The organism is Shewanella colwelliana (assembly GCF_001735525.1).
GTDB lineage: Bacteria > Pseudomonadota > Gammaproteobacteria > Enterobacterales > Shewanellaceae > Shewanella > Shewanella colwelliana.
Genome location: NZ_MCBT01000041.1, coordinates 57,672 through 115,342, shown reverse-complemented (window position 1 = coordinate 115,342; position 57,671 = coordinate 57,672). Strand labels below are relative to the sequence as shown.

Below are 57,671 nucleotides of genomic sequence, written 5' to 3'. Positions count from 1 at the left end.
TTACATAGATTAAAAACCGGGGCACTGATCCGCTGCGCAGTGGCATTAGCTATAATTGCCGCAGACATCACAGATAATGAACAAGATCTCTTGTTAGAGTTCGCAGATGCTGTCGGTCTAGCTTTTCAAGTTCAAGATGACGTACTCGATATTATCGCCAGTACTGAAGAGCTTGGGAAACCCCAAGGCTCCGATTGCGAATCGAACAAAAGTACTTACCCGAAATTATTAGGTTTATCAGGGGCGCAGGCGACTGCAGAAAGTTTGATTAACGACGCCCTATCAGCGCTGGCTAAATTACCATACAATAGCCAGTTAATTGCCGAATTCGCCCGTTTTATCATTGAGCGAAGAGTATAATAAAGAGACAAAGAATCTCGCTATGAGTTTGGATATTACGAAATACCCTGTGCTAGCACAGGCCAATACACCCGATGAGCTTAGACAGCTGCCACAAGGTGTATTACCAAAACTTGCTGATGAACTTAGAAGTTACCTACTCAAATCTGTGGGTATTTCGAGCGGCCACTTTGCGTCTGGACTCGGTACAGTCGAATTAACCGTTGCACTTCATTACGTCTATAACACACCATTTGATCGCCTGATCTGGGATGTAGGGCACCAAGCCTATCCCCATAAAATCTTGACGGGTCGTCGCGACAGGATGCATACCATCAGGCAGAAGGGGGGAATACACCCTTTCCCTTGGCGTGAAGAGAGCGAATATGACACTTTCAGTGTCGGACATTCAGGTACGTCAGTTAGTGCTGCCTTAGCGATGGCTGTGGCCGCGGAAAAAGAGCAAGCGGGCCGCAAAGTTGTTGCCGTGATCGGTGATGGTGCCATGACTGGCGGCATGGTGTTTGAAGCCATGAACCATGCCGGCGATCTGCACAACGATATGTTAGTTGTCCTCAATGATAATGAGATGTCGATTTCTGAAAATGTTGGGGCGCTAAATAACCATTTAGCTCAACTGATGTCTGGACGTTTCTATACCACTATCCGTGAAAACAGCAAAAAAGTGCTAGAAGGAATGCCTGTCATCAAAGAGATGGCTAAGCGAACAGAAGAACACCTTAAAGGTATGGTTGTGCCGGGCACTATGTTTGAAGAGCTTGGCTTTAACTATATCGGCCCAATCGATGGCCATGATGTCGACGCGTTAGTTGAAACCATGCGAAACATGCGTAACCTTTCTGGACCGCAGATTCTGCACATCATGACCAAAAAGGGACGTGGCTATGAACCCGCAGAGAAAGATCCTATCGGATGGCATGCGGTGCCAAAATTTGACCCATCCACTTTTGAAAAACCTGCCGCTAAACCCGCAGACCCAACCTTCTCTCAGGTGTTTGGGCGCTGGCTTTGCGATATGGCTGACAAAGATGAAAAAGTCTTAGGGATCACTCCTGCTATGCGTGAAGGTTCTGGTATGGTTGAGTTTTCTCAACGTTTCCCTAGCCAGTACTTTGATGCCGCCATTGCCGAACAGCATGCGGTAACCTTAGCCGCAGGCTTCGCCTGTGAAGGATATAAGCCAGTTGTCGCCATCTATTCGACCTTCTTGCAACGTGGTTATGATCAACTGATCCATGATGTCGCCTTGCAAAAACTGCCCGTTATTTTCGCCATTGACCGTGGTGGCATCGTCGGTGCTGATGGTCCCACCCATCAAGGCGCGTTTGATTTGAGCTTTATGCGCACTGTGCCGAACATGGTAATTATGGCGCCTTCCGATGAAAACGAGTGTCGTCAGATGCTTTATACTGGCTACTGCTACAATGATGGTCCAACAGCGATTCGTTACCCCAGAGGGAGTGCGACTGGCGAACATCAAGTGGAGGCGATGACGGCGTTACCTATCGGTAAAGGCCTCATTAAACGCCAAGGCACTAAAGTCGCGATTCTTAACTTTGGTACCACATTGGCCGCCGCTTCTCATGCAGCAGAAGCCCTTGATGCGACCTTAGCCGATATGCGCTTTGTTAAACCACTTGATGCTGAGTTAGTTCAGCAACTAGCAAGCAGCCATGACCTACTTGTCACAGTAGAAGAGAACGCCATTATGGGTGGTGCGGGATCTGGTGTACTCGAACTGCTACAAACCCTTAAACTGCCTAAAGCCGTGTTAAACATCGGCTTGCCAGATGAGTTTATTAAACATGGTGACTCCAACGAGATTTTGGCTGAGCTACAACTCGATGGCCCCGGCATTTTAAACCAAATTGAGCACTACCTTAACGGGTAAAATCGCGACAATAAAAAAGGCCTCTTTAGAGGCCTTTTTTATTGTCTATTACTTTGATTAAATCATGTCTATCTGTAAAGATTAGGCTTGTGTATCGACCGATGCACCGCCTTGAGACACCATCACCATCGCTGGGCGTAAGAGGCGGTCATTCAGCAGATAACCTTTCTGCATCACCATCATCACAGTGTTAGCTGGAAAGTCTGCACTTGGCTGCATACCAATCGCTTGGTGATGCTCTGGATCAAATGCTTCGCCTTGTGGATTGATTTGAGACAGACCAAATTTCTCCACGGCACTGGTGAAACTCTTCAGTGTTAACTCAACACCTTCAAAAATGGCTTTGGTGTTTTCATCTTCACTGTTAGTTCCCGACAACGCTCGTTCCAAGTTATCGATCACAGGCAGTAGTTCATTCGCAAACTTTTCTAAGGCGAACTTATGCGCTTTTTCCACATCCATAGCGGCGCGGCGGCGAACATTATCCACCTCTGCTGCAGCACGTATCACGGAATCTTTTTGCTCTTCAACTTTAGCCTCTGCAGCAGCTAAAGCTTGCTCCAGCTCTTCTACCCTGAAATTAGCTTGGGTAAGCTCATCCATCAAACTGGCTTCATCTTCTACCACCTCGGTATCGACTTGCGCTTCTAAAGTTTCATCAATTTGCGGTTCTTGTGCTTTGCTTGATTCGTTGCTCATTGTTACTCCAGCTAAAAATGCTTTGTTTCTGCATGCTCTGGGCATATTATGGGGATCAAATTCGAGGTTTCAAGCCCTAAGGCATGGATCAGACACAAATATGAGCAAAGCGTTTCACACAATTGGCTTAATTGGTAAACCCAATCATGCTGGGACCCATAAAACCTTAAAGCGTCTTCATCATTGGTTGATCATGCAAGACTATGACGTCTATGTAGAAGAACGTGTGGCGACCGATATTGGTCCGCAGGCCAAGTCCGTTGATTTACTGCAAATTGGTGAATACTGTGATTTGGCCATTGTCGTTGGTGGCGACGGCAATATGCTCGGTGCCGCGCGTGTACTCGCTCGGTTCGACATTGGTGTCATTGGTGTTAACCGCGGAAACTTAGGCTTCTTAACCGACTTACCCCCAGATACGTTTGAAGAAGCCCTCGGCAAAGTGCTTCAAGGCGACTATGAAACTGAGCATAGATTCTTACTGGAATCTGAAGTCCATCGACATGGTGTACTCAAATCATGCAATACCGCGGTGAATGAGGCGGTACTTCATCCAGGTAAAATTGCTCATATGATTGAGTTTGAAGTCTATATTGACGACAAGTTCATGTATAGCCAGCGCGCCGATGGCATGATTGTCTCTACCCCAACAGGCTCGACCGCTTATTCACTCTCGGCTGGGGGGGCAATTTTAACCCCTAATCTCGAAGCGTTAATTTTAGTACCAATGTTTCCACACACCCTGTCATGTCGTCCAATTGTGGTCGACGCATGTAGCATTATTAAACTTGTGGTGTCACCGGATAACGGTGACAGCCTAGAGGTGAGTTGTGATGGCCATGTGACACTACCTGTGCTACCTGGCGATGAGATCATCGTAAAGCGCAGCGGTGAGCGCTTAAGGCTTATCCACCCAAAAGGTTACAATTACTTCCATGTGCTGCGAAACAAACTCGGATGGGGCAGTAAGCTGTTCTAATATCAATGAGTAAAATAAATAAAAAGCCCCGATTAATATCGGGGCTTTTTATTTACAACGATTCTAATTAAGCAATTATTTTCAATCAATTAAGGACTAAGGCTGTACTCCAGTTGTACGGTCGCTTCAGCGGCTACCGGCTGACCATCAACAAACTTAGGAGCATAACGCCAGCGTTTGATCGCCTTTAAAGACTCTTTGGTAAATAACTTACCGCCTTCAGAAGCAATCACAACAGGATCTTTCACAAACCCTTGTTCATCCACCGTAAAGCTCATCTGCGTCCAGCCCTCTTTACCATCACGTGCATAAGAGATGGGGTAGCGCGGTGCTAACCTAAACAGCGGGGCCTGATTCTGTGTCTCTGACCACGGTTTCATACTGCCTATTGCAATACAGTGCTGAGTCGAGCTGTCGCTATCGCCTTTCTTTTCATAAAGTTCGATTAAACGCGCATGAGCAGCCAATTTATAGGGGTGACTGTAATCAAGCACCGCAAATTGCTTCACGACCTCCTCAAGATATTCAATTGCCAAACTGGTTTTACTTTCTGCCGCCTTGACCATGCCAACATAAAAGGTCGCTTTTAAACGCGCCACGGCATCTTCAGGTAGTTCGGTTTGATATATCTCCAGCGCGTCAATGGCGTAATCTCGCACATCACGCGTGTAATAGGCCGTCGATGCCAGCTTATTAAAAGCCAGCATCTGCACCTCAGCAAGCAATAAAGGCTTGTTTGCATCCTCTGCAATATCAATCGCTTGTTCAAATAACTGCTTCGTTTCTTTAGACAGCTCGACAGTGTCTGCCGCACCGATTAATGGATCAATCAGCTCTATTGCATCTTTGCCAAACCGCTGCCGATACGTAGCAATGACCGAGTTAAAGTGGTCATACGCAAGTGTATTTTCATTATTATCTTGCAACGCGGTCGCCCAATTAAGTTCTAAATGAGCGACATCGATACTATTGGCTTCAAAATAACTTTTACCCAATAGGTATGCTTGCTCTGCATATTTTACCGCTGCTGCACTGTCTTGCTGCTCAATAGCAGCTTGATAAGCGCTATAGGCTTCACTGAAGGGCGAAGCGGTAATCGGTGGAGAGAGTGTCAGAAGGCCGCACAGTATCACTGCACTGATATATGAATTTTTTCCAATCATACAAATATCCTTATTTGTGATCATAGGTTTATGACCGCTACCCTTTATTTAGCGATTGATTCCATAACAGTCATCAGGTGGAAATGGCTTTGTTACCATATAATAATGGCTAATGTGGACTATCCTAACAGCATTAGCGGCTAACTTAAACGCTTGGCAAGCTTGTTCAAGGTTACCAGCATCCAAAGGGCTAACAATAAGCTGCAACAAGCCAGCGAAATCCATACGCCAGTGACCCCAAATAGCCAAGCAAATAGGTAGATCACCACGGCGATAAGAAGCAGTTTAGAGCCCGTTAATATCGACGCTTCCCGAGGACAATTAATTGCCTGAAAAAAAGCGGCGCCAATTAACAGCAGCCCTTCCATAGGTAGCCCCCAAAAATAGAGCCTCATCCCCTCGATAGCCACTGGGGTCAATTGCGCATTATCACCCGCAAAAATATAGACCAAATATTCAGGCACGATATAGATAAACAACAGCCCAATCGCTGCGGTCACTAAGGTCATAATGACGGCAATCTTAAAGGTCTTAAACACTCTATCAAATCTATTTGCACCAGCATTAAAACTGAAGATGGGTTGGGTACCAAAGGCAATCCCCTCAAAAACTAAGTAAAACAATGCCTCGGTATAACTAACCACGCCATAAGCCGCCACATGTATCGGTCCACCAACCCATAGAAATGCCATGTTATGCAATGTTAAGACAATGGATAAATAGAGGTTCATCAGGAAGCTAGGAAAACCAACTTTTACAATATTAAGGCAGTGATCCCAAGTTAACTTCATCTGCTCAACATTGATACGCAGACGAGTCTTATCACTGAAAAAGTGCTGTAAGCAGAGTAATCCCGTCACTGCTTGCGAGATCATCGTGGCGATTGATGCCCCCACTAAGCCATAGGGAAAGACCACAATCAGTAACCAGTCGAGCACCGCATTGAGACAACCACCCAAAATCAATACATAGGTTACAAAACCTGGGCGACCATCATTACGCAGCAGAGCGGTAAAAGCGATAGAGATGATAGGGAAAAACCCCAAGGCAAAATACCAGAAAAGGTAGTCTGTTGCGCTACTTAACACCTCTCCCTCAGCACCAAGTAACACCAGTATATCGTCGGCTAACAGAGTACCTACCGTGGCAAAAAAGAGACCAGCTACAATGCATAAGGTAAACGTATTACCCAATATTTTTCGGGCTCGTTCTACGTCATTACGCCCCAAATTAATGGACACTAACGACGCGCCGCCCATCCCTAGCAGTGCACCGACAGCATACAAAACGGCACCTATAGGGTAAGCGAGCATCATGCCAGCTAAGCCAACCTCACCTAAATAATGCCCAACAAACATGCCATCAATCGCAACGTATATCCCAGTCACTAACATAGATAAAATCGTCGGAATGGTATAACGCCAAACTAACTTGGGGATAGGGTCTGTAGCCAGCGATTGATCATTTTCAGCAAGGTGCATAGAAGCTAATATATTTAATAGGTGAAAGTTTAATGCCGCGAAGATATCAAATACTTAAACGTTTAGATAGCGCTAGTAGCTGTGATTCTATCGCTTCAATTTCGATAGGTGTGGCAGCAATGATTTCAAGGCGAGAGTCCATACTGTCCTCAAGCTCTGCCACACTCAATTCACCATCAACACAGTTAATCCCAGCTATCCCCTCATCACAAATCAACACAGCTTTAAGACGCAAATAAGATTGGGACTTGACCCAATGAAAAACCAATTCAAAATCAAATTCATAACTGCAATCAAATATCCAGCCACAGCTATAGACGTTGTCGTGTTGATTACCGCTGTGATAGATCCCATTAGCCCCCATTGTCACAGGTTCACTCCGTGCTTCAAAAATGGAGGCGTTACCCATCATCTCTTGCGGCATTGCCAGTCGACTGGATGCTGTTCGTGGCTTAGACGCTAATCGTCCAGCCATTGTCTTCACATTTAGAAATTGCGCAGTTAACTCGTCATAGAGCTCACGGGTATCAATAAAGGAGTCGGCCCCAGCCAGCAAGGTCACCGGCCATACAGGCGTCGTTAACGTTTTCTCTCGTAAAAATTGCGCCAACTGCTCACGCTGATCGTCATTGGCTAAGTCGCTTTTACTGGCGATGATCAAATCGGCAATCTCAATTTGCTGATTAAAGGTCTCATGGTCTCGATAACGCTCATCATTACTCTTGCGAGCATCCACCAAACAAAGTGTCGATTGTAGTGCAATAACTTGCTCAAAATGGGGTTGGCGTAACACCTCAACAATGGCTTTAGGGTGACCAAGTCCAGTTGGCTCAATGAGTAGCCGATCTGGTTTCGCTTTAGCAATCAACTGGGTGACGGCCACCTGAGTGGGTACGCCAGCGGCGCAACACAAACATCCACCCGCCACCTCTTTGATTTGCACACCACTCTCTTGATTATCCATCAAGCTGGCATCAATACCGATTTCGCCAAACTCATTAACCAATACCGCCCACACTTCATTTTCAGGTTTATGCTCGAGTAAGTACTTAATAAACGTTGTTTTACCAACCCCAAGAAAACCAGTAATGATAGTAGTTGGTATAGGTTTTAGTATCATTAAATACTCCAGAGGTAGCCAAGTAGATTAAAGTAGAAGCACGACAGTGTAGGCCGCAAAAAAATGAAAGCAACTAAATGATTGGCGACAGTTGCGCTTTGCGCACCATCAACCCAACATAAAGCCGATTATATTGAAACGACAGCTAAGCCCCAGAATGGCAACATACTGTTAACATAGGTAAATTTATCTGAAAAACGGCAAAAAGTGCACAACAAGTAACCAACCAGATAAAAACAAGCGCTACTTCATAGTTATCCTGTAGCACTCTATTTACACTCTGCATTGGCGTCAAGATAGGCGTCAACAACATACTAATAATTGATGGGTCAAAATATGAAACTACTAAAAACCGCTGCGGCGATTGCCGTGTCAGTCGCACTGCTTGCTGGCTGTAATTCATCGGACGATAACAATACTCAAAGCGAAACTGTGCGCTTTGCAACCTATAACATCTCATTTGATCGCACCGAAGCGGGCAAGATATATGAAGAGTTAGCCGCAGGCGAAAGCCAGCAGATAAAGCACATTGCCGAAGTGCTACAACGCACACGTCCTGACGTGGTATTTTTAACTGAATTCGATCACGACGGCGTCGGTTTAAACGATCAAGGTGTTAAAGACTTTAATAGCAAATTCTTAGGCCAATCTCAAAATGGCGCTGAGCCAATTGACTACCCCTATTACTATCTTGCGCCGACAAATACAGGCTTATTGGCATCAAAAGATCTCGATGGCAACGGCATCATTGCCCTGCCTAACGATGCTTACGGTTTCGGCTTTTATCATGGCCAATATGCCTTTGTAGTGATGTCTAAATATCCTTTAGACACCGACAATATCCGTAGCTTCCAAAAATTCCTCTGGAAAGATATGCCAAATGCGGCGTTGCCGACGACAGAGTCTGGCGACAGCTATTACAGTGAAGAGGCGTTATCAGATTTCAGGCTCTCGTCTAAAAACCATATTGATGTCCCCGTGAAGATTGGTGAGCATACTGTCCACCTTTTAGGTATGCATCCAACACCGCCAGTATTTGATGGCCCAGAAGATAGAAATGGTAAACGTAACCACGATGAGATCCGCTTGTTCTCAGATTACATCAGTGATGATGTTACCCAAGCCTACTATCTCATTGATGACAAAGGCACTAAGGGCGGCTTAGGCATCGATGCCTCCTTTATCATTGCCGGAGATTTTAATGCCGACCCTGTCGATGGTGACTCTTACCAATATGCTATTCGTCAACTATTAAACCATAGCCGAGTGTCTCAGGAAGTCGCTGTTGGCAACTATATTCCGCAGAGTAAAGGTGCGGCCGAATATCAAACCGATAAACCTTACGTTGGGAATCCAGGTGACTGGACACAACTCTATCCACTGCGCTTAGACTATGTACTGCCATCAAACAACCTTGATGTCGTCGATAGCGGCGTATATTGGGAAGAAAAAGATAGCCCACAGCGTTATCTTTTTGAAAATGAAGCGGGCGAGCAAGGTAAGAGCGTCTCTTCTGATCACCGTTTAGTCTGGGTCGACATTAAACTCGACTAACTTAAGGCCAAAAAAAGCCCCGCAAATTACCGCGGGGCTTTTTTATCAATAGGAGTTTTGTTGTCAGTTAACGTGAAGATTTATTCGCACGACGACTAGCATAACTATTGGTCGGCTTCTTACCTGATGATTTTTTACGTTTATACTGCACCTTAGGCTTAGCGGATGAGTCAACCTGTAACTCTCGGTATCTCGCAGGCAATGGCGCACCTAATTCATAACCAGGCTCAATATGACGTGGCAACACTTCGCCAATTAACCCTTCAATCTCTTTGAGCATTTTCTCATCATTTAACGCCACAAAAGAGATGGCATGACCTGTGTTACCCGCACGCCCTGTGCGACCAATACGATGAACATAATCTTCTGCGGCAAAAGGCAATTCTAAGTTAACCACCAAAGGTAATGCCGCGATATCTAACCCGCGAGCTGCGACATCTGTAGCGACCATTACCCGCAATTCACCAGCTTTAAACTGCTCTAATGCACGATTGCGGGCGCCCTGAGTTTTATCGCCATGGAATACCGCATTGTTAATGCCATCAAGTTTAAGCTCTTTGTGCAGAGCTTCAGCGCTCTCTTTGGTGCTCACAAAAACCAACACTTGCTGCCAATTATTACGCCCAATCAACTCAGCTAACAGCTCTGCCTTACGACGCTTATCAACACTATAGACCTCTTGCCTAACCAGATCGGCAGTAGTGCTTTGTGCCACATTGATCCACTCAGGAGTCTGCAACATCTTGGTCGCTAGGGCTTTAATACCAGAACTAAATGTGGCAGAAAATAGCTGTGTAGAATGGTGCGCAGCAACTAAAGTTTTCACTCTTTCGATATCTTTTACAAAGCCAAGATCTAGCATCCTATCAGCTTCATCGACAATCAATTGATTGACATCGGCAAGCTCAAGTCCATGCTGGCCAATCAGATCAAACAGTCTCCCAGGAGTGGCCACAAGAATGTCCACACCTTGATTTATTGCCTTACGTTGTGGGTTTATATTTGCTCCGCCATAAACCGCAACACTCGATAGCCCAGTCTCGCGACTATAGCGACTAATGCTCTCCCCTACCTGTATTGCAAGCTCTCTAGTGGGTGTGAGCACTAACACATTAAGTTGTCCCATATTGCGTGACGTGTTCATGAGTCGATGTAACATAGGAAAGGTATAAGCAGCAGTTTTCCCAGTACCCGTTTCAGCGCACACCATAATGTCACGCCCCTCAATAGCCACTGGAATCACTTTTGATTGCACTTGAGTCAGCTGCGTATACCCACAATGTTGGGCCGCAGTTAACAACTGAGGATGAAGGCTAAGCGAATCGAAGGTCATAGTGCACTCGTGGGTTAATAACTAAGGGGTTCAAAAAGTGAGCGCGGAGTCTAACAAAAACCCCGAGGGAAGGATATCGACATAGGCCATAAAACCGTCACCAAGGCACAAATTTATTGTGCCTTACTCGCTTTGCGCCACTAAGCTCTTTCTTCCCAATAAATAAGCTTGCTCAAATTCAGCGAGACATACAGGCTTAGAGTAGAGATAACCTTGTCCATAATCGCATCCAGCGGCTGCTAATATTTCCTTTTGATGTTCGGTCTCAACGCCCTCTGCGATCACCTTGATCCCGAGTTTGTGCGCCATGACAATAATCGCTTCGCATAACGCCACCCCATCACTATCATCTTCTAAATTACGGGTAAAAGATTGGTCAATTTTGAGGTAATCGATATCGAACTTCTTCAGGTAAGCTAAGGATGAATAACCCGTACCGAAGTCATCTAACGAAACTTGAATGCCTGCATCGCGATAAGCCAGCAACTTGTCAGTCACCCCCATCGACGCATCCAGTAATAGCCCCTCGGTAATTTCAACACAAATAGCGTTACTTGAGAGATCCAAATGGCGTAATAATGACAACCAGTCAGCAAAGGTGACGCCTTCATCCCTAAACTGAATCGGCGACTTATTGATGCTTATTTGGATTTCGACGCCAAATTGACTGCGCCAACGCGCGCTCTGTTGCGCTGCCTTTTCAAATACCCAGTTGCCAATCTCATTAATCAGGCCAGTTTCTTCCGCAACCGGTATAAACTCAGCAGGTGAAACCATACCTCGCTCAGGATGATGCCAACGAATCAATGCTTCCACTTTATAAACCTCGCCGTTACTCATATCGACAATCGGCTGAAAGTAAATCTCAAACTCTTTTCGGTTAATCGCATTGCGCAGGTCTTTAATTAACTCCATACGATATCTTGCATATTCTTGCATGGACGGCGTGAAGTAGTGGAAACGATTACGCCCCTGCTCTTTAGCGGCGTACATCGCCTGATCCGCATGCTTAAGCAGCCCATCAATACTCGTTGCATCATCGGGATACATAGTGATCCCAATACTGGCGCTAATATAAGCGGTTTCATCCCCCAAACTATAGGGCTCTGATAAACGGTCTAAAATACTCTGAGCAACTCGCTCAACACCGCGCGGAGAGTCTACATTTAATAATACAACGGTAAATTCATCGCCCCCTAGCCTTGCCACAACATCGGACTCACGAATACACCCTTTCAATCGTTTAGCCGTCTCTTGCAGCAAGAGATCACCCATGTCATGACCTAAGGTATCGTTAACCTCTTTGAAAAAATCCAGATCAAGAAACATCAGCGCAAAGTGGCTTTCGCTACGATCTATTTTGAGCATCTCCGTGCCTAAATATTCCAACAACATACGTCGATTCGGCAACCCTGTTAGCGGATCATAGTTTGCTTGTTTCCAAATGATGTGTTCAGCCTGTTTCTTTTCTGTAATATCAGAAAACAGTGCAACGCGGCGAAATACGTCACCATGTTTGTCATAAATCGTATTAATGGTCAGCCATACCATGTACTCACCACCAGCCTTGCTTTTAAGCCATAACTCCCCTTGCCAGTATCCCTTTTCATCAATGGCAGCGTTCATATCATCGTACTGCGAACGACTAGTACGATCGCACTGCAAAATGCCAATATGTTGATTGACCACTTCATCTTTTTGGTAACCCGTGATGGCAGTGAAAGCGGCATTGATGGTGATAATATTCCCTTTATGATCTTGCACACTCATCGCTTCACTGGAGTTGTTGTACACAGATGCCGCCAGTTCTAGTGAATCTTGTACCTGTTTACGCTGAGTAATGTCAGTATGCACCCCACACATTCGCAGCGGCTCACCAAATGAATCGCGGCTAACCACTCTGCCAGTATCGAATACCCAATGCTCTTGTCCAGATAAGCTGGACACTCGATACTCAATCGCATGTTGGTCGGTTTCGCCTTTGAGGTGGCGATCCATCGACTTTAATACATCAATTCTATCTTGGGGATGGATGGCATCAGTCCACATCCGCCCATCACGATTAAGCGCTTCCAATTCACACCCTAATAACTTAGCGCACCACTCATTGCGTTTAGTTTCATTGGTTTTAATGTTCCAATCCCAAAAACCTAAGTCACTACTTTCTAGCACCAGAGCCAATCGCTCTTGGCTGGTACTCATGGCAATTTCGGCCTCCTTATGGGAGGTAATATCGATAAGCCCAGCAATCACCATCTCTACATTATGGTTAACCCGTCGACACGCTACGGTAAGATGGGTATAGACAATCTCACCATCTTTTGCCACAAAACGCTTATCCATTTCATACTCATCAATCTCACCGGCTAACATCCGCTCAAACTGATTAACATCAGCTTCTAAATCTTCATAATAGGTCAGTTGTCCCCACGTCATGGTTAACAGCTCTGCTTCGCTGTATTTCAACATTTTGCATAATCTTGGATTGACTTTAACCCAATGCTGGTCAACCGATGTGATGGCGATCCCCATGTTGCCAATGTCAAATTGAGAACGGAAAATGAAATCATCTTGCAGCTGAATCTTGGCATCTCGCTCAATCTCAAAACGCCGCGAAAGCAGCAAACCAAGTAACGCTGTCAATATAGGGAAAATAGCAAGAATTGGTAACGCTGCATGCTCTAACAGGGTGATAAAAATGTCTAAGGGGAGTAACGCAAATAAGCCTAACGAAATGAGGTGTAATAGAAAGCCAAAACCATAAAGTTCTTTGAAGGTCAAATCTGCAATTAAGTTTTTACGATAATAACGCCATAGGCTGCCGAAAGCACCAGAGACGATGATAATTGCAATACCCGCCCACATCGCTGCACCACCTTCAATGAGGCGATAAACCACCGCGATGGTCACGGCAATAAACGTAGGTAACCCACCAAAAAATAGGCCGCTTATCCCCAGAATAACTGACCGAGCGTCGAAAAAAATACCTGGTTGATACTGCCATGAGGTCAACATGGTGATCAGGGTGATCACACCAATAACAACCCCCATTATCACTCGCCACAATAAAAAATATTCGCTGCGTTGCTGACGAGGCACCGCATCGTATATGAATATCATAATGAGCAATAACGCCGCATTTTGGAAAAGGGCAAAAAACGTATCTTGATTCATAAATTATTTAACATTTAATAGCCATACTGATAACACCACCTCAGTGTAGCAGAGTAAAACATTAAATCACTGCCTAATCATATAGAAGTGACTGATTTTGAGTAAAATACATCGGCATCTTTCTAGCGTTTCATACCAGCTACACAACTTATTCTACGGCATTTTCTTGATGGCTGCGCCGTCAAATGCTGGAATAAATACTCCGATTAATGCCTACCCTCACAATAAAAAACTGCAGAGTTCACACAAAATTAAGGCGGTACTTTATTCACGAAAGAAAATGCTGCATTGTACCCGATTGATCTATATTAAAAACCGTTTATCATTAACGGCTAACGGACGCTGTTGTTTCAAGGAATCAGATGCTACCCTCTCACTTAGTTAAAGTGATTACAGCTTTTTTATTACTGTTAACCTCACTTCACCTCAATGCTGACAATCGTAATAATACGATTCACTTAGCCGCCGAAGACAACTGGGCCCCTTTTGCCGACCATGATGGTAAAGGCTTATCACACCAACTGATTAACGGCGCATTTTCTCGAGTCAATATAGATGTAGAAAGTACCGTAGTCTCCTACGCTAGAGGCTTAGTGATGGCCAAAAAAGGGCTGGTAGACGGTGTTTTTAATCTTCATAAAGAGCAAGGGACAGAAAATCAATTTATCTTTGGTGAAGAGCCGCTGTTTTCAACCCAAGCCTCTTTTTATCACAACAACGCTCACCCCATAATGATCGCAGATAAATGGGCCATCCCTCCCGGCACTAGAGTCGGTGTTATTGAAGGCTATGAATATGGCGATGAACTCGCACAATTAACACAGCTAAAATTGATCCAAGTTGCCAACCATCATCAACTTATCAACCTACTCCTGTTAAGTCGAATCGATATGGTGATCATGTACGATCAAGTTGCAAAGCAGTACCTCAATCAGATGGGCGTTGAGCAGGTAATAGGCAAGAGCGTACATAACCATACAGGCATACTCTATGTCGCTTTCTCCAAAGAGAACCCACAAGCAATCCATTATGCTGCGATGCTTGATCAGGGATTGAGAGAACTCAAAAAAGATGGCAGTTACAACAGAATATTGGCATCCATAACAAGCGACTAAACAGTGATGGCTCGCTCACGACTCATAAGGCGCTTCTTTTCGAATAATGCGATATGGTAAGCTAGCCCCTTATCTCGCTAAATTGGACCTCCGCTTTTCATGATGGCATCATCCGAACATACGCTTAGCCCACAGTACAGCTTTCCCGTTCAGATTTACTATGAGGATACTGACTTTTCAGGCGTCGTTTATCATCCTAATTTCTTAAAGTACTTCGAACGCGCGCGTGAGCATGTTATTGGCGCCGACATTTTGGCCAATCTATGGCAAGAACAGGGATTGGGGTTCGCAGTCTATCGCAGTGACATGCTATGTCATGATGGAGTGGAGTTTGCCGATATTATTGATGTGCGCACGCGTTTCTATTTTGAAAGCAAATACCGCACAGTATGGCTGCAGGAGATATGGCGCCCTGATGGGAAAAAACCTGCGGTCACGGCACAGATAGAGATGGTTTGCATGAACAAGGCACGTCAACTTGCTCCCATGTCACCCTCGTTAATCAGCAAGCTAAGTCAGAATTTCACATCCCAGATTAAGCTATAACGATATTTTTTGATTAAGTTTACGCCAGTTCATCTCTAATTCAGCGGCGGTCATAGGTTTAGCAAACAGGTCGCCCTGAATTTTATCCACGTTCATAGTATTAAGTAACTTAAATACTGGCGTGGTTTCAACGCCCTCAACCGTAACCGTGAACCCCAGCCCTTTTGCTAACCCCACCGCACTATTTAAGAGCTGCTGCCCACGCGCATCGGTTTCAATATTATCTAAAAACGCCCGATCAATCTTAACCTCATCAATCGGTAGCTGTTTTAAATATGCTAATGACGAATGTCCAGTGCCAAAATCATCAATGGCAACGTTTATACCCGCACGTTTTAAGTCGCTTAAGATCTCAGTTGTTCGGCTCATGTCTGTCATCAATTGGCTTTCAGTTACTTCAATAGCCAACACTTCTGGAGATAAACCGCAACTTATCAGGTTAGATAAAAGATGCTCGCACAGCCGTGAATTACTGAGATCATCAATGGCTAAATTAACTGCGACTTGCATTACTATTCCGCTGTCTCGCCAATGCTTTTGCTGTAGGCATACCTGCTCGATAACCCAATGGCTTAAAATGCTGATCATCCCCGCACATTCGAGTAACGGTATAAACTCCCCAGGTGAGATAGGGCCAAGCTCGGCGCTATTCCAGCGAATGAGTGCCTCGACATGGGTACAACCGCCACCCACAACATTGTATTTAGGCTGATAAACAAGATAGAGCTCTTGCTGCGCTATCGCGCGTGGGAAACAGCTAATAATGGTCAACTGACGATGCTGGCTCTTATCATCGCCTTCAACATAACTAGCGATTAAATTTGCGCTACTTTTAGCCCGAATAAGCGCTAAATCTAGGCGTCTGAGCATCTGGCTAACATCACTGTGGTGCTTCGCAAGATCCATGTAGCCTAGCTGCACCTGCAACTTAATCGAGGTGTTATTTATCTGAATCGGTTGTTGTAATTGTTGTTGCAATGCCATGAGCTGCGTTTCATTTAGCGACTGCTTGAAATAGATAAGAAACTCATCTTCATTCATGCGCGCTAAGATCTCTTTGTCGCCAACATGACCTTGTAACCGCTGCGCCATGGCGACTAATAACTTGTCGCCAAAATCAAAGCCCAACAGGTCATTTACGTACCGGAAGCGGTACAGGTCAAACATCACAAACATCCCTCGGGTCACTGGCATTAAACGTGTCAATTTGGCTTTGAGACCGACCCGATTTATCAACCCGGTTAACTTATCTCTACCCGATGGTGGTGGAAGGTGATTAAGCAGTTGTTGTAATTGAACATACAGCGGAATATAACGAAGAGGTACGTTGGGCAGCTGTAAAGGTTGTCGATTTCTGTGTTGCTTACTCAGCTGGTTATACAAGGCCATTAAAAACTTAGCGTCAGCTTTTCTATGCCAGTACCAATAGATGATACCAGCTATACCAACAATGATGAGGTACGCAATAACCCAATAGTACTCTATAGCGCTCACGCTAAGCCTTTATATTAATGTAAATCTCGACAGTTTTTGTCAAGGTGACTACCGACGGCAATTATTCATAACTTAATTTAATTGAATGATAGTTATCAAGAAACTCGTCAGACCCTAAGTACTCTGGTGAAACAGGTAAACCACGCTTAACAAATATATCTAAGCGTTCTTCTAAATCATGCCCAGAGCGCAACTCACCAGTGTAAAACGCAGCCGAACGAACAAAGTCCAAATAGGTCACTCGTTCAGGTAGATAAGGCAGATCAGCCCAGCGCTCTACCACCTCCATCACCTCTGGAGAGAAATCCCAACTTTTTAACACCGCTCGTCCAAGAGGTCCCTGCATTTTTCGCACTAATGCACGGAGTTGGTCAATACTAGAGAATAGATGTGGATGTGCTTCAGCCTCAGTCAGTACCGGCAGCGCACCAATGTTGTGCACTAAGCTAGCCAAAGTTAAGGTGTCATAATTTAAACCGCAGCCCTTATGGGTTTTAGAATATTTGAGTAACAAGGCACAGGCAGCAGAGGTAACCTCAATCGACGAACGCCACACTTCATCCATGACCTCCCATACCATCTCATTGGTCGAGATAAACAGTTGTTCCATCGCCACCGACGTCGCGATGGCTTTAATCTGAGTCAGTCCGATGCGTGTCACGGCACTGTTAATGTTCTCAGCTTTTATACCGCGACTGTACATGGCACTGTTGGCAACTTTTATCATCCGCGCTGAAATCGCAGCGTCTTGACCAATAATTTCAGCGACCTGCTTTGGGCTTGAATCTGGTCGAGAAACAACCTCTTGGACGCGCATTGCTACCTCAGGTAAAGTAGGCAATACTAATGCATCTGCCTTTAACTTTTTTAATAACCCAACCAGTAGTTGATGCTCGTTAGACATTATTACTCCTTAAAAAACCGTTCACCCATAGCTTAATTGAGCTGAGTATATCAGGACTCTTGATACACGTGATGGGAAAATCACACATCCAGTTAAGATTTTGTTTAATATTAGCTAAGTTTCAGATTATAGGATACTAATTGTCTTAAAATTGTGCGGCTTAAAGCTGTATTGTAGTACCACCTTGCGATTGACCACAAAATAAACACTTTCAGATTTGCATATCAAGGCTGGCATTGAGTAAAATGCCCGCCCCGAGTTAGTTCGATACCTGTAAATTGAGAGAAACTATGTTTAAACCTGAGCTACTGTCTCCTGCTGGGACCTTAAAAAATATGCGTTATGCCTTTGCTTATGGCGCCGACGCTGTCTATGCTGGCCAGCCGAGATATAGCCTGCGTGTGCGTAACAATGACTTCAAAATGGAAAACCTGGCTACCGGGATTCAAGAAGCACATAGTTTAGGTAAAAAGTTGTATGTGGTGAGTAACATTGCCCCGCACAATACTAAGCTCAAAACTTACATCAAAGATATGGAACCTGTAGTGGCGATGCAGCCTGATGCGCTGATCATGTCCGATCCAGGCCTGATTATGATGGTACGTGAAGCATTTCCAGATCAAGTCGTGCATCTCTCAGTGCAAGCAAACGCGATCAACTGGGCCTCGGTGAAATTTTGGCAACAACAAGGTATTAAGCGTGTCATTCTGTCGCGTGAACTTTCGCTCGATGAGATAGAAGAGATCCGTCAGCGTTGCCCCGATATCGAACTAGAGGTGTTTGTCCACGGTGCACTATGCATGGCCTACTCGGGTCGTTGCCTACTTTCTGGCTATATTAATAAGCGCGATCCTAACCAAGGGACTTGTACCAATGCCTGCCGTTGGAAGTACGATACCCATGAAGCAATGCAAACAGAAACCGGTGACATTGTCGCGGTTAACCCTGATGTTCAAGTACACAACCCAACACTAGGGGCTGGTGAGCCAAGCAGTGACATTGTTTTACTGCAAGAAGCGGGTCGTCCTGGCGAATATATGCCAGCGTTTGAAGATGAACATGGTACTTATATCATGAACTCTAAAGATCTACGCGCGATTCAACATGTAGAGCGTTTGACCAAAATAGGCATCGACTCACTTAAAATCGAAGGTCGTACCAAGTCTTTCTATTATGTCGCGCGTACAGCACAGCTTTATCGTCAAGCTATTGAAGATGCCGCTGCTGGACGTGAGTTTAACCCAGCACTGATGTACCAACTGGAAGGGCTTGCACACCGAGGGTACACTGAAGGGTTCTTGCGTCGTCATGTCCATGACGAATACCAAAACTATGACTATGGTTATTCTATCAGTGACACCCAACAGTTTGTTGGCGAGCTGACAGGTAAGCGTAACGCACAAGGCATGGCTGAAATCGATGTAAAGAACAAGTTCTCTGTTGGCGACAGTGTTGAATTGATGACGCCACAAGGTAATATCAATCTAACTATCGATTATTTAGAAAACCGCAAGGGTGAAAGTGTTGAAGCTGGTCTAGGATCAGGACACTTTGTCTTCTTGCCCGTACCTAAAGAGGTCGACATCGACAAAGCAATATTGATGCGTAATTTGACCGAAGGTCAGAATACCCGTAATCCGCATACTCCAGCATAATTGGGCCTGACACCATGGCATTACTGATCGACGATAGTTGCATTAACTGTGATATGTGTGAGCCTGAATGCCCAAATCAGGCCATCACCATGGGTGAAGAGATCTATGAAATTGACCCAGACCTCTGCACAGAGTGTGTCGGTCATTACGACAAACCCACTTGCGTATCGGTTTGCCCTATCGATTGTATTGACCCCGATCCCGAGCATGTCGAATCTGACGATGAGCTATTGGTTAAATATCACCTGATCACTGGCAAGCCTATTAGCTAACGACTAAAAAAGCGAAGTCATCGACTTCGCTTTTTTTTACCTTAAAATCACACTACGCCCACTTCGTATCGGCTTTAGTCTGGAGCTGCATCACCATCGCAGCAAGGCGCTCGATGCTATCTCTGACGAGTGACGGCATGGTATCAAACTCAATACTCAACAGTAGGTTTTTCACCTCTAGGCCCAACTCGGTATCGCCTTCAATCGACAGTTTACGCTGGAAAAACAGAGTATCAGGGTCTTCTTTGCCTGCCGCTATCAGTAACAGCTCTTTGGTTTCACCGCTAAAGATCACCTCAGCGCTTCCCATTTCTCGAATCATAAACTGTGTTTCAAAACTGACTTGGAAACTAAGCTGCATATCAGTGATATTGATCTCAACCCAACGCTCACTGAGAAACTCAAGCTCCTCGTCTTCAATCTGCGTTGCCATGAGCTGGTTAAGTAGCTTTTCTAAAATCCGAGCTTTAAACGAAAATGGCACTAATGTTAACGGCTTAGCGGCCACGACCGGCCCATATTGCAACAACTGCTGAGCCAAGGTGGCCATCAAGTTCTTTTGCATCGCAAATATACTCCTAACAAGCATTGAGTTCGAAAGAGTTGAACCAACTCAAGTTTTCAAGAAATGTCCCGCCAAAATTAGCAAGACTGAGAATGAAAGCAATTTTAACCAGCTTTTATGATCACAAACCTGTTTTACATCAAGATTTTCTCTGCCAAACCCTTTTACACTTCACTATTTTTCAGAGAGCGCCTCAAAATGGAACTACTGTGTCCCGCTGGTAACCTAGCATCCTTAAAAGTCGCCCTTAACGCTGGCGCCGATGCCATCTATTTAGGCTTAAAGGATGACACCAATGCTCGTTCATTCGCTGGCTTAAATTTTACGCCAAAGAAGCTTGCCCAGGCGGTTGACTATACTAAGCAGCAAGGCAAAAAAATCTTCCTGACCATTAATACTTTCCCTAAACCTGGTGAAGAGCAGCGCTGGTATCAAGCGATAGATCTTGCCGCCAATACTGGCGTTGATGCACTGATAATGGCCGACCTTTCGCTGCTCGATTACGCGCATAGTCGTTATCCTCACCTGCCACTGCACCTCTCGGTACAAGCCAGTGCCACCAACCTTGGCGCGCTAACGCTGTATAAGAAAGAGTTTAATATTGAACGGGCCGTACTCCCGCGCGTGCTATCAATGAAGCAGGTCAGAGATCTGGCCAAAGTCACCCCTGTCGACCTGGAAGTGTTCGCATTTGGTAGCCTCTGCATTATGGCAGAAGGTCGTTGCCACCTTTCCTCTTATGTGACAGGTCAGTCGCCCAATACCGGAGGTTCCTGCTCGCCAGCTAAAGATGTACGCTGGCAAGAGGTTGGCGATCGTCGCCTGACTCGTCTCAATGAGGTATTAATCGACCAATCTGATATTGATGAGCAGATGGGGTATCCCGTGGTTTGCAAAGGTCGATACACCACAGAGGAGAACCCCCAACCTAGCTATCTATTGGAATCTCCCACCAGCCTTAACACGCTCAGTTTGCTACCCGAACTCGCTAAAGCGAACGTTGTATCGTTAAAAATCGAGGGACGCCAACGCAGCCCAGCTTATGTTGAGCAGGTCACTAGAGTGTGGCGACAGGCTATCGATACTTACCTCAATAACCCAAGTGCATTTAGCACCCAAGACAGTTGGGAGCATGCGCTGGCTAAAGTTTCTGAAGGTCAAATCACTACCCTAGGTGCCTACGAGCGCACGTGGCAATAGCCCATAAGGACAGACGATGAAAACATCCCTCGGCCCATTGTTATATTGTTGGCCCAAAGCACAAGTTATCGAATTTTATCAAGCGGTCGCCAATAGCGATATTCCGCTAGTCTATGTTGGTGAGACGGTATGCAGTCGCCGTCGCGAAGTGAAGTTTAGTGACTATTTGCAAATTGCTAAGGAGTTAACAGCTTCAGGCAAGCAAGTGGTGATCTCTACTCTGACACTTATCGAAGCACAATCAGAGTTTAGTGAACTTAAAAAGCAAGTTGATAATGGTGAGTTTATCATTGAAGCCAATGATATGGGTGCCGTCGAAGTGGCCAGAAGTCATGGGCTGCCCTTCGTTTGCGGCCCTAGCATAAACAACTACAATGCGGCGACCTTGAACAAACTCGCTACTTGGGGGATGCAACGATTTGTCATGCCTCTTGAGCTCTCCCAGCAATGGTTAGTATCAGTAGTTGATGCATTGACACCAAAGCGTGTCGAAGTCGAAGTCTTTGGTCACGGATATATGCCACTGGCCCATTCAGCACGCTGCTTTAGCGCAAGACATATGGGACTGGCCAAGGACAAGTGCCAGACCGTTTGTATTCAACACCCAAAAGGCTTGTTAGCACAAACCCAAGAGGCGCAACCGCTGCTGCGATTAAATGGCATTCAAACTCAATCGGCCAGTTTGTGTGACCTTCGCGATCAACAAGCCATTATGCAAGGTCTGGGAGTAGACTACTTTAGAGTGTCACCGAGTGCGATGGCATCAATCGAGATTGCCAATGATATAAGCAAGGTAACGGATAACGCTGACGCCCTAAAATGCAACGGCTATTGGCATCAGCAAGCTGGGCTAAACATGCTGTCTTAAGTTTTGCGCCGTCGAAAGGCTCGCTGACTCAACACCAGCGGGCACACCCACAACAAAAATAGCCCTAGCGATAACCACTCCAACATGACAGGCCACCAATACTCTGGTCTGGGTTCTATCATAATAAAGTCATGATAGAACCAACGTCCATTGGCGACCATACTAATGTCAAAATGTGCCAATAAAATAAATGCCCCCATACAAACTAACGTCAATAGGCTCAGCAGCAAACTTCCCGTGCAGGAAAACGTTTTTACGCCAAAAGGAGGTTGCAGTAGGTAACCGATATATAGCGCGATGGCGACAAAACTGAAGTAAAAAAAGTACTCAATACCTAAGGTATGTAAATGGTAAACATTCACAGGAAACAACCCTGTAACGGCAAGAGAGAATAGCGACAGCACTAACACAGCAAACACAGAGTAAAGCCAAGTACTATCCGCATTTTGCAACGAAAACAGACAAAACAGCACCAAGCTTAAACTGCCAAAGAACAGACCACCATTAAATACGACTGCCAAATCAGACAAACCATATTGCCCTAGCTCGCTTAGAGAGAAATTAAATAAGCTAAAACCATGACCGTTAAAATCTTCAAAACCCAGCACAGCCAAAGTTAGGCCCAATAGATGCCCTACAAGTCCAAGCAGACCGAACCTAAACGCCAGTATCGATAGTTTTTTTTGTCTTGAAATCATAATCCCTTATTTATTATTTTTTGATCACTCGCTAACATATATGGAATCAGATTTTTATGCAGCGGTCTAGCGCATATTTCTTGCAACAAATGGATAAAAGTTATTTCTATAGCGGACAATCATTGGCGTCGTAACCCCGATAAAATTATTAAGCAGTTGTACGACCATCACTAAAACCAAGATATCACTCAACAACTCACTGTCTACACAACACGTTAACCACCATTGTATTGGTGACATATCCAACAAAGTAAACAGGCGCTTGAGAGGTCTACACTGCTAGCCCCAAAGGCTCATGGCAAACCTAGACAAAGGCACCCACTCATCCGTCACTCAAACTATCGACGCCACAACTGAAGAACAATCTTATTACATTGTTTTTAAATAAATTTAACCCAAAAGTACATGGTGCAAATCAACAAATATTGGTTACAATATAAATAGTCATAAAGTGCTAATAACTATTCTTGTGCTGTGGTTCACCCAATCAAGCATTATAATCGTTTTACATCACTAGGCTTAGGGGGTAATCTCCCCCACTCACTATTGAATGGATATTCATAGTGTATTAAATCATGGATCTAAGATTAATTTATTGCCGCTGTGCAAGTAGTGTAATTTAGGGTAAAAATTGTGTCAGAAAAACAAACCCATAACGTAAAGACAATACTGACTTTTCTCATTCCGTCGCTGATCGGCTTGCTACTGTTTATGACGCCAATCAGTTATCAAGACGCGATTACGATCCCTATCGCGATTGTGTCGAAGGGATTACAAGCATTTTTAGGTGATGCCATTACAGGTATTGTCACTTTCGTCGTTGTGGCGACCGCCATCGCTACGCTCATTGCTAAGCTCATCAAACCACGCATCATTATCAATAGTCATTTTTTTAATGCCTTACTAAACGTCAGCCCCATGTGGGCGATTGTACGTGTTGTTGGTGCCGTATTTATCGTTTTGACCTTCAGTGGTATCGGCCCCGAAGCTATCCGCTCTGGTGATACCGGAGCCCTGGTGCTAAACGATCTGTTACCCGTTCTTTTTTGCGTGTTCATTTTTGCTGGCATGCTACTGCCGCTGCTGCTTAATTTTGGTCTGCTCGAGTTATTCGGCACCCTATTAACCAAAATCATGCGCCCAGTCTTTAACTTACCTGGACGCAGTGCCATCGACTGTATGGCCTCATGGTTAGGTGACGGCAGTGTGGGCATTTTGATGACCAGCAAACAATATGAGTCTCGCTTCTACACCCAACGTGAAGCCGCTGTTATTGGCACCACATTCTCAGCGGTCTCAATCACCTTCTCTTTGGTGGTGATTTCGCAAGTTAAACTCGAGCACCTTTTTGTACCATTTTATCTAACCGTCTGTTTAGCGGGCATCGTGGCGGCCATTATTGTGCCAAAACTGCCACCCTTATCATGGAAAAAAGACCACTATATTGATGACACTCCTCGTCACCCTGATGACGAAGTGATCCCACAAGGCAAAGGGGTCTTCTCATGGGGTATAGAGCAAGCTCTCGCCAAAGCAGAAAAAGCTGATGGCGTGGTTCATACCTTAAAGGATGGTTTGAAAAACGTTATCGATATGGTCTTTGGTGTGATCCCCGTGGTCATGGCCATAGGGACTATTGCGCTGATCATCGCTGAATACACGCCTATCTTTGATTATCTCGGTATGCCATTTATCCCGTTACTCGAACTGCTGCAAGTACCTGAAGCCACCGAAGCCTCAAAAACGATTGTGGTCGGCTTTGCTGATATGTTTATTCCATCGATTTTGGCCAGTTCAATCGAATCTGACATGACACGCTTCATTATTGCCGCCATGTCTGTCACTCAGCTTATTTACATGAGTGAAGTCGGCGCGCTATTAATCGGTAGCAAAATCCCGGTCAACATTTTTGAGTTGTTTGTCGTCTTTATCCTCAGAACATTGGTTACCCTGCCAGTCATTGCAGGTGTCGCACACCTTATTTTCTAAATCGGTAACCCCTGATAAAGGGCAGCTAAGGCTGCCCTTTTACTTTGATAGCTTCCTCCACTCGCATTTTCTTGAATCACTTCTAAACTTAAAGACTTAACAAGCCCAAATAACGATAATTGGCGTCTTTAATGAGAGTTCTGATTTTCTCGCTATGCTATTTAGTGAGTTGCTACTGCATCGCTTATACCTATCAGCCACAATTTGACTCTTACGGAGCCAAAGATGGCTTGTCAATGAACACTATTAATGATGTTGTCAGTGATAACCGCGGTAATCTCTGGATAGCCACTCAAGCAGGTTTAAATCGCTTTGATGGTAAACACTTTACGATATTCGATACCACCAACGATCAATATGGCCCATCAGTTAAACACATTAAGAAGCTACATTTTGGTAAGCAGTTGTGGCTGATCATGCGTAATGATGGGCTAAACCTATATCACCCAGAAACAGAAATATTCGAATCCTTTAATAGTAAAAACAGTCCATTACCCGATGACATCATAGATATTCATCAAGATGACCAAGCTAATTTATGGGTAGCAACCAAACATAACGGCTTAATCTACTTCTCCCCATCAACTCGTACCATACTGAGGCACCTGACAAAAAACAGCCATACAGTACTGCCAAGCGAGGAAATCAATGTACTATTTAACGACAAATACAATCGTTTATGGCTCGGAACTGAGTCAGGCCTAGCGAGTATTGAACTTAAACATGACAAACTACATATCACCCCTTGGGGCAAGGGGCTGCAACAGATCAGCGCAATAGAACAAGGTAGTAGTAATACTCTGTGGGTCGCAACAGAACAACAAGGGCTCTATCTGTTAGACATAGACAATGAATCGTTGACCGCTATAGAAACCGAAGCATCACTGAAGAACAAAGCTATCTCGACACTCAAAAGAGATAAATTCGGCACTCTATGGATAGGCTTTCGAGCTCACGGTTTAGCACGTTTCTCTTTTAGCAACAGACGACTACACCGCTTTAATTCAGCCAGTGAAAATCGATATAGTATAAATAGCCCCGTCATTACCGCATTATGGATAGATGATGAGCAGCAGCTTTGGATAGGTAGTCAGGGAGGCGGATTAAGTAAAACCTTTTTAGATGCACAATATTTCGGACACATTCATGGCTTTAGCTTTAATAATAAAAACCTAGGTAACATGGATGTACGCGCAATAGTGCATGATAAAAAAAATAATCTTTGGGTAGGCACGGCGACGGGGGTTTATATTGCACCCGAATATTTACAGGGTAGCGACTCAGGCTTTGAGCTCTTTGATCCGCTAAACAGTCGTTTGGCACAAAGCTTCATTAGTTTCATCCAAATTGATCAGCAAGGCCAAATATGGATTGGTACTCGCGGTGATGGGCTATTTATCTACGCCAGCAACCGCAAAAGCTATATCCACTATTTGGCAGACAGTAGCGATAACAGCTTACCCAGTAACTACCTCTATTCACTGTTTTTTGATAACCAACAAACGCCTTGGGTCACCACAAAAGATAATGGTATTGCTCGCTATATCAATGTACAACAAGGGTTTAAGACGATAAATAAAACCACAACGCCAACACAACTGCCCACAAACGCCATCACAGCGATGACACAAGATGAGCAAGACAACTATTGGTTAACCTCTTTTACAGATGGCCTCATTAAGATGACATCATCTGGAGAGATCACACACTTCAATCTCGACTCGCCAACCCCTCTGCCCAAAGAGCACCTATTTTCGGTAGTCACAGGGACAGACAATCAGTTGTGGATAGCCAGTAATGAAGGGCTGCTGCGTTTTGATGTGAGCACCAAAAGTAGCCAGCTTTTTACCGATAAAGATGGCTTGGTGGATAACACCATCTACTTGCTATTTGCTGACCATGCGCAGCAATTGTGGATTGGTACAACCAAAGGTCTGACACACCTCAACCCTGACACATTAAAGACGACGAACTATACCGATATTGATGGCTTGCAGGACAACGAGTTTAATTTTAATGCCGCAACGCTTGGGCCTAACAACACCATATACTTAGGCGGCATAAATGGCTTTAACCATTTCAATCCTTCACAACTGCCTAAACGTCAGCCACCGGGCAAACCTATCATTAATGAGGTGCGTGTTCTCAACCAGCACAAATTACTGCCCAATGACGCCAATGACAGTAGCCATTTCTCATTACAGCTGTCTCATGAAGAGGATATCTTTTCACTGCACTATCACAGTCCTAACCTACATAAAGCAAAACGACTTATTTATGAATATCGGATGATAGGACTCAATGACACTTGGCTGCGGTCATCAGAGGAACAAAAAACCTATTTTACAGGCCTACCGCCAGGGCAATATATTTTCCAGGTTCGCGCCATTGATATCAACCAAAATAGCAGTGCCATTGCGCAACTTGCGGTAAGCATTACTCCCGCGCCTTGGCGTTCGTCTTGGGCCTATGCTCTGTACTTTTCATTGGCATTAATCATCATCAGTTTTCTCTTCTATCGCAAATGGTGGCAGTACCAACGGCAGAGTAAATTACTAAAAGAGATAGCTCAAAGTGAGCAACGTTTGCAGCTAGCCTTGTGGGGAAGTGGTGACGAATTTTGGGACTGGGATATTACGAGTTCGGTTGCGACTAGAGCTAATGTCTTTTTAAAATATCCAGATAAAGAGACTGAGCTCACACAAACTATGATAGCAAGCGTCCACCCCGAGGATCTCCCCACCGTTTCAGCCGTCGCCAATAGTTGTATCAACGATAAACAAGACAAGTTCTCTATCACTTATCGCGCGCTAGATCTTCATGGCGATTGGATTTGGGTGCTTAATAGAGGTCAAATTGTTGAACGCGATAGCAGGGGCCAAGGAATACGCATTGCCGGTACCATCAAAAATATCCAACAGCAGAAGGAAACTGAGCATCAACTTAGAGAGCTTAATCAAGATCTTGAAACAAGAGTCACCGCCAGAACCCAAGAGTTACAACAACGTAACGATGAGCTCAAACATACTCTGGATGAGCTGAAACACACCCAAGGGGAGCTGCTCGACAAAGAAAAAATGGCAGCGTTAGGAGGCTTAGTCGCTAGTATTACCCATGAAGTCAACACGCCCATTGGCATAAGCGTAACCGCCACTTCCCACCTGCAAGAGAGTGTTAATATTTTCAATCAACGTTACGCTCAAGGCGAAGTATCCCATGAAGATTTTGAGCAATATCAAAATGAGGTAGCAGAATGTTGTAAGCTAATGCTGTCCAATCTAGAACGTGCGTCAAGGCTTATCGCCAGCTTCAAAAAGGTGTCAGTGGATCAGTCACACGAAGATATTCGTGAGTTTGACCTGAATGCCTACTTAGAGGAGATATTTATCTCACTCAACCCAATGTTATCTCGTACGCCCCACACCTATCAGTACCAATGCCCAGAACAACTGATCATCAGAAGTACCCCTGGCGCCTTCTATCAAATTATCAGCAATTTATTCAACAATTCAGTGGCACACGCATACCCTGATGAGCGTTCTGGCCTTTTGTCACTCGTGGTGGAAAGAGACGATGATGGGATCACCATGACCTATAAAGATGATGGTTGTGGTATGGATGAATCGGTGCAGTCACAAGTGTTTCAACCCTTCTTTACCACCAAACGTGGTAAAGGCGGTAGTGGATTAGGGATGAATATCGTCTTTAACATCGTCACCCAAGTATTAAGCGGCAGCATACGTATTGAATCAACACCCGGTCAAGGCAGCACCTTTATTATTAAGCTTCCCAACAACTTGTTAGTCGAAAATTAGCCTTTAGCACTGATACGATTTTCAGCCCATATAACGCTTTCGCTGGAATATGGGACCATGGCCTTGCCCTTCTCCCCCATTTCCGGACCGATTAAGTCATTTATGCTCGTCACTTTTTTACCCACCAAACTTTAGCTGACACTAATTAACAAGGTTAAGTACTACGACATTATACGTTTGTTGAACGCCTAATTGTCTGTTATAAATAGATTAACAAGGAGGCGTCTATGACAATATTGATTGCAGAGATAATGAGTACCCGTGTGGTAACCATAGATATGGATGATCGGCTAACTGTGGTCAAAGAGATTTTTGATGCCGCCCCTTTTCACCACCTATTGGTGATAGAAGAGAGTAAGTTGCAAGGCGTACTCTCTGAGCGTGACTATCTGCGCACCTTAAGCCCTAACATTGGTGCGATAAACGAAACAGAAAGAGATAACGAGACCTTACAGCGCCGTGCACACCAAGTGATGAGTCGAGATCCTGTGACCATATCGCCACGTAAAAATATTAAACAAGCCAGTCAGCTGATGTTGCAGCATGAGATAGGCTGCTTGCCAGTGTTAGATAATGGCACCATTGTAGGTATCATTACTTGGAAAGATCTCCTGCGCGCGTTTAGCCAATCTTAGCTATTAATATTGCAAAGGCGAATCAAGCGATCCGCCTCCAGCGAGGCAATAAGCCAACCTCAACTCAGGTTAAATAGCCCAACCACCGAGATAAAACACCACTAAACCTAATGTAATGGCTAATACGCCAGGTTTTAGCGAACGCCATTCGCCACTGCATAACCGACCTATCACTAGGGTCACAAAGCCAAGCATGATACCTGTAACAATGTTGCAGCTTAATATAATAAATACCGCACACGTCAGCCCTGCCATGGCATCCACTTTGTCATTGAAGTCGAGTTTAGTAACATTGCTAAGCATTAATAAACCAACATACATCAAAGCTGGCGCCGTAGCGTAAGCAGGCACTAAGTAGCTCAGCGGTGCTAAAAACATCATCAGTAAAAACAGCACACCGACAATGGTGGCTGTCAGTCCAGTCTTACCACCAGCTGCGGTACCTGCTGCAGACTCAATATAAACCGCCGCAGGTGCCCCACCGACGACTCCAGCGAAAATACTACTAACGGAATCAGAGGTTAATGCCTTGCCGCCTCCGACAATGTTATCTTTTTCGTCAAGTAGTTCAGCTTGCCCAGCGACAGCACGAATCGTCCCCGTTGCGTCAAAAATTGCCGTCATCACCAACGCCAACACAATCGGTAATACCACAGGGTTCAGTGCTCCCATTATGTCTAGCTGACCAATCAGCGATTGCTCCGACAGCAGATCAGGCAAGGCAAATAGTCCTTGATAGGTTACACTCGGGTCGAAGGCTAAACCAAATAGCGACAGCGCGATAATAACCAACAAAATGCCGCCAGGCACACCACGACGCTCAAGACCTATGGTCGCTGCGAGTCCAATAATCGTGGCCAAAACAGGTAGGCTATGAATGTCACCGAGCTTCACTGGCAAGCCTGCATCATTGGCGACAATGAGTTGGACGCTATTGGTAGCAATCAATAGTAGAAATAAACCAATACCGATACCAGTTCCATGGGCAATACCTTTTGGCAAGTTGGTCAGTACCCACTGACGCACGCCCGTAACGCTCACTAAGGTAAACACAATCCCCATTAAAAAGATCGCCCCTAAAGTAACGGGTATGGAGATCCCTTGGCCTAACACCATACTAAATGCGGTAAAGGCCGTCAGTGAAATCGCGCATCCGATGGCCATAGGTAAATTGGCCCACAACCCCATCATTAACGAACCGAATGACGCAATTAAACAGGTTGCGATAAATACGGCTGCAGGGTCAAAGCCTGCGGTACCAAGCATATTGGGTACAACGATCACTGAATACACCATGGCTAAAAACGTAGTAAAGCCCGCAATCATCTCCCGCTTTAGCGTGCTGCCTCGAGCAGAAATTGAGAAATAGTTATCCAGTAGGGATTGGGTAGGTACAACGGGGGTATCGAGCGCCTGTTCAGACTTCATTATTTATTACCTTTTTTGATCTCTTAATTTGGAAGGCTATGGCAAGTTAGAGCCCCACTCAAAAGAGCGGGTGAGAGATCCACTGAGTACTTTTTGATGTACCTAACGTGACCTGCAAGTGAGTGCTTTAGCAACACACTTATGGGGGTAAGCAAATACTTACCCATAACACAGCCTTGGTTGGGCGCGAATTCTACAGCAAAGCAAACTTGATAAACTAGAGCAAAGTACCAAAACTGTCGAACTTTTTATTCATCACCCATAACAAGGTAAATATCATTACCTGCGACCAATCCCCACACCGTTCCCCCAACCATCAACAACAAACTAAAGCACATAAAATCAGACTGTTATAAGGCTACCAAACGAGTAAGTCATGGCCTAGATATAAAGTATTCATATTCTTTCATAAGTTATCAAGGTTCATTCATTGCAGGCCACACTGCCATTCACAACCATCCCCTAATATAAGCGTCATAGACATAAGATCAACTTAAGAGAGTGAGTCATGACACAACTAAATCGAGCTGATACATCCACCAAGGTGAAATCCAAGGAGTTCAAAGCTCTCGGTTTTATCATCTTTCTCCTATTTCCCATTCTAACGGTCACAGGCATCAGTGTTTACGGCTTTGTTATTTGGATGATTCAAGCATTCGGTGGCGTTGTCGCCCACTAACCCTAACTCAATACACTAGCGAATCTTTTTAAGGATGCTGTTATGAAATGGTTTATCAACATTTGGCGCACACTCAACCAACCAGCCAAATACCTTACCTTAGGCACAATTAGCCTCTCGGCCTTTTTGATGGGGATTATTTTCTGGGGTGGATTCAACACTGCCCTTGAATTAACCAACACAGAAGAGTTCTGCATTAGCTGTCACAGCATGGAGAGCAAACCCTATCAAGAACTCCAGCAAACTGTGCACTGGTCAAATCATTCTGGCGTACGAGCCACCTGCCCAGACTGCCACGTTCCCCATGAGTGGAGTCGTAAAATTGGCCGCAAAATGGAAGCCTCTCACGATGTCTGGGGCTGGCTACTGCAAAGTGTCAACACAGATGAAAAGTTTGAAAACAAACGTTTAGAGATGGCCAGCAGAGAGTGGAAGCGTTTCGATCGTGACAACTCATTGGCGTGCAAAAATTGCCATGACTATGACTCTATGAAGTGGGATGAGATGTCAAAGCTTGCGCAAAAGCAGATGAAACGTGCTGCCGAGCTAGATCAAAGCTGTATCGATTGCCACAAAGGTATCGCGCACAAACTGCCAGACATGGGTACCTCTCGCGCACCAGAACTTATTGCGCAAGTTGGCTCAGGCGAAAGTACGCTGCAGGTGGGCGACAGCTACTTTACCGCCCTCACTAAGCCACTTTACTTCAATGAGAAAACCGATGTTGAGGCGGGAACCCTCAATATTGCCACTAAGGTTACAGTGCTAGAAACCAAAGGGAATCGTGTCAAAGTGGGAATTGATGGGTGGCGTAAAAAAATTGGTGCTGGACGAGTTATCTATTTCGATTTCGGTCTGAATATACTCTCCGCGCAACTATCAAAAGATGCAGCCCTGGAAGAGGGAGTGATGGAAGTTTTTGAAGAGAAAGAAGATCCCATGACAGGTCTAAAATGGCAACGGGTTGAAGCGAAAATCTGGACCGACAAAGACTATCTTGTCAAAGACCTTCAGCCACTTTGGGACTATGCACGTGAAACCTACTCAAGCAGCTGCAGTGTTTGCCACACTCAACCCGCTGAAGCACATTTTGACGCCAACTCTTGGCCAGGTATGTTCCAAGGCATGATCGCATTCGTCAATATGGACCAAGACACCCAGGCGTTAGTACAAAAGTACTTACAAGAACACTCATCGACTTTCGATAAGTCAGCGCACTAAAAGGAGATAACCATGAACAGAAGAGAATTTTTAAAAGGCCTTGTCGCCACCTCTTATGTGACCCTTAGCGGTGCGTCGGTATTAGCACCACTTAATGCCCTTGCGGCCGCTGGTGCAAAGAATAATGATGGCTGGCTCACGACTGGTTCACATTTCGGTGCCTTCAAAATGAAGCGTAAAAACGGCATGATCGATCAGGTTGTCCCGTTTGACTTAGACAAGTATCCAACCGACATGATCAACGGCGTTAAAGGCCTCGTCTACAACCCGTCAAGAGTGCGTTACCCTATGGTGCGCCTAGACTTCCTGCTTAATGGTCATAAGAGTGATACTAGTCAACGTGGTGACTTTCGCTTTGTACGTGTGACTTGGGATAAAGCCCTATCGCTGTTTAAAGATTCACTTGATGAAGTGCAAACGAAATATGGTCCTTCGGGACTTCACGCGGGCCAAACTGGCTGGCGAGCTACTGGTCAATTGCATTCCAGCACCAGTCATATGCAACGCGCAGTGGGGATGCATGGCAATTTCGTCAAGAAAATTGGTGACTACTCAACTGGTGCAGGACAAACCATCTTGCCTTACGTTCTGGGGTCAACTGAAGTTTATGCCCAAGGGACCTCATGGCCGTTAATTCTTGAAGAGTCTAACACCATCATTTTGTGGTCTAACGATCCGTACAAAAACCTGCAAGTGGGTTGGAACGCCGAAACCCACGAATCATACGAATATCTTGCACAACTTAAAGAGAAGGTAAAGCAGGGTAAAATCCGTGTGATCAGTATCGACCCTGTGGTGACTAAAACGCAAAAGTACTTAGGTTGCGAGCAACTATACGTTAATCCACAGACAGATGTGGCCCTAATGCTAGGTATCGCCCATGAGATGGTCACTAAGCAGCTGCATGATCTGAAATTCATTGACGGCTATAGCCTAGGGTTTGATCGATTCTTACCTTACCTGATGGGTGAGTCCGATGGGGTGGTGAAAACCCCTGAGTGGGCGAGCCAGATCACTGGTGTTAGTGTTGAGATCATTCGAGACTTGGCTAAAGTGATGACCAAAGGTCGCACACAAATAATGATGGGCTGGTGTATTCAGCGTCAACAACATGGTGAGCAACCCTATTGGATGGCTGCAGTCCTTGCAACCATGATTGGCCAAATCGGTTTACCTGGCGGCGGTATTAGTTATGGCCACCACTACTCAAGTATTGGTGTTCCTTCATCCGGTGCCGCAGCGCCTGGTGCGTTCCCACGCAACTTAGATGAAGGCCAAAAGCCACTATTTGATAGTAATGACTTTAAAGGCGCCAGCAGCACCATTCCAGTTGCCCGCTGGATAGACGCTATTTTAGAACCAGGCAAAACTATCGATGCCAATGGCTCAAAAGTCACTTACCCTGATATTAAGATGATGGTGTTTTCCGGTAACAATCCGTGGAACCATCATCAAGATAGAAACAAGATGAAACAGGCTTTCCAAAAGCTGGAGTGTGTCGTCACTATTGATGTGAACTGGACAGCAACCTGTCGCTTCTCAGATATCGTGCTTCCAGCGTGTACCACCTTTGAGCGTAACGATATTGATGTTTATGGCAGCTACGCCAATCGCGGAATTTTAGCAATGCAAAAGATGGTTGAGCCGCTGTATGAAAGCTTATCTGACTTTGAGATATTCACGCGTTTTGCTGCCATCATGGGCAAAGAGAAAGCCTATACTCGCGGAATGACCGAATTTGATTGGCTCAAGAAGCTGTATAACGACTGTAAGTCTGATAATGCAGGCAAATTTGAGATGCCAGATTTCGATACCTTCTGGCAGCAAGGTTATGTTCACTTTGGTGAAGGTAAACCATGGACTCGTCATGCAGATTTTAGGAATGACCCAGAGATCAATCCACTTGGCACGCCATCGGGGTTAATTGAGATCTTTAGCCGTAAGATAGCGCAGTTTGATTATGATGACTGCCCAGGTCATCCAACTTGGATTGAAAAGACTGAACGCAGCCATGGTGGACCTGGGTCTGACAAGCACCCAATATGGATGCAATCGTGTCACCCCGACCACCGCCTGCACTCACAGATGTGTGAGTCACAAGACTACCGTGAAACCTATACGGTTCAAGGCCGTGAACCTGTGTACTTAAACCCTGTTGATGCCAAAGTTCGTGGTATCAAAGATGGTGACCTAGTACGAGTATTCAACGATCGAGGTCAACTGCTAGCGGGTGCAGTGGTATCCAACCGCTTCCCACAAGGCGTGATTCGCATTCACGAAGGCGCTTGGTACGGTCCGGTAGGCAAAGATGGCAGCAAACAAGGCGGTAACGAGTTAGGCGCACTCTGTAGCTATGGGGATCCAAATACCTTGACTCAAGATATTGGTACCTCCAAGCTTGCACAAGCTTGTTCGGCTTACACTTGCCTGGTCGATTTTGAAAAATATCAGGGTAAAGTGCCACTGGTCAGCGCATTTAGCGGTCCAATCGACACACAAATTTAATAGTTGTCGGCCCATTGAGTGGCCACAGGAGAGAAATAGATGAATGATAAGCACTCATATGACACAGCCATGAATCAAGCAAGAAGCATGGTTTACAAGCTGCTTTCGTCACTGTTTGCTAAGGAGCTAGATCATCAGCTACTGCACGAGTTGACTAGCCCACAAGCACAAGCTTTCTTCACTCAATTGGCCAGCGAACCTAAATTTGCTGACGATGTCACCACGCTAACGTCTGTGCTCAATAAACTTAACACTGACAAGGCATTACTCGAGTTGGCCGCTGATTACTGCGGACTATTCTTAGTCGGCACTAAACACAGCGCTAGCCCTTACGCTAGCCTGTACACGCACCAAGCAAACGATAACGCTGATGAAGTACTGCTATTTGGTGAACAGCATCAACAGATGCTCAATTACCTACAGCAAAGTCAATTGCAAGTGCAATCGGCGTTCCCTGAGCCTGCAGATCATATCGCGGTGATCTTAGCCTATGTTGCGCACCAATGCGGTATTAGCGATGATGCAACCCAGCTCAAGTTTATCAGCCAATATCTCAACAGTTGGCTGGCTAAATTTAGCGATAAGGTTAAGGCAGCAGACAGTGGCCACTTTTATAGTGCCCTAGCCAGCCTCACTCAGTCATGGGTGACAGCTGATTGTGAGGCACTGGCACACACCAACTAGCGTTAATGACCCCGAAAAAAAAGCGCCGAATCTAGCGGCGCTTTTTTATGCAACCAGAGGTTGAAAAGGAGCACTGACTGATTTCATTGGTAACCCCGGTAGCAAAAGCCTATAGTGGTAACCCTTCCACGTAGCGAATCGATATCGATCTAGGCTTGTTGCGTTTTTCGCAAGGAGTTACCTATGTCCCCCGTACGCCTTCGCTATCAAACCCTCGAGTTTCCTGATACCGATATTCATGTTCGCAGCCTAAGAGATAGGCAAGAATTTGCCGATCCTCTAGGCGAAGCCAATGCACTTGGAATCTCCTCTGCACAATGGTCACTGTTTGGTGTGATCTGGGATTCAGGTCGTGCTTTAGCGCACGAAATGGTGGCATTTGATATCGCAGGAAAGCGCATTCTTGAGGTGGGTTGTGGTATGGCTGTGGCCAGCTTACTGCTTAACAGTCGAGAGGCCGATATTACCGCCACCGATTATCACCCGGAAGCGGGCAATTTTTTAATTGAAAATGTACGGTTAAATCAGGGAAGCGACATTCCATTTTTGCGCACAGACTGGAACAATTTAAACGACGGTCTAGGGCAATTCGACCTCATCATTGGTGCAGACCTGCTCTATGAACGCGAACATATAGAGTTGCTATCCCAATTCATTCACCGTCATACCAAGCCCGATGGTGAGGTCATACTCATCGACCCGGGTCGAGGCAATCATGCGCAGTTTAGTAAGAAGATGTGCGCACTAGGCTACAGTCATCTGCAGCACAAAATCATGCCGGCCAGCGATATGTCCTCTTCATTCAAAGGGCAGATGCTCTGCTACAGCAGAACATCGTTAACACCGGACTAATTTAGGCCTAACGCTTACCTCTGCGACCGCGTTGCTTAGCACGGCGCTTTTGTGCCGATTGGCTGTTTTTTCCTGAGAGAGACATCTTGGTTAAGTCAGGCTCAAAGCCCGGGAGCCACTGCTGAGGTAAACGTTTATCAAGCAAGATTTCAACCTCCTCTAACAGCAGCGCATCCTCTTCACAAAATAGGGTCACCGCGACACCTTTATTACCTGCACGCCCAGTGCGACCGATACGGTGCACATAATCTTCAGCAACAAATGGTAACTCATAGTTCACCACATAGCTGAGTGAGTTAATGTCGATACCTCGTGCTGCCACATCGGTTGCAACCAGTACGCTAATCTCCCCCTGCTTAAAACCATTCAAGACCGCCTCGCGATTTCCTTGAGATAGGTCACCGTGGAATGCATTGGCACTTATGCCACTTGCGCTTAAACGCTCCGCTAACTTATCAGCCGCCACCTTTTTGCGACTAAAAACCAACACTTGTTGCCAATTTCCTGTAACAATGAGATGACTAAGAAGCGCAAATTTTTTGTCACTATCCACCGCATAGACACGTTGCTCTATATCTTGGCTAGCACTATTAGTTTGACCAACCTCGAGACGCTTAGGCGCGTTCAGCAGCGTGCTACTCAACGCTAACACTGATTCATCAAGGGTGGCTGAAAACAGCATAGTTTGGCGCTTGGTTGGCAATTGCGCCACAACCGCTTGGATCTCATCTTTAAAGCCCATGTCTAACATGCGATCCGCTTCGTCAAACACTAAATGCTTTAGATGCCCTAAGGACAACGATCCACGTCGTAAGTGGTCGAGTAAACGCCCAGGTGTCGCCACCAGCAGATCGACGCCTTGGCTTAACTTAGCTTGCTGCGCCTCAATGCTGACGCCACCATACACAATCCCCGCCGTGAGTGAGGTCAGCTGGCCATAGCTAACAATCGCTGCATGTACTTGTAATGCCAGTTCTCGGGTTGGCACCAGTATCAGCGCCCTCACTGGTGCTAACGAGGCTGATTCGTTTAACCGTTTCTCGTCATCAAGTAAGCATTGCAAGATAGGTAAGCCAAAACCTGCGGTTTTGCCGGTCCCCGTCTGTGCCGATGCCAATATATCCTGATTGGCTAAAATAGCAGGAATCGCTAACTGCTGAATTTCTGTCGCCTGACTAAACCCAAGCAACTTAATCGCTTCGAGTAACGGCTCAGCAAGCGGAAATTGAGAAAAAGACATTAAAAAGCCTACACATTGACACAAGACTAAAGGAGGCAAAAGTTTATCAGATTTTACCGATAAAGGTTAACCAAGCACGGCACCCTATTAAGAATGATTACTACTCAATGGCAGCGCTTTTGTCAGGCGCTATACTTTACTACACGCTTATTTAATAATTCCCCTTAGAGGTTACTATGAAAAAGACGCAACTCGCTTCGGCTATCACCTTAACCTTGCTTAGTAGTAGTCTATTGGCTAATGAAACACCCGCGACCTATGGTGGTGAGAGTGAATTAAATGGGGTACACAACCGCTGTATCGTGCGCCTAAAAGACAATACAGATAGTGGCACTGTACAAGGTATTGCCCATAAAAAGCTGACCAAAGCGAACCAACTTTCTGGTAAAAGTGCCAGCCTTAAACATCTGTATATAAACAGTATTAAGGGCTTTACTATTACCATGCCCTGCGCGGCAGCAAGCAAGGCATTTGGCCAAGACAATGATGTGGCGAGTCTTACCCCGGACAGCATTATCAGCGTTAGCAGAGGTAAGCCCAATCGAGGAGGCAACGACTCTGTTGCGCAATCAACCCCTTGGAGTGTGACACGGGTCGGCGGACCACTGGATGGTTCTGGCAGCACAGCTTGGGTAATCGATACTGGCATAGATCTCAGTCACAAAGACCTTAATGTGGATCAAAGCAGAGGTTTTTCGGCATTCAGTGACAAGCGTAACCGTAGTTTCAATGACGGTCATGGTCATGGCACTCATGTTGCTGGCACTATAGCAGCCAAAAATAATACCATAGATGTCGTCGGCGTTGCGGCCGGTGCCACAGTTGTGCCAGTAAAAGTGCTCGACTCCCGCGGTTCTGGCTCCACCTCAGGTGTCATTGCTGGCGTAGATCATGTGGGGGCCAACGCCCAAGCTGGCGATTGCGCCAACATGAGCCTAGGTGGAGGGGTCAGTACAGTGCTAGATGATGCGGTTAAAGCGGCGGCACTGAAATCGGGGGCTTTTTTCGTACTCGCTGCGGGAAACGATGGTGACAATGCCAATAACCACTCACCAGCGAGAGCCAATGGCAGCAACGTGTTTACCATCTCGGCAGTAAACAGCAGCGATAATATGCCGAGCTGGTCCAACTTTGGTAACCCTCCAGTGGACTATGCTGCACCAGGGGTTAGTATTCTCTCCCTCAAGCGCGGCGGTGGCACAACGACGATGTCCGGCACATCAATGGCCGCCCCAGCGGCCTGTGCGGTGCTAATGCTGAGCAATGGTACGCCATCAACAAGCGGCGTGGCGGGTAATGACCAAGATGGTAATCCTGACCCAATCATCTCGTTATAAATGTCATTAACCGGGCGAGGTTATGTGCGGTTAAAAACTCAAGCCCGAGCTGTTAGTAAACAATCGCTCGGGCTTATTCTTTGGCAGCGAGTTTATCTGCTAAGGCATCAATTGACTCCTGCCACAGGTTATATAGCGCTGAATAACTCTCACTATTGAATCCGTCTAACTCTAGGGTTTTACAGCGCTCACTCAACGCGAGTAGGCCCATGCTGGCACTACTCCCTTTGAGCGCATGAAGTATTTGCTCCGTGTTACTAGGGAGTGTTGCCAAAGCTTGCATCTGCTTGAGACTCGAATCAACAAATAACACTTGCATCTCCTTAAGTGCTGGCACACCTAAATAGGTAAGGTCTTCATCTAACTGCTGCTGGTTAAGCAGCGCATGGGGGTCAAGTGTTATGGCTGGCATCACTGGCGTTTGTTCTTCATCGTGTTGATGACTATCTAGGTCATTATGATTGACCACACCAATCCAACTCGCTAACGCTTGCATATTAAGGGGCTTTGCTAGCACCGCCTCAAAACCTGCATCATGGTAGATGTTAATGTCATCGGTTTGGATTTGCGCGGTAAATGCAGCAATTGCGACCTCTTTTCCACAACGATCTGCCACCGACTTTAATTCATTTAACAAGGTAATACCTGAACCGTCCCCTAACTGAATATCCAACATAATTGCATCATATTGCGCTGCCTTTTGCGCAGTATAATGAGCTCTGGCATCGGCACAGCTAGTGACTAATACAGACTCATGACCAAGATGCCCTAAAAACCCCTGAGCAACCATGGCATTAACGCTGTTATCCTCAATCACTAATACCCGCTTAGGCTCAACCTCAGGCAACACGGCAGCAACGGGTCTACACCCTTGCTGACAAATGTCTAGCGGTACACTAAAGCCAAATGTCGAACCGCGACCCGCTTCACTGTCGACCCAGATGCCGTTTCGCTGAGAAGTCGGGCTCTCCATTAACTCCACCAGCTCTTTACTGATAGCCAATCCGAGTCCCGTTCCACGAGTTCGGCCCTGATTTGGCTGGCTACTATAAGCTTTGAACAACTGCGGCATGGCAGCCTGAGAAATTCCCACCCCCGTATCACTGATCTCAAACTGCAGCTCAGATTGAACAATTTTCACCGTCAAGGTGATCTCTCCCTCTGGGGTAAACTTAATCGCATTGCCTAAAAGATTAAATAGCACTTGGCGTAATTTAGGCCCATCGATATTAATACACTGGGGTAAAGGGGGTTTAACTTGCCGCAGTGACAGTCCAGATAAACCTGCACCAGCCATCATAATGGCCACCACCTCATCAAGGAGCTCACTGATATCGACAGGACGCGGCTCATTAGTTAACTTCCCTTGCTCTAAACGAGAAAAATCTAAAATATCATTTAACACCGTTTGCAATAACGTACCGCTGTATTGCGACAAGGCAAGCATCTGTTTTTGTGCAGCGGGAAGCGGCGAGTGCCCCAATAATGTCAGCGTACCTAACAACCCATTGAGTGGCGTACGGATCTCATGACTCATGGTAGCCAAGAACAAAGACTTAGCTTGATTGGCCTGCTCTGCCATCTGCCGAGCGGCAGCATGCCCTTTTGCTTCAGCATCAAGCTGAGTATTAGCTAAGGCCAACTCCTGGGTACGAGCAATCACAGTGCTCTCAAGTGATGCTTTATGCGCTGTCAGCTGTGAAGCACTTTCTTGAAGTTCGGACTGTAAACGCAGATTTTGGTCAGTCTTTTGCTTAAATACCTCAATGGCTGAAGCCATCGCTGTCAATTCGTCATCGCCGTGAGGATCAAGCGCGACGTGGCTATCTCCCAGGCTCAACCGAGACATAGCTTCGGTCGCTTCATTTAACCGCAGGGCAATACCTTTATAGATAACACGGTAGATGACCAACAGCATGAGCACCAACATTGATATCCCTGTGGCCCACAAGCCTGATTTAGCCCAAAAAAGTTGCTGTAAAAATTCGCCACGCGCATCATCTGCTTGTGACTGCTGGGCACTCATTGCACGATCAACAGACTTATTGAGTTCACCAAGTTTATCTGTCAAATGTTGCAACGCAAGTCCCTGCTGAGCCAAGACTTTCACATACTGCTGCTGTAAAAGTAAGCTTGCGTCTACCCCGCGTAATATAACTAACTCTTGATCTAATGCCGTGGCTCTTACAGGGTCTCTCACCAGCCCCTTAAGCAACTCCAGCGGCATAAGGTCGATGTTAGCAAGCCGTTGCGAAGCTGCTTGCTCTTGTTCTGTGCTCACTCCCTGATTGAGTTGATAGCCAGTAGCGATGGTTTTACTCAGCACGCTCGACATACTCGTCATAAGCGAGTTAAGCCCTGATTGCTGCTCTGGTGATTGCAGCAGCTGCCCTATCAATGCAATATGATGTACTAAGGTTAAGGCTCTATCGAGTCGCTCTCGAATATCAAGATCTTGCTCTATGATGGTATCTAGCAAGTGCGCACTTTGGTCTGCCCCGACAACTTGTGGGTAGGCTAAACTTAATTTTGCCAATATGGCAGAATCCACAACAGCCAATTCAGCTTCAAGTAAACGGCTGCTCCGTGTCGCCGCTTCGACTAAAGATTGCCCTTCTAGGCCAAGGCGCTGTGCCATGGTTAAACGCTCACCAACTTGCCGACCCAGTTGCGACAGATCGTGAATAATCTCCCCAGCAGCATATTCCAATCGCTTGTCGTCTTGAACATTAAGCGATTTAAGCTTTGCTATTGCTCCCAATAAGTTACTACTTTCAAGAGAGAGCTTTCGTCCCAAGAATGCGCGTTGGGCCTCCTCTTCCACCCGCTCTAGCCCTTGAGCGTTATCCAGCAGAGCATTAGAGGATTGCATCAATTGACGCGCCGCTTCAGAGGCCGGAAGCGCCTCTTCATAAAGATACTTGTCAGCTAACTTAACCCAATAGAGTGATAAGCTACCTAGGCTAACCAACAAAAGCAGTAGCAAGCCAAGCATGCTGAATGCCAACATTAAACGGCCAACAAGACTCTTGCCTGATAACGATAAAGCGCCCACACTGATTCCTTAAACTGTTATGATAGCGAGTGTTGTAAAGGATTATGTTCACCCTAGATTTGAGACTAAACACGTGACCAAGAAGATGCAATATACCACTTATTTTCTCGTGGCTTGCTTGAATTTTATAGCAACCTTTGTTGTTGTAGCCGCCAATACCTCTTGGCCATTGGAGCAGCGTTATCCCTTTAACGCCAAACTACAAACCAGCAAGTCTGTCACGTTTCACCCCTTATCTCATGTCCAAAAAACTTGGAACCTATGTGTATTGGTGCCACACCTCAAAGATGCGTACTGGATAGGTATCGACTATGGGTTAGCCACACATGCTAAACAGCTAGGGGTCAGTTTAGAGTTATTTGAAGCCGGTGGCTATTACGGTAAAGCGCAACAACTCGAGCAGTTAAGCCACTGCATGTCAGCCCCTTTCGATGCAATCTTACTCGGAAGCGTCGATCCACTTTTACTCAACAGCTATCAAGGCCAAATCAGCAAACCCATTATAGCCCTGGTTAATCGTATCGACAGCCCGCTGATCACCACCCGTGTTGGCGTCAACTGGTATCAGATGGGATGGGTTGCTGGCCACTATATTCAGCAGGCAGTGTTGCGTCAAAGCACAAAAACACCACCACAACTGGCACTGCTCACCGGGCCTGAAAGGGTTGGCGGTAGCGCATGGGTTGAGCAGGGGGTTTTAGCAGCCCTGGAACATAGCACTGTGACCATCTCATCAATTCGCCATGCCGATAACAATCGTGACCTCTATCGTGACCAACTGCACCACCTGCTCAACGATCACATACCAGATTATATACTTGGTAGCGCAGTCGCGGTTGAGGCAGCGGTTGGCGAGTTACAGCATAGGGGTTTAGATTCGGTACAACTTGTCAGCAGTTACCTGTCTCCAGCAACGCTACGGGGCTTGTATCGTAATAGAGTGGCTTTTAGTAGTGACGACCAAGTGGTTTTACAAGGTAAACTGGCGATAGATATCACTGTGAGGGAATTACAAGGTGCTGCTGCCTATGGTGATATAGGCCCAAAGATTTTAGGCCTGAAAGCGGGTAAAAAGCAGCTAAGCAACCTTAATTACAGCCTTGCTCCCGCGGACTTTTACCCCATCTACCGTATTGATAATTCAGCTAAAGATTAGTCTTCAACCCTAGCTGCAAACAGGTAGCCTTCACCGTGAACCGTCACAAACAGTTCTGCAGCTAACTTGTTTCTGAGACGGCGAATAATGACATCGATGGTTCTGTCGTTGACGTCCTGATCTCTATGACTAGTTTGCTGCATCAAACGTTCACGAGATAACACTTGCTGAGGATGTAGAGCAAAGGCCGTTAACAGCTCAAACTCCGCCTTGGTCAACTTAATCACCTCATCACCATAAGTGAGCTTACGATTATTAAGTGCTAAGCAATAGCCCTCAAACTCAATGAGGTCATCATTTCGTTCCAGCTGAGTAATCACCTCTTGCTGCGCCTTTTTCACCAGCGACATACGCCATAAGAGGTTCTTGACTCGCACCAGTAGCTCACGCAGTTCAAAAGGCTTAGTGACATAATCATCTGCGCCCATTTCGAGGCCAATAATTTTATCGATAGCTTCATCTCGGCCGGTGACCAAAATAATACCCACATCTGAACGGCTTCTTAGGTCTCGGGCTAAACTCAAGCCATCCACACCAGGTAAATTGATATCGAGCATCACTAAATCGATATGCTGACTGCTGAATTGATGCCACATCTGCTCACCATCCTCAGCCTCTAAGACTCGGTAACCCTCTTTTTCAAAATAGCCTTTTAGCCTCGCGCGGATCACGGCCTCGTCATCAACAACTAGTACAGTATTGGCCAACGAAGTATGCGCCATCGAATCGCTCCAGAAAAAGTTACTTAAAGGTTATCACTCATTATTCACATATTTTCACATTTTCATATAAGCAATATCTCAAATATGCGAACTGACGCCCATTTTATGTCGTATGGCCTTAAGACTGACTCACAGACAGAGCGACCACGCTAAGCTTCGACACCTAAGCCAACACAATACGGATAGCACCTCACAAATATAAACCAAGATTTTTACACCACGCCCATGTTAGCTTATGCTTACTCTACAGCGTTTAGTTAAACACCACAGTGTGAGGACAGGTTATGGATGAAAGGCGACAATTTTCGCGGATCTTATTTGATGCCAATGCAACGCTCACCCAGCAAGGTAACGTCTGGCCAACCATCATCCACGATCTCAGTCTCAATGGCGTCCTGTTAGAGCAACCCCAAGGGTTTAGCGTCACCGATGACCCCATTGCTTTAAGTTTTACTCTAGGTGACTCTGAGATAGTGGTTTCTATGGAAACTAAACTTGTTTATCAAAAAGAGGGACAGTTGGGCTTAGAGTGCCTGCATATCGACGTCGATAGCATTAGCCACCTGCGCCGTATGCTGGAACTTAACTTAGGTGATGCCTCACTGCTCGATCGTGAGCTACGATTATTTGTTGAGGTTCACGAACAAAGTTAAGCGGCATTAATACACCATACGTGTTTCGAAAGGGGAATGAGTTTCCCCTTTTTTGATCAACCCACTAGGCGATATCAATAGCAGGACCCATTCATGCCTCCAACTTGCGCGTTATCCCACACCATTGTTGATGATTTTTTGGCGCCAGCCTGCGACGACTTTGTGGAAATTTTGTATCAAGACGATGAGATTCTATTAATTAATAAACCCAGTGGACTGCTCAGTTTGTCGGGAAAAAATCCGCTTAATTGGGATTCGGTACATTACCGTTTAGTGCACGGTCAACAAGGGCTTACGCCGCCCTTTCCTCATGCCAAACTCCCACATAGGTTAGATTTTGGCACATCTGGCATAATGGTGGTGGGACTCAACACCGAATCGGCGCAGCATCTCAATCTACAGTTTCAAGCACGCACCATCCAAAAACGTTATATCGCTATGCTGGAAGGTTGGGTGAGCGAGGAGCAGGGACAGATCAACGCCGCAATAACCAAAGATAAAACCCTTTTTCCGCGGGTAAAAATCTGCCAAATCACAGGTAAGCCAGCTATCAGTGAATATAGGGTCATTCAACGGCTAGCAGAACCACCTTGTAGTTTGGTGCAATACACCCCTATCACAGGGCGTACACACCAATTACGCATCCACAGCCTAACGATGGGCCATCCCATTCTGGGCTGCGACCTGTATAAAAGTACTCGTAGCGAACAGATGGCAAGCCGCTTAATGCTACACGCCAGTGAGTTGCATTTTGAGCACCCCACTAGCCACAAGCGAGTTAATGGCCTGTGTCCTAGCCCTTTTTAATCAAACTTACAGGCATCATTCTGCCCCAAAACCTTACAGGCGCTGCAAACTCAATGCAGCGCACCGCCCGCGGAGCATCGGCGAACTATCCCAGCTTAATCTCAATTAATCAGCTCTAACAATTCATGAATGGTCTTAATGGGATTGATTTTGGCCCCTAGGCCTTCCATCGATTTATGATAATTACGATAAGGAATGAAGATCTCGGTGAAGCCATGCTGCACAGCTTCTTTCACCCGCGGCACACCGCTGTCGATTGGACGCACGTCACCATTTAAGCTGAGTTCCCCCATGATACAGGTCGTTCTTGGTACCACGAAATCATTAAGGCTACTGAGCAGTGCCGCGACTAAAGCTAAATCAATACAGGTTTCAGATTCATCAATTTTTAGACCACCGACCAGATTAAAATAGGTGTCGTGGAAAATTTTAGTTCGAGTATGTTTACGTAGAATCCCCGTAAGCATCTTAATCCGATTCATGTTGAGTCCCACGCATACGCGCTGAGGAAACTCCCCTTCGGTTTCGGTCGTTAAACATTGGATCTCTAACAGCAGATTGCGGTTGCCCTTACGGATACAAGTGATAGCAGCACCCGGAGAGTCGGTCGTTGACCCTGACAAAAAGATTTCACTTGGGTTATCAACGCTAATCATACCGCGCTCAGTCATCTTGAAAATACCAACAGTATCAACGTCACCAAAACGGTTTTTGTTGGCGCGCAGCGTGCGAACTTGACCATCGTTACACTCTAAATGTGTGAGGCAATCAACGATGTGGATCAGCGTTTGTGGTCCAGCGGTTTCATTGTTTTTGTTGACATGTGCCACCAGAAACATGGTGACATTGTTTTGCTTACAATACTGAGTCAGTGCTTGGGCTGAACTTTTTACCTGTGACGGCGAGCCAGGACTGCCATTAGCCAGGTCGGTGACAACAGCTTGAATGGAGTCAATCACGGCAAACTTGACCTGCTTGGCTTCAAGCTCAGCAATGATGGCTTCGACACTGGTTTCGGCCATCAAGAATAAATTATCCTCATTGCAATCTAGCTTTAGGCGATTAACGCGGTTTTTAAACTGCGATAATGACTCCTCTGCAGTACAGTATAACGATGGCATCAATTGCGACATACGTGACACCAAATCAGATAAAATAGTGGTTTTACCTGCACCAGGATCACCTGAGATAATATTTACAGAGCCTGTCGTTAAGCCACCGCATAACACGCGATCGAGCTCGCCAATACCTGTCAGCATTTTTTTGGCTTCGAACTCTTCCACTTCGCTAAGTTTCTTAGAGCCACCACCCACAGCACCAGCATACCCGGAGACTGAAGTACTGGCCGACTTGCTCGCCCCTAAACGCACTTCGGTAATAGTATTCCACTCATGACAAGCGTTGCACTGCCCTTGCCACCGAGGGAAGTCTTGTCCACATTCACTGCACACATATGCTGTTTTAATCTTAGCCATAATAAGTTCTAAATCGTTATTTGATATAAAGAGGTCGCCAGAAATAACCATAATGGCTTAAACTGTAGCCACGGTGATCGATAATATTTATTGCCTAATTTATCAACAGTCAAATGTCGTTTTATCATTGATAAACATATGGCTATCAAGTTTTATTGGTTTTGGCCGACACAAGAGTAACAGCCAGAGATTCAATTAGCATCAGAAAAAGAAATCGACCATGAGTTTAGAGCAACACAATGCATTAATCGAACAGCTAAAACCGTTACTCATGGAAGATAATTTTCATGAGCTGTTTGAGCATTTAACCTCTGATGAAACTAACTCAACCCGATTCCTACTTAAAATGGAGCTTAACCGCCTCTCTTCGCTATGCACCAGGGTGATAGATTTAAGAGATAAGTCAGAACTCCCCTGCAATAGTTTTACTAGCGGTTCACAAACCCATTTTCTCGATGAGCCCGCTAAATCCAGTTTTATTGAGACGCTTGCGCTCTATCAGAACCAATACACCTTAGGCGTCTATGAGCAAGTAATGCTCGCCCATAAAACGCGCAGACAAAAAGCCCGAAATCCGCAGGCCGGTGACGATTTAGCCCTAACTCCCTTTATCGCTTCTGGCGCGGTCTTAGGCAGCTATTTTAATCGCAGTGAAGAGCGGATGAACTACTCAATACGCATCGGCGTCTTACAGCCGGGATTGAGTGAAGTCAGCGGTATCACCGTGGACCTCTCTGTCGGCGGAGCACGCATTCGTTTGCCACTCAGTAACGGTGTCAATATTGAAAAACCCGTTAGGGTGAAATTACTCGAATTGGGTGAAGAGTACTATTTTGAAGATCTACAAAATGGCGTTGACTACCAAGTGGTTGATAGCGAAAGTAACCACGAGTATACATGGCTGCGTCTAAAGCGTATTGGCGGCAGTGACGCATTAACAGAGATGTTAGCAAACCTGATCCAAGGCTATAAGTACCGATATAAAGTCGACATCAACGACATATTGGTCGCTGCAACAGGACTCGGATTTGAACGTCACTATCTGCCTCACCTACCTCACCTTCCTCTGTATGTCGAGCATACAGAGGAAGGATATCAAGTCACCCATAAGCTTCTTAGCCGTGACAATCAAAAATTACAGCACTTTTTCCGTGATGAGAAAGAGATAAGCCAATTACCAGGAATGCTGACAGCAAACCGCCTAAAAGCCCTTATTGATAATCCACAAACTATCGAACACAGCCTGTTTTTCTGTTTTACCTTTCAAACTCAAGGTAATATCTATTTCTATTCGGCAACTTTAGCTGAGTTACTGAAAAAAGAGCTATTAGGGCTTTTTTTACATTTTGGCACCAGTAAGTCTAGCTGGAGCATATTTAAACTTGCCAGTCATCAAATTGATCATCAAACCTCTTATAAGTCGAGTATTTTACCGGGTGATAGTAGCGATTACTCGGCGCTCACAGAAGCCCAACTCAAACGGTTCACCCATGTCTTACAACTCATCGACTTAACCAATGAAGAAGCGCTTGATAGTTATAAGCAGTGGGATCCAATGGGCCATCATCCCAATGAGCTAAAACCTTTTGGCCAAGCTAAGCTCAGCCTAGATAAGATTAAACTATTATCACTACAGTTTACTGAACGACGTAATGAAGCAAGATTTGCCTTTAAAACCCAAGTGAACGTGAGCCAAGGTAAAAAGTCGGCCCAAGGTTTTACCTTAGATATCTCAGGCAAAGGGCTTCAGGTCACTTTAAATGATGGCATCGAATTTGATGCTACAGCACCTATACTAGTGAGCTTTCCCAAACTGCAGACCCTTGCAGGAAAAACCAAATTATCGCAGTTACCCTATCGATTGATCCGTACCCGTAAAAATGGCGTGACCATACATTTAGCCGCGCAGATAGGCCACACACCACATGTAGGGGTCGCCTTTATCAATCGTTTGATTGAAGCCAACCGCGATAAGCTACAAAAACTTACCGAAGCCAATAGCGATATGAAAGAACTCTCTGATGGGTTAAAAAACCTGTTAATGAGGGAGCTGGCCTGCGTACCTTACTTTCTTGAAAAAACCAGTAAATCGGCCAAACTTGGCGTATTAGGTGTGAGTAAACACAGCAACACCATTACTGATTTATTTGCTGCTACGGCGCAAGATACTTTGCAATATGATCTTGTCAGCCTGCTTGACGATGGGCGTTTAAAGCGCGATTTTATTGACCCAATAAGACAGATGAAGCCCCAATATGGCCTAGAGAGCTTTGAAGTCTTTGTCCAAGTGTCTCGTCAGTCACAAGGGCGAGTGAAGATAAAATGCCTGCCGCCAGCAGAGATCGGCGATCAGCAAGCGCAAGTTCACTTTATCCGTCAAAGTCAAAATCTAGGTAAATTTATGGCACTACGTATCTATCGTGGCGCCACTGGTAAGCCGGATTTAAGTTATATAAAACGCGAACTTGAATACATCAATGTACACGCCCCGCACAAGGCAAAGAAACTCGAGCAGTTAATGTGGCACATCATCGGCGTCGGTGAGCTACTTGAAATAACCCCAGAGGTCATGCTCCGCTTTCCAAGCCTCTATAACGTCATTGACACAAATTAGAGATCTAGCCAAATACTAGTTTTGAACTAAATACCAATGCTTTACTGCTGGGAAATGATCTTTCTCAGCGTCTTTATGGGTCAACATATCTGCATGACCATAATCATGTAGATGACCATTGGCTTTAGACAGTAAAGTGTAGTTAACCTGCTCAAAATGGCATTCATCGATCATGCGCCGAACATCTTCTGGATTGCCCAACACCTTGTCACCAATCCCGGCAATAAACCACGCTTGTGGCCATCGATGTTTCACCGCAGCTTGTGATGCCGCTTGTGCGTAATCGAAGCCATCATCATGATCGACCCAATCACCACGTACCCAGTCGATACTCTGACTCAAAGAGGCCTTGGTTTCGTTGTCCATGCCCATACGCCATCGATCTGCGGCTAAATAACCATGACCCATGGCGATGGCTGGCGCCAATTTATTCCAAGCTACATCAACCATCAACCATTTCTTAAATGAGCGAACTTTGATAGCACGCTTACTGCCAAACGTTAACAGCGATGCTACGCTGGTTTGAAAAAAATCAAACCTTGCAATAGCGCTTGCCATTAATACCCCTCCCCATGAGTGTGCACACCAGTGAACCTGATTAACTTGTTGGTGCAGCGACAAAATATAGTGTTGAACTAACGGGAGCTGCTCTCTAATCACTTCGCCTTGGCCATGATTAGCCCCTGCGCACAGTTTTGGCGTGCTGAGTCCTCGCCCCAATGTATCTAATACGTAGACTACAAAACCCGCTTTGGCCAAATAACAGCCGAGTCCCCGACCACTATCACTGTAGAAGACACGGCCATTTGACATGGCGCCATGGAGCATCAAAATGGGTGGACGGCTCATATCTGCATCGGCCGTTTTAATTTGGCGAAGATGCAACTGCCCCTGACGATAAGGAATAAAAAGTGATTGCTGAGAGAGTGTCAAAATAAGATAACTGCCAAGTAATTTACAACTAAACTACTGACATTTAAAAGATAAAACAAGTAACTAATGACGCGCCAAGGCAAATAAACAGTCGTTTGAAATTATTAGCTTTAAGATCAATCAATAATTTGCAAATTAAAACAGTGATGGCTTAGCTTTATCGCAACAATGCCTGTGTTGCGATAAAGCAATTGAACATGACAAAGCGGTTATGTCTTAGCGTAAGTCCAACAGCATATAGGGTAATACCCTTAAATCTAACTGCCTAATCACGCCGTTAGCCGCAGCCGCTAGTTTAGGTTTAGCATGGAATGCAATACCGAAATCTGCGGCTTCAACCATAGGAATATCATTCGCACCATCGCCAATAGCCAAACGCTGACCATTACTAATCTGCCACTTGGCGGCTGCTCCCAAGACAGTATCAGCCTTAAACTGCGCATCAACGACTTGCCCACGCACTTCACCTATAAGCTTTCCGTCTTCGATGACGAGTTCATTAGCAAATGCAGCATCCAAATTAAGTAACTGCTTTAAATGACCAACAAAAGGAGTAAAGCCGCCCGATGCCAATACTAGACGCCATTGATTCGCTTGTAACTCACTAACCATCTCGGTCAACCCTGGCATTAGGGGCAAACGTTGACACAGATTGTCGATGATACTCGCCTCTGCGCCAGCAAGCTTGGCTACCCGCGCACGTAAACTCTGCTCAAAGTCGAGTTCTCCCTGCATTGCACGTTCTGTCACCTCAGCAACCTCTGCACCAACCCCAGCCATAATGGCTAGCTCATCGATACACTCAATCTCTATGGCGGTGGAGTCCATATCCATCACTAACAGACCAGGAATATCAAGTCGAGGATGAGCGTTAGCAATCGTAAACACTTCAACACCATCAAGTGCGTTAAAACGTGTTTTAGCCTCACTAAGCGTTACCTCGCTTAAACACAACTCGATGCAATGCAAACCACTATCACGAGTTATCGACGCTATACTCTCAATAGCATTAACGCCCAATAAAACCTCTGCAAGTTCCACCTCAGTTGCATGAGTTTGATAGACAATACGCAAGCGAGAAGCCGTTGTTGCGTTAGCTTCAGAGTGTCGCTGAAATCGCTTTCCCTGGTACTCCATGCTGCTGGCCGTTTGCTCATGAATCCATGAAAACAGGTTGTTTTGGCGCTGACTTTCCATTTGTATTGCATCTCCGGCTATCGAGTTCGCTGATAATCAATTATGATTAATAAAACCCTTATCATCTTCAGGTACAAAGTGTTTTTTCTTAAAGGACTCAAAAAAACCCATAGGCTCAGCCGACTGATACAGATAGGCATTGCACTCGCGTTAATGGCGGGTCTATTTCAATTATGGGAAACAAGCCTACTACAAGGTCAACAGCTTCTAAAGTCCCAAACGCAAAAGATGGCTCGATTACTAGTTCAGCAAACGGCCTATGGGGCAGCACCGGCCCTACAATTACAAAATGATGAGCAACTGCAGTGGCTAACGACAGCATTAGTACTCGACCCCAAAGTGATGTCAGCAACCATCTTTAGCGAGCAAGGTCAACGACTCGCTTTCGCTCAAAGCGTAAGCCAGGATGATTTAGAACCTGAATCTGACGAGCTAGAGCGCTTATTAGCGCCCTTTCCACCTTATGTTGAGTCGGTAATACAAGACAATAAAAACCTCGGTTATATCGAGGTACGCTTGGTCCCAGAGCTATTTTTTAATGAGATCAAAGAAGCACATCAGATCAATATGGAACAACAGCAGATGATGTTGATCATTGCAGGTCTGATAGGATTACTACTGTCACGGGCACTCTCATTCAAACGCGCTGACTTTGATCGGCGAATGACGAAGAGCAAATTAGGAAAAAAACTTGCAGCGGCGCTGACTAATGACAAGTCAACAGGCGAAGATGAAGCAGACGTTGAGCCAGTCCATAGTGCTAAGAAAGAGTAACGTTAAAACAAAAAACGGACCTATTGGTCCGTTTTTTTACTAAAAGCTACGATTACAGAGTAATTGCCGCGTCTAGTGTCATTTCGATCATGTCGTTAAAGGTGGTTTGACGCTCATCAGAAGAGGTCTTTTCACCAGTACGAATATGGTCAGAAACGGTAACAACACAAAGTGCTTTTGCACCAAACTCAGCAGCAACGCCATAAAGACCAGCAGCTTCCATCTCGACGCCTAGTACGTTCATCTTTTCCATTACGTCAAACATTTCTGGGTCTGGCGTGTAGAATAGATCTGCAGAGAATACGTTACCAACGCGGTACTTAGTACCTTTTGCATCAGCCGCTTTAACCACAGCGCTAAGTAGGCTGTAATCTGCGATAGCAGCGAAGTCTTGGCCTTTGAAACGTAGACGGTTAACTTGAGAATCAGTACATGCGCCCATACCGATGATCACGTCACGGACTTTAACGTCAGTGCTGATCGCACCACAAGTACCAACACGGATTAGGTTTTTAACACCGTAATCTTTAATAAGCTCAGTGGCGTAGATAGAGCATGAAGGAATGCCCATACCTGAACCCATAACAGAGATACGTACGCCCTTGTAGGTACCAGTGAAACCAAGCATGTTACGTACGTCAGTCACTTGCTCAACGTTCTCTAGGAAAGTCTCAGCAATGTACTTAGCGCGAAGTGGATCGCCTGGGAATAAAACTGTATCGCCGAATGCACCGTCTACAGCATTAATGTGTGGTGTAGCCATCTATATAACCCCTATTTTTTAGACTTAAGTCTTTCTAGTACAGGCGATCAATTTATATCGCCAAATCGATAAATCGTTGTGGGCGACTTATCAGTCACCCACTGCAAGTCTTAAGAAACGAAAGACTTGCCATATTCCATTGGTTCTAAACCGAAGTAAGTTGCGATACTTTGACCAATATCGGCAAAGCTATCACGACAACCTAACGAACCGGCAGTCAGCCCCGCACCGTACGCAAGTACAGGCACACGCTCACGAGTATGATCGGTACCTTTCCAAGAAGGGTCACAACCATGATCGGCCGTTAATAACAACAGATCGTCGTCATTAAGTAGTGCCAACATTTCAGGTAAACGGCTATCAAAATACTCTAATGCACGTGCGTAACCCGCGATGTCACGACGATGACCATAGTGAGAATCGAAGTCGACAAAGTTAGTAAAAACAATGGTTCGATCGCCCGCTTGTTTTACTTGCTCAAGTGTTGCATCAAATAACGCTTCAAGGCCTGTCGCTTTCACCTTTTTGGTAATGCCACAATGCGCATAGATATCTGAAATCTTACCGACACTGACCACTTCACCGCCATCTGCCTTTAGCTTATCCAATACCGTTGGTGCTGGTGGCTCAACCGCATAGTCACGACGATTACCCGTACGCGCAAAATCACTTGGACCAGTACCAATAAATGGACGCGCAATAACACGGCCGATGTTATAAGGCTCAAGCTCTTCACGGGCAATAATACAAAGCTCGTAAAGCTTCTCTAGACCGAACGATTCTTCATGGCAAGCAATCTGAAACACTGAATCGGCAGAGGTGTAGAAGATAGGCATACCAGAGCGCATATGCTCTTCGCCAAGTTCTTCTAAAATAGCCGTGCCCGATGCATGGCAATTACCAAGGTAGTCGCTTAAACCTGCGCGAGCTAGGATCTTATCGGTCAATTCTTTGGGGAATGAGTTAGTCAAATCACTAAAGTAACCCCATTCATACAACACAGGTACACCCGCCATTTCCCAATGGCCGCTTGGCGTGTCTTTACCAGAGCTTAGCTCATCGGCATAACCATAAGCGCCAATCACTTCAACATCATCAGCAAAGCCAGCGGCAAACGCACCAGTGCTTTCTTGTGCAGCAAGAGCTAAGCCCAGTTTAGCCAAATTTGGTAGCTTAAGTGGACCTTCACGGCCATCATTAGCCTGCCCTTCTGCGCATGCTTTGGCGATATGACCAAAGGTATCTGAACCAATATCACCGAAGGCTGCTGCATCTTTTGCTGCACCGACGCCGAACGAGTCCAGCATCATAATTACTGTTCTTTTCATCTTTTACTCTCCTAGAGATCTTCTTGACGAATGTACTTATAGATCTCAGGTGTTTTCTCTGGCGCTGAATCGCCAATGTGTATTGCTTTTCTAACCGCTGCAGAGGCTTCTTCAAATGCTGCTTCGGTTTGAGCGTGAACCATGGCAATCGGTTTATCTGTAGTGATTTGATCACCCAACGCACAAACTTGAGTCAACCCTACACTATAGTCTAGTGCATCACCGGGCTTACGACGACCGCCACCTAAGGTGACAACTGCTAAGCCAAGTTCACGAGTATCCATCGCAGACGCAAAACCAGTACGGTCAGCATAAACAGGACGAATGATCTGTGATTGTGGCAGGTACTTGCTGTAGTTTTCGATAAAATCAGCGGGGCCACCTAGGCCTGAGATCATACGGCCAAAAATATCTGCAGCCTTACCATTGTCAAGTACTTGGTTTAACTTTGCGCGCGCTTCAGCTTCTGTCGCGGCAAGGCCACCAAGTTGGAGCATTTCAGCACAAAGACCCATGGTCACTTCATAAAGACGAGGGTTACGGTACGCACCCGTTAAGAAATCAACCGCTTCTTTCACTTCAACCGCATTACCCGCACAAGAGGCAAGTACTTGGTTCATGTCGGTCAGTAGCGCGGTTGTTCGCGTGCCAGCGCCATTAGCTACCGCAGTAATACTACGTGCAAGCTCTTCAGATGCTTCGTAAGTCGGCATAAATGCGCCACTGCCAACTTTAACGTCCATCGCTAATGCATCGAGACCTGCTGCAAGCTTTTTAGAAAGAATGGATGCGGTAATAAGTGAGATGGATTCAACGGTTGCGGTGTTATCACGGATAGAATAGAAACGTTTATCGGCAGGAACAAGATCACCAGTTTGACCGATAATGGCAATACCCGCTTCTTTAACCACTTTACGGAACAGGGCGCTGTCTGGCTCGGTTTGATAACCAGGGATAGCATCGAACTTATCTAACGTACCACCCGTATGGCCTAAACCACGACCAGAAATCATTGGAACATAACCGCCACATGCAGCTGCCATGGGGCCAAGCATGAGGCTAATCACATCACCGACACCACCAGTGCTGTGCTTATCGATAATAGGACCGTCTAATCCAAGGTTTTTCCAATTGAGCACGGTGCCAGAGTCACGCATAGATGTCGTCAGCGCAATACGTTCATCCATATTCATGTCGTTAAAGTATACTGCCATACCGAGTGCGGCAATCTGCCCCTCAGAGACACTGTTGTCAGTAATCCCTTTAACGAAAAACTGGATCTCTTGAGTGGTTAACGCTTCGCCATTGCGCTTTTTACGAATTATCTCTTGTGCTAGAAACATAGTACTGCCTCCAAGTTTGTCACAAAATTTCTTTTTAGGTGACAAACTCTTTTTATAAAACGCCAAAAATCGTAATTTAATTACAATTAATATAAACAAGTTTTGGCGTTTTCAAATAGATTTAGATCACACTTAACTAAAAAGCTAATCGTTTATTAGTAACCTTGTGGGCCTTTTGGCGCATCACCCAACTCTAGGGTATGAAGCAGGTTAATTAATAGGCTAGACGCACCGAAACGGAAGGTACGCGGTGTTGCCCAATCGTCACCAAGTAGACGAGCTGCGACACCTAAGAACTCTTCAGCTGCAGCGGCATCACGCACGCCACCGGCAGGCTTAAAGCCAACTTTAGGGTTCTTTTCACTGATCACTGTCATCATGATTTCAGCAGCTTCTAGCGTTGCATTAACTTCAACTTTACCTGTAGAGGTTTTGATGAAATCAGCACCAGCATCGATACAAAGCTCAGACGCTTTACGAATAAGCGCAGGATCTTGCAAAACACCCGACTCAATGATCACTTTTAATAGCACATCATCACCACAGGCTTCTTTACATGCTTTAACAAGTTCAAAACCTACGGTTTCGTTGCCCGCCATCAGTGCGCGGTATGGGAAAACCACATCAACTTCATCGGCGCCATATGCCACTGCTGCGCGAGTTTCTAGTACTGCAATCGCGATGTCATCATTTCCGTGTGGGAAGTTGGTCACGGTCGCAATACGAATAGCTTCACAACCCATCTCATTAAGGGTCTTACGTGCAATAGGGATAAAGCGTGGGTAAATACAGATGGCAGCGGTGTTACCAGCTGGTGTCTTAGCCTTATGACAAAGCTCAATCACCTTCTGATCGGTATCATCATCATTTAAGGTGGTTAAATCCATTAATTCAATGGCTGTTTGTGCTGCTTTTTTTAAATCGCTCATAATAGCTCTCCGAAACGTAAAATTATTAATTCAAAAAATAAGAAAAAAAATCGACGTATGACAGCACCTAAGAGTTGGCATTATTTTGATTATTTTTATGGCCGGGCCTTCAGGCGTTGCCGTAAATCGTGTCTCTGCGCCATTGGCGTAGGACTCAAGTTTACATATTCAGGTATTCAATGCCTGGTCTTACACCATGGCTATCCTGACACAAGGGTCACGACTTGAATCCTTGAAGACCGGGAAGGGGAACGAAGTTATTAAACTGCAGCGCAGTGTTCCTGCCTTTCCGCGAAAAATCCTTTTTAGCGCGTAAAACTACTAACCTTTATCTAAACAAGCTCTACAAATATAGTCCATGCTTAAATAAAGACTAACCAGCAAATCAGAAAAAAATCATCTGTTTGATGGACAATTGGAGCCGCACTTGTTGCGGCTCCAAACATACAAATTCTAGCTTAGAACT

The 57,671-nt window shown here is 45.6% G+C and carries 46 protein-coding genes (2 of these 46 cut by a window edge); 24 read left to right on the top strand and 22 right to left on the bottom strand.

The genetic code is table 11. From position 1 onward, the window contains the following. Both ispA and dxs read left to right on the top strand, forming a co-directional pair. A protein-coding gene (gene ispA, locus BEL05_RS12865; RefSeq protein WP_028763303.1) for a (2E,6E)-farnesyl diphosphate synthase crosses the window boundary here: on the top strand, nt 1–360 show its final stretch. Its footprint begins 522 nt before the window's first position; 360 of the gene's 882 nt are visible here — the last part of the coding sequence; the start codon falls outside the window, past its left edge; its stop codon occupies nt 358–360. Between the two features lie 22 nt (nt 361–382). Next, nucleotides 383–2,251 carry a 1-deoxy-D-xylulose-5-phosphate synthase gene (gene dxs / locus BEL05_RS12860; RefSeq protein ID WP_069671389.1) on the top strand — a complete coding sequence of 623 codons (1,869 nt, stop codon included), beginning with the start codon at nt 383–385 and terminating at the stop codon, nt 2,249–2,251. An 81-nt stretch (nt 2,252–2,332) separates the two neighbouring features. On the opposite strand, the gene grpE is transcribed toward dxs, so the two are convergent. Further along, complete coding sequence (gene grpE, locus BEL05_RS12855) at nt 2,333–2,950, bottom strand: nucleotide exchange factor GrpE (RefSeq protein WP_028763301.1); 618 nt, start codon at nt 2,948–2,950, stop codon at nt 2,333–2,335. Between the two features lie 100 nt (nt 2,951–3,050). Here grpE and nadK point away from each other — a divergent pair, with 100 nt between their 5' ends. Continuing rightward, nucleotides 3,051–3,929, top strand: coding sequence for an NAD(+) kinase (gene nadK, locus BEL05_RS12850; protein WP_028763300.1), 879 nt, complete (start codon nt 3,051–3,053; stop codon nt 3,927–3,929). 89 nt (nt 3,930–4,018) lie between these two features. Here nadK and BEL05_RS12845 read toward each other — a convergent pair whose 3' ends face one another. From BEL05_RS12845 to BEL05_RS12835, 3 genes are all read right to left on the bottom strand, one after another. Beyond that, nucleotides 4,019–5,092, bottom strand: a complete 1,074-nt coding sequence (locus tag BEL05_RS12845) for a TonB family protein (RefSeq protein ID WP_028763299.1) — start codon at nt 5,090–5,092, stop codon at nt 4,019–4,021. 140 nt (nt 5,093–5,232) lie between these two features. Continuing rightward, nucleotides 5,233–6,573: an MATE family efflux transporter gene (locus tag BEL05_RS12840; protein WP_069671388.1), complete on the bottom strand. Its 1,341-nt coding sequence runs from the start codon at nt 6,571–6,573 to the stop codon at nt 5,233–5,235. A gap of 46 nt (nt 6,574–6,619) precedes the next feature. After that, complete coding sequence (locus BEL05_RS12835; protein WP_028763297.1) at nt 6,620–7,693, bottom strand: CobW family GTP-binding protein; 1,074 nt, start codon at nt 7,691–7,693, stop codon at nt 6,620–6,622. Between the two features lie 336 nt (nt 7,694–8,029). Between BEL05_RS12835 and BEL05_RS12830 the strand changes: the two genes are divergently transcribed. Beyond that, the gene (locus BEL05_RS12830) at nt 8,030–9,247 is read left to right on the top strand and encodes an endonuclease/exonuclease/phosphatase family protein (protein WP_028763296.1); all 1,218 of its coding nucleotides are present in this window, start codon (nt 8,030–8,032) and stop codon (nt 9,245–9,247) included. A 67-nt stretch (nt 9,248–9,314) separates the two neighbouring features. On the opposite strand, the gene BEL05_RS12825 is transcribed toward BEL05_RS12830, so the two are convergent. Together BEL05_RS12825 and BEL05_RS12820 are read right to left on the bottom strand one after the other, a co-directional pair. Continuing rightward, complete coding sequence (locus BEL05_RS12825) at nt 9,315–10,580, bottom strand: DEAD/DEAH box helicase (RefSeq protein WP_069671387.1); 1,266 nt, start codon at nt 10,578–10,580, stop codon at nt 9,315–9,317. 123 nt (nt 10,581–10,703) lie between these two features. Further along, entirely contained in the window at nt 10,704–13,754 is a 3,051-nt protein-coding gene (locus BEL05_RS12820) for an EAL domain-containing protein (protein WP_069671386.1), read from the bottom strand. Between the two features lie 362 nt (nt 13,755–14,116). On the opposite strand from BEL05_RS12820, the gene BEL05_RS12815 reads away from it, so the two are divergent. Together BEL05_RS12815 and BEL05_RS12810 are read left to right on the top strand one after the other, a co-directional pair. After that, nucleotides 14,117–14,869 (top strand): substrate-binding periplasmic protein, encoded by a 753-nt coding sequence (locus BEL05_RS12815; RefSeq protein ID WP_069671385.1) that lies wholly within the window; start codon nt 14,117–14,119, stop codon nt 14,867–14,869. Between the two features lie 99 nt (nt 14,870–14,968). Further along, a complete protein-coding gene (locus tag BEL05_RS12810) occupies nt 14,969–15,415 on the top strand; it encodes a thioesterase family protein (protein WP_069671384.1) in 447 nt (148 codons plus the stop codon). On the opposite strand, the gene BEL05_RS12805 is transcribed toward BEL05_RS12810, so the two are convergent. Beyond that, nucleotides 15,410–16,909, bottom strand: coding sequence for a putative bifunctional diguanylate cyclase/phosphodiesterase (locus BEL05_RS12805; protein ID WP_083250352.1), 1,500 nt, complete (start codon nt 16,907–16,909; stop codon nt 15,410–15,412). The two genes, BEL05_RS12810 and BEL05_RS12805, sit on opposite strands and share 6 nt — an antisense overlap. A 61-nt stretch (nt 16,910–16,970) precedes the next feature. After that, nucleotides 16,971–17,813, bottom strand: a complete 843-nt coding sequence (locus BEL05_RS12800; RefSeq protein ID WP_028763291.1) for an HDOD domain-containing protein — start codon at nt 17,811–17,813, stop codon at nt 16,971–16,973. A 290-nt stretch (nt 17,814–18,103) separates the two neighbouring features. Between BEL05_RS12800 and trhP the strand changes: the two genes are divergently transcribed. Both trhP and BEL05_RS12790 read left to right on the top strand, forming a co-directional pair. Then, nucleotides 18,104–19,468, top strand: coding sequence for a prephenate-dependent tRNA uridine(34) hydroxylase TrhP (gene trhP / locus BEL05_RS12795; RefSeq protein ID WP_069671383.1), 1,365 nt, complete (start codon nt 18,104–18,106; stop codon nt 19,466–19,468). A gap of 14 nt (nt 19,469–19,482) precedes the next feature. Then, nucleotides 19,483–19,740, top strand: a complete 258-nt coding sequence (locus tag BEL05_RS12790; RefSeq protein ID WP_028763289.1) for a YfhL family 4Fe-4S dicluster ferredoxin — start codon at nt 19,483–19,485, stop codon at nt 19,738–19,740. A 52-nt stretch (nt 19,741–19,792) separates the two neighbouring features. On the opposite strand, the gene ubiT is transcribed toward BEL05_RS12790, so the two are convergent. After that, complete coding sequence (gene ubiT, locus BEL05_RS12785; RefSeq protein ID WP_028763288.1) at nt 19,793–20,305, bottom strand: ubiquinone anaerobic biosynthesis accessory factor UbiT; 513 nt, start codon at nt 20,303–20,305, stop codon at nt 19,793–19,795. A 198-nt stretch (nt 20,306–20,503) separates the two neighbouring features. Between ubiT and ubiU the strand changes: the two genes are divergently transcribed. Both ubiU and BEL05_RS12775 read left to right on the top strand, forming a co-directional pair. Next, nucleotides 20,504–21,505 carry a ubiquinone anaerobic biosynthesis protein UbiU gene (ubiU, locus tag BEL05_RS12780; protein ID WP_028763287.1) on the top strand — a complete coding sequence of 334 codons (1,002 nt, stop codon included), beginning with the start codon at nt 20,504–20,506 and terminating at the stop codon, nt 21,503–21,505. 16 nt (nt 21,506–21,521) lie between these two features. Next, nucleotides 21,522–22,373, top strand: coding sequence for a U32 family peptidase (locus BEL05_RS12775; RefSeq protein ID WP_069671382.1), 852 nt, complete (start codon nt 21,522–21,524; stop codon nt 22,371–22,373). Here BEL05_RS12775 and BEL05_RS12770 read toward each other — a convergent pair. Continuing rightward, nucleotides 22,370–23,071, bottom strand: coding sequence for a hypothetical protein (locus BEL05_RS12770; RefSeq protein WP_069671381.1), 702 nt, complete (start codon nt 23,069–23,071; stop codon nt 22,370–22,372). The two genes, BEL05_RS12775 and BEL05_RS12770, sit on opposite strands and share 4 nt — an antisense overlap. A gap of 711 nt (nt 23,072–23,782) precedes the next feature. Here BEL05_RS12770 and BEL05_RS12765 point away from each other — a divergent pair. From BEL05_RS12765 to BEL05_RS12755, 3 genes are all read left to right on the top strand, one after another. Continuing rightward, the gene (locus tag BEL05_RS12765) at nt 23,783–25,060 is read left to right on the top strand and encodes a YjiH family protein (protein ID WP_414628797.1); all 1,278 of its coding nucleotides are present in this window, start codon (nt 23,783–23,785) and stop codon (nt 25,058–25,060) included. A gap of 131 nt (nt 25,061–25,191) precedes the next feature. After that, nucleotides 25,192–28,875, top strand: a complete 3,684-nt coding sequence (locus BEL05_RS12760; RefSeq protein ID WP_069671379.1) for a two-component regulator propeller domain-containing protein — start codon at nt 25,192–25,194, stop codon at nt 28,873–28,875. Nucleotides 28,876–29,102: 227 nt separating this feature from the next. After that, complete coding sequence (locus BEL05_RS12755) at nt 29,103–29,510, top strand: CBS domain-containing protein (RefSeq protein WP_028763282.1); 408 nt, start codon at nt 29,103–29,105, stop codon at nt 29,508–29,510. A gap of 69 nt (nt 29,511–29,579) precedes the next feature. Here the strand turns inward: BEL05_RS12755 and BEL05_RS12750 are convergent, their stop codons facing one another. Then, entirely contained in the window at nt 29,580–30,938 is a 1,359-nt protein-coding gene (locus tag BEL05_RS12750) for an NCS2 family permease (protein WP_028763281.1), read from the bottom strand. 508 nt (nt 30,939–31,446) lie between these two features. Here BEL05_RS12750 and torE point away from each other — a divergent pair. From torE to BEL05_RS12725, 5 genes are all read left to right on the top strand, one after another. Continuing rightward, nucleotides 31,447–31,617, top strand: a complete 171-nt coding sequence (torE, locus tag BEL05_RS12745; protein WP_028763280.1) for a trimethylamine N-oxide reductase system protein TorE — start codon at nt 31,447–31,449, stop codon at nt 31,615–31,617. Between the two features lie 42 nt (nt 31,618–31,659). Further along, nucleotides 31,660–32,838, top strand: a complete 1,179-nt coding sequence (gene torC / locus BEL05_RS12740; protein WP_069671378.1) for a pentaheme c-type cytochrome TorC — start codon at nt 31,660–31,662, stop codon at nt 32,836–32,838. 12 nt (nt 32,839–32,850) lie between these two features. Next, a complete protein-coding gene (gene torA / locus BEL05_RS12735) occupies nt 32,851–35,343 on the top strand; it encodes a trimethylamine-N-oxide reductase TorA (RefSeq protein WP_069671377.1) in 2,493 nt (830 codons plus the stop codon). 39 nt (nt 35,344–35,382) lie between these two features. Further along, the gene (torD, locus tag BEL05_RS12730) at nt 35,383–36,027 is read left to right on the top strand and encodes a molecular chaperone TorD (RefSeq protein WP_028763277.1); all 645 of its coding nucleotides are present in this window, start codon (nt 35,383–35,385) and stop codon (nt 36,025–36,027) included. Nucleotides 36,028–36,210: 183 nt separating this feature from the next. Continuing rightward, a complete protein-coding gene (locus BEL05_RS12725) occupies nt 36,211–36,879 on the top strand; it encodes a class I SAM-dependent methyltransferase (protein WP_028763276.1) in 669 nt (222 codons plus the stop codon). 7 nt (nt 36,880–36,886) lie between these two features. Here the strand turns inward: BEL05_RS12725 and BEL05_RS12720 are convergent, their stop codons facing one another. Next, nucleotides 36,887–38,119 (bottom strand): DEAD/DEAH box helicase, encoded by a 1,233-nt coding sequence (locus BEL05_RS12720; protein ID WP_069671376.1) that lies wholly within the window; start codon nt 38,117–38,119, stop codon nt 36,887–36,889. Between the two features lie 176 nt (nt 38,120–38,295). Here BEL05_RS12720 and BEL05_RS12715 point away from each other — a divergent pair, with 176 nt between their 5' ends. Then, entirely contained in the window at nt 38,296–39,456 is a 1,161-nt protein-coding gene (locus BEL05_RS12715) for a S8 family serine peptidase (RefSeq protein WP_069671375.1), read from the top strand. Nucleotides 39,457–39,529: 73 nt separating this feature from the next. On the opposite strand, the gene torS is transcribed toward BEL05_RS12715, so the two are convergent. Then, entirely contained in the window at nt 39,530–42,511 is a 2,982-nt protein-coding gene (gene torS, locus BEL05_RS12710) for a TMAO reductase system sensor histidine kinase/response regulator TorS (protein ID WP_139151880.1), read from the bottom strand. An 85-nt stretch (nt 42,512–42,596) separates the two neighbouring features. Between torS and torT the strand changes: the two genes are divergently transcribed. Next, a complete protein-coding gene (torT, locus tag BEL05_RS12705) occupies nt 42,597–43,667 on the top strand; it encodes a TMAO reductase system periplasmic protein TorT (protein ID WP_069671402.1) in 1,071 nt (356 codons plus the stop codon). On the opposite strand, the gene torR is transcribed toward torT, so the two are convergent. Then, nucleotides 43,664–44,374, bottom strand: coding sequence for a two-component system response regulator TorR (gene torR, locus BEL05_RS12700; RefSeq protein WP_028763272.1), 711 nt, complete (start codon nt 44,372–44,374; stop codon nt 43,664–43,666). The two genes, torT and torR, sit on opposite strands and share 4 nt — an antisense overlap. Before the next feature lie 299 nt (nt 44,375–44,673). Here torR and BEL05_RS12695 point away from each other — a divergent pair, with 299 nt between their 5' ends. Both BEL05_RS12695 and BEL05_RS12690 read left to right on the top strand, forming a co-directional pair. Further along, nucleotides 44,674–45,042 carry a PilZ domain-containing protein gene (locus BEL05_RS12695; RefSeq protein ID WP_028763271.1) on the top strand — a complete coding sequence of 123 codons (369 nt, stop codon included), beginning with the start codon at nt 44,674–44,676 and terminating at the stop codon, nt 45,040–45,042. A gap of 93 nt (nt 45,043–45,135) precedes the next feature. Further along, entirely contained in the window at nt 45,136–45,849 is a 714-nt protein-coding gene (locus BEL05_RS12690) for an RluA family pseudouridine synthase (protein ID WP_069671374.1), read from the top strand. Between the two features lie 101 nt (nt 45,850–45,950). Here BEL05_RS12690 and radA read toward each other — a convergent pair whose 3' ends face one another. Then, nucleotides 45,951–47,324: a DNA repair protein RadA gene (radA, locus tag BEL05_RS12685; protein WP_028763269.1), complete on the bottom strand. Its 1,374-nt coding sequence runs from the start codon at nt 47,322–47,324 to the stop codon at nt 45,951–45,953. 220 nt (nt 47,325–47,544) lie between these two features. Here radA and BEL05_RS12680 point away from each other — a divergent pair, with 220 nt between their 5' ends. Next, entirely contained in the window at nt 47,545–49,938 is a 2,394-nt protein-coding gene (locus tag BEL05_RS12680) for a PilZ domain-containing protein (protein ID WP_069671373.1), read from the top strand. Between the two features lie 15 nt (nt 49,939–49,953). On the opposite strand, the gene BEL05_RS12675 is transcribed toward BEL05_RS12680, so the two are convergent. Together BEL05_RS12675 and serB are read right to left on the bottom strand one after the other, a co-directional pair. Beyond that, entirely contained in the window at nt 49,954–50,871 is a 918-nt protein-coding gene (locus tag BEL05_RS12675) for an alpha/beta fold hydrolase (protein WP_028763268.1), read from the bottom strand. A 216-nt stretch (nt 50,872–51,087) separates the two neighbouring features. Beyond that, nucleotides 51,088–52,068: a phosphoserine phosphatase SerB gene (gene serB, locus BEL05_RS12670; RefSeq protein ID WP_028763267.1), complete on the bottom strand. Its 981-nt coding sequence runs from the start codon at nt 52,066–52,068 to the stop codon at nt 51,088–51,090. Nucleotides 52,069–52,110: 42 nt separating this feature from the next. Between serB and BEL05_RS12665 the strand changes: the two genes are divergently transcribed. Next, nucleotides 52,111–52,842 (top strand): YtjB family periplasmic protein, encoded by a 732-nt coding sequence (locus BEL05_RS12665; RefSeq protein WP_051413023.1) that lies wholly within the window; start codon nt 52,111–52,113, stop codon nt 52,840–52,842. Between the two features lie 52 nt (nt 52,843–52,894). Here the strand turns inward: BEL05_RS12665 and deoD are convergent, their stop codons facing one another. The 5 genes from deoD to BEL05_RS12640 all read right to left on the bottom strand — a co-directional run. Further along, entirely contained in the window at nt 52,895–53,605 is a 711-nt protein-coding gene (gene deoD / locus BEL05_RS12660; RefSeq protein WP_028763266.1) for a purine-nucleoside phosphorylase, read from the bottom strand. Nucleotides 53,606–53,715: 110 nt separating this feature from the next. Further along, nucleotides 53,716–54,933, bottom strand: coding sequence for a phosphopentomutase (locus tag BEL05_RS12655; RefSeq protein WP_028763265.1), 1,218 nt, complete (start codon nt 54,931–54,933; stop codon nt 53,716–53,718). Nucleotides 54,934–54,944: 11 nt separating this feature from the next. Then, on the bottom strand, nt 54,945–56,276 hold the full coding sequence (deoA, locus tag BEL05_RS12650; protein WP_069671372.1) for a thymidine phosphorylase: 1,332 nt from the start codon (nt 56,274–56,276) through the stop codon (nt 54,945–54,947). Between the two features lie 155 nt (nt 56,277–56,431). Beyond that, nucleotides 56,432–57,205, bottom strand: coding sequence for a deoxyribose-phosphate aldolase (gene deoC / locus BEL05_RS12645; RefSeq protein ID WP_069671371.1), 774 nt, complete (start codon nt 57,203–57,205; stop codon nt 56,432–56,434). A gap of 458 nt (nt 57,206–57,663) precedes the next feature. Continuing rightward, nucleotides 57,664–57,671, bottom strand: the 3' end of a protein-coding gene (locus BEL05_RS12640) for a nucleoside-specific channel-forming Tsx family protein (protein WP_069671370.1). The gene runs 826 nt beyond the window's last position; 8 of the gene's 834 nt are visible here — the last part of the coding sequence; its start codon lies beyond the right edge, outside the window — the gene reads right to left on this strand; the stop codon is at nt 57,664–57,666.

Excerpts from the sequence above, each read along its gene's own strand:
- dxs (WP_069671389.1), top strand. The coding sequence starts at position 383 with ATGAGTTTGGATATTACGAAATACCCTGTGCTAGCACAGGCCAATACA.
- grpE (WP_028763301.1), bottom strand. The coding sequence starts at position 2,950 with ATGAGCAACGAATCAAGCAAAGCACAAGAACCGCAAATTGATGAAACT.
- nadK (WP_028763300.1), top strand. The coding sequence starts at position 3,051 with ATGAGCAAAGCGTTTCACACAATTGGCTTAATTGGTAAACCCAATCAT.
- BEL05_RS12845 (WP_028763299.1), bottom strand. The coding sequence starts at position 5,092 with ATGATTGGAAAAAATTCATATATCAGTGCAGTGATACTGTGCGGCCTT.
- BEL05_RS12840 (WP_069671388.1), bottom strand. The coding sequence starts at position 6,573 with ATGCACCTTGCTGAAAATGATCAATCGCTGGCTACAGACCCTATCCCC.
- BEL05_RS12835 (WP_028763297.1), bottom strand. The coding sequence starts at position 7,693 with ATGATACTAAAACCTATACCAACTACTATCATTACTGGTTTTCTTGGG.
- BEL05_RS12830 (WP_028763296.1), top strand. The coding sequence starts at position 8,030 with ATGAAACTACTAAAAACCGCTGCGGCGATTGCCGTGTCAGTCGCACTG.
- BEL05_RS12825 (WP_069671387.1), bottom strand. The coding sequence starts at position 10,580 with ATGACCTTCGATTCGCTTAGCCTTCATCCTCAGTTGTTAACTGCGGCC.
- BEL05_RS12820 (WP_069671386.1), bottom strand. The coding sequence starts at position 13,754 with ATGAATCAAGATACGTTTTTTGCCCTTTTCCAAAATGCGGCGTTATTG.
- BEL05_RS12815 (WP_069671385.1), top strand. The coding sequence starts at position 14,117 with ATGCTACCCTCTCACTTAGTTAAAGTGATTACAGCTTTTTTATTACTG.
- BEL05_RS12810 (WP_069671384.1), top strand. The coding sequence starts at position 14,969 with ATGATGGCATCATCCGAACATACGCTTAGCCCACAGTACAGCTTTCCC.
- BEL05_RS12800 (WP_028763291.1), bottom strand. The coding sequence starts at position 17,813 with ATGTCTAACGAGCATCAACTACTGGTTGGGTTATTAAAAAAGTTAAAG.
- trhP (WP_069671383.1), top strand. The coding sequence starts at position 18,104 with ATGTTTAAACCTGAGCTACTGTCTCCTGCTGGGACCTTAAAAAATATG.
- BEL05_RS12790 (WP_028763289.1), top strand. The coding sequence starts at position 19,483 with ATGGCATTACTGATCGACGATAGTTGCATTAACTGTGATATGTGTGAG.
- ubiT (WP_028763288.1), bottom strand. The coding sequence starts at position 20,305 with ATGCAAAAGAACTTGATGGCCACCTTGGCTCAGCAGTTGTTGCAATAT.
- ubiU (WP_028763287.1), top strand. The coding sequence starts at position 20,504 with ATGGAACTACTGTGTCCCGCTGGTAACCTAGCATCCTTAAAAGTCGCC.
- BEL05_RS12775 (WP_069671382.1), top strand. The coding sequence starts at position 21,522 with ATGAAAACATCCCTCGGCCCATTGTTATATTGTTGGCCCAAAGCACAA.
- BEL05_RS12770 (WP_069671381.1), bottom strand. The coding sequence starts at position 23,071 with ATGATTTCAAGACAAAAAAAACTATCGATACTGGCGTTTAGGTTCGGT.
- BEL05_RS12765 (WP_414628797.1), top strand. The coding sequence starts at position 23,783 with ATGACGCCAATCAGTTATCAAGACGCGATTACGATCCCTATCGCGATT.
- BEL05_RS12760 (WP_069671379.1), top strand. The coding sequence starts at position 25,192 with ATGAGAGTTCTGATTTTCTCGCTATGCTATTTAGTGAGTTGCTACTGC.
- BEL05_RS12755 (WP_028763282.1), top strand. The coding sequence starts at position 29,103 with ATGACAATATTGATTGCAGAGATAATGAGTACCCGTGTGGTAACCATA.
- BEL05_RS12750 (WP_028763281.1), bottom strand. The coding sequence starts at position 30,938 with ATGAAGTCTGAACAGGCGCTCGATACCCCCGTTGTACCTACCCAATCC.
- torE (WP_028763280.1), top strand. The coding sequence starts at position 31,447 with ATGACACAACTAAATCGAGCTGATACATCCACCAAGGTGAAATCCAAG.
- torC (WP_069671378.1), top strand. The coding sequence starts at position 31,660 with ATGAAATGGTTTATCAACATTTGGCGCACACTCAACCAACCAGCCAAA.
- torA (WP_069671377.1), top strand. The coding sequence starts at position 32,851 with ATGAACAGAAGAGAATTTTTAAAAGGCCTTGTCGCCACCTCTTATGTG.
- torD (WP_028763277.1), top strand. The coding sequence starts at position 35,383 with ATGAATGATAAGCACTCATATGACACAGCCATGAATCAAGCAAGAAGC.
- BEL05_RS12725 (WP_028763276.1), top strand. The coding sequence starts at position 36,211 with ATGTCCCCCGTACGCCTTCGCTATCAAACCCTCGAGTTTCCTGATACC.
- BEL05_RS12720 (WP_069671376.1), bottom strand. The coding sequence starts at position 38,119 with ATGTCTTTTTCTCAATTTCCGCTTGCTGAGCCGTTACTCGAAGCGATT.
- BEL05_RS12715 (WP_069671375.1), top strand. The coding sequence starts at position 38,296 with ATGAAAAAGACGCAACTCGCTTCGGCTATCACCTTAACCTTGCTTAGT.
- torT (WP_069671402.1), top strand. The coding sequence starts at position 42,597 with ATGCAATATACCACTTATTTTCTCGTGGCTTGCTTGAATTTTATAGCA.
- BEL05_RS12695 (WP_028763271.1), top strand. The coding sequence starts at position 44,674 with ATGGATGAAAGGCGACAATTTTCGCGGATCTTATTTGATGCCAATGCA.
- BEL05_RS12690 (WP_069671374.1), top strand. The coding sequence starts at position 45,136 with ATGCCTCCAACTTGCGCGTTATCCCACACCATTGTTGATGATTTTTTG.
- radA (WP_028763269.1), bottom strand. The coding sequence starts at position 47,324 with ATGGCTAAGATTAAAACAGCATATGTGTGCAGTGAATGTGGACAAGAC.
- BEL05_RS12680 (WP_069671373.1), top strand. The coding sequence starts at position 47,545 with ATGAGTTTAGAGCAACACAATGCATTAATCGAACAGCTAAAACCGTTA.
- serB (WP_028763267.1), bottom strand. The coding sequence starts at position 52,068 with ATGGAAAGTCAGCGCCAAAACAACCTGTTTTCATGGATTCATGAGCAA.
- BEL05_RS12665 (WP_051413023.1), top strand. The coding sequence starts at position 52,111 with ATGATTAATAAAACCCTTATCATCTTCAGGTACAAAGTGTTTTTTCTT.
- deoD (WP_028763266.1), bottom strand. The coding sequence starts at position 53,605 with ATGGCTACACCACACATTAATGCTGTAGACGGTGCATTCGGCGATACA.
- BEL05_RS12655 (WP_028763265.1), bottom strand. The coding sequence starts at position 54,933 with ATGAAAAGAACAGTAATTATGATGCTGGACTCGTTCGGCGTCGGTGCA.
- deoA (WP_069671372.1), bottom strand. The coding sequence starts at position 56,276 with ATGTTTCTAGCACAAGAGATAATTCGTAAAAAGCGCAATGGCGAAGCG.
- deoC (WP_069671371.1), bottom strand. The coding sequence starts at position 57,205 with ATGAGCGATTTAAAAAAAGCAGCACAAACAGCCATTGAATTAATGGAT.